This is a genomic window from Steroidobacter cummioxidans (assembly GCF_003104955.1).
In genome coordinates this window covers 1-57,671 of the sequence record NZ_LSRW01000044.1, presented here as the reverse complement: position 1 = coordinate 57,671, position 57,671 = coordinate 1, and the positions used below count along the sequence as shown (strand labels likewise).

Annotated in this window: 51 protein-coding genes (1 of these 51 running past the window's edge); 33 read left to right on the top strand and 18 right to left on the bottom strand. The window is 62.1% G+C overall.

The annotated features are described in order from the left end of the window. Positions 1 to 1,310, bottom strand: the 5' portion of a protein-coding gene (locus D0550_RS20605; RefSeq protein ID WP_161965950.1) for an AMP-binding protein. Its footprint begins 31 nt before the window's first position; only the first 1,310 of its 1,341 coding nucleotides appear in the window; its start codon is at positions 1,308 to 1,310; its stop codon lies off the left edge, out of view. A gap of 117 nt (positions 1,311 to 1,427) precedes the next feature. Next, entirely contained in the window at positions 1,428 to 2,735 is a 1,308-nt protein-coding gene (locus D0550_RS20600; RefSeq protein WP_116811071.1) for an MFS transporter, read from the bottom strand. Positions 2,736 to 2,922: 187 nt separating this feature from the next. Between D0550_RS20600 and D0550_RS20595 the strand changes: the two genes are divergently transcribed. Together D0550_RS20595 and D0550_RS20590 are read left to right on the top strand one after the other, a co-directional pair. Then, a complete protein-coding gene (locus D0550_RS20595) occupies positions 2,923 to 3,102 on the top strand; it encodes a RidA family protein (RefSeq protein ID WP_116811070.1) in 180 nt (59 codons plus the stop codon). 48 nt (positions 3,103 to 3,150) lie between these two features. Then, a complete protein-coding gene (locus D0550_RS20590; RefSeq protein WP_116811126.1) occupies positions 3,151 to 4,296 on the top strand; it encodes a glutathione-independent formaldehyde dehydrogenase in 1,146 nt (381 codons plus the stop codon). 36 nt (positions 4,297 to 4,332) lie between these two features. Here the strand turns inward: D0550_RS20590 and D0550_RS20585 are convergent, their stop codons facing one another. Continuing rightward, positions 4,333 to 4,698, bottom strand: coding sequence for a BON domain-containing protein (locus tag D0550_RS20585; protein ID WP_116811069.1), 366 nt, complete (start codon positions 4,696 to 4,698; stop codon positions 4,333 to 4,335). A gap of 131 nt (positions 4,699 to 4,829) precedes the next feature. Here D0550_RS20585 and D0550_RS20580 point away from each other — a divergent pair, with 131 nt between their 5' ends. Beyond that, a complete protein-coding gene (locus tag D0550_RS20580; protein ID WP_116811068.1) occupies positions 4,830 to 5,861 on the top strand; it encodes an SDR family oxidoreductase in 1,032 nt (343 codons plus the stop codon). Between the two features lie 8 nt (positions 5,862 to 5,869). On the opposite strand, the gene D0550_RS20575 is transcribed toward D0550_RS20580, so the two are convergent. The 4 genes from D0550_RS20575 to D0550_RS20560 all read right to left on the bottom strand — a co-directional run bounded on the left by D0550_RS20575 (position 5,870) and on the right by D0550_RS20560 (position 9,778). Then, complete coding sequence (locus D0550_RS20575; RefSeq protein WP_116811067.1) at positions 5,870 to 6,493, bottom strand: exopolysaccharide biosynthesis protein; 624 nt, start codon at positions 6,491 to 6,493, stop codon at positions 5,870 to 5,872. A 72-nt stretch (positions 6,494 to 6,565) separates the two neighbouring features. Further along, on the bottom strand, positions 6,566 to 7,909 hold the full coding sequence (gene gdhA / locus D0550_RS20570) for an NADP-specific glutamate dehydrogenase (protein WP_116811066.1): 1,344 nt from the start codon (positions 7,907 to 7,909) through the stop codon (positions 6,566 to 6,568). Positions 7,910 to 8,096: 187 nt separating this feature from the next. Continuing rightward, the gene (locus D0550_RS20565; protein ID WP_153067249.1) at positions 8,097 to 8,861 is read right to left on the bottom strand and encodes a universal stress protein; all 765 of its coding nucleotides are present in this window, start codon (positions 8,859 to 8,861) and stop codon (positions 8,097 to 8,099) included. Then, on the bottom strand, positions 8,858 to 9,778 hold the full coding sequence (locus D0550_RS20560; RefSeq protein WP_161965949.1) for a universal stress protein: 921 nt from the start codon (positions 9,776 to 9,778) through the stop codon (positions 8,858 to 8,860). Before D0550_RS20560 ends, D0550_RS20565 begins: the two co-directional genes overlap by 4 nt. Before the next feature lie 315 nt (positions 9,779 to 10,093). Here D0550_RS20560 and D0550_RS20555 point away from each other — a divergent pair, with 315 nt between their 5' ends. The 5 genes from D0550_RS20555 to speE all read left to right on the top strand — a co-directional run bounded on the left by D0550_RS20555 (position 10,094) and on the right by speE (position 14,280). Then, entirely contained in the window at positions 10,094 to 11,452 is a 1,359-nt protein-coding gene (locus D0550_RS20555; protein ID WP_206606434.1) for a Glu/Leu/Phe/Val family dehydrogenase, read from the top strand. Between the two features lie 86 nt (positions 11,453 to 11,538). Beyond that, positions 11,539 to 11,982: a hypothetical protein gene (locus D0550_RS20550; RefSeq protein ID WP_116811062.1), complete on the top strand. Its 444-nt coding sequence runs from the start codon at positions 11,539 to 11,541 to the stop codon at positions 11,980 to 11,982. 19 nt (positions 11,983 to 12,001) lie between these two features. Continuing rightward, positions 12,002 to 12,898 carry a universal stress protein gene (locus D0550_RS20545; RefSeq protein WP_153067248.1) on the top strand — a complete coding sequence of 299 codons (897 nt, stop codon included), beginning with the start codon at positions 12,002 to 12,004 and terminating at the stop codon, positions 12,896 to 12,898. 40 nt (positions 12,899 to 12,938) lie between these two features. Further along, entirely contained in the window at positions 12,939 to 13,406 is a 468-nt protein-coding gene (gene speD / locus D0550_RS20540; protein WP_116811060.1) for an adenosylmethionine decarboxylase, read from the top strand. Further along, complete coding sequence (gene speE / locus D0550_RS20535; RefSeq protein WP_116811059.1) at positions 13,399 to 14,280, top strand: polyamine aminopropyltransferase; 882 nt, start codon at positions 13,399 to 13,401, stop codon at positions 14,278 to 14,280. Before speD ends, speE begins: the two co-directional genes overlap by 8 nt. 21 nt (positions 14,281 to 14,301) lie before the next feature. Here the strand turns inward: speE and D0550_RS20530 are convergent, their stop codons facing one another. Genes D0550_RS20530 through rnk form a run of 3 tightly spaced genes read right to left on the bottom strand, consistent with a single transcriptional unit; the run spans position 14,302 to position 17,106 of the window. After that, positions 14,302 to 15,543 (bottom strand): saccharopine dehydrogenase family protein, encoded by a 1,242-nt coding sequence (locus tag D0550_RS20530; protein WP_116811058.1) that lies wholly within the window; start codon positions 15,541 to 15,543, stop codon positions 14,302 to 14,304. Between the two features lie 32 nt (positions 15,544 to 15,575). Then, on the bottom strand, positions 15,576 to 16,673 hold the full coding sequence (locus tag D0550_RS20525; RefSeq protein WP_116811057.1) for a carboxynorspermidine decarboxylase: 1,098 nt from the start codon (positions 16,671 to 16,673) through the stop codon (positions 15,576 to 15,578). Between the two features lie 19 nt (positions 16,674 to 16,692). Further along, positions 16,693 to 17,106 (bottom strand): nucleoside diphosphate kinase regulator, encoded by a 414-nt coding sequence (gene rnk / locus D0550_RS20520; protein WP_206606432.1) that lies wholly within the window; start codon positions 17,104 to 17,106, stop codon positions 16,693 to 16,695. A gap of 417 nt (positions 17,107 to 17,523) precedes the next feature. Here rnk and D0550_RS20515 point away from each other — a divergent pair, with 417 nt between their 5' ends. From D0550_RS20515 to D0550_RS20480, 8 genes are all read left to right on the top strand, one after another. Next, positions 17,524 to 17,892, top strand: coding sequence for a COG4315 family predicted lipoprotein (locus D0550_RS20515; RefSeq protein ID WP_116811124.1), 369 nt, complete (start codon positions 17,524 to 17,526; stop codon positions 17,890 to 17,892). A gap of 68 nt (positions 17,893 to 17,960) precedes the next feature. Beyond that, positions 17,961 to 18,626: a response regulator transcription factor gene (locus D0550_RS20510; protein ID WP_116811056.1), complete on the top strand. Its 666-nt coding sequence runs from the start codon at positions 17,961 to 17,963 to the stop codon at positions 18,624 to 18,626. Beyond that, the gene (locus tag D0550_RS20505) at positions 18,613 to 20,001 is read left to right on the top strand and encodes a sensor histidine kinase (RefSeq protein ID WP_116811055.1); all 1,389 of its coding nucleotides are present in this window, start codon (positions 18,613 to 18,615) and stop codon (positions 19,999 to 20,001) included. Before D0550_RS20510 ends, D0550_RS20505 begins: the two co-directional genes overlap by 14 nt. A gap of 89 nt (positions 20,002 to 20,090) precedes the next feature. Beyond that, positions 20,091 to 21,212 (top strand): efflux RND transporter periplasmic adaptor subunit, encoded by a 1,122-nt coding sequence (locus D0550_RS20500; protein WP_116811123.1) that lies wholly within the window; start codon positions 20,091 to 20,093, stop codon positions 21,210 to 21,212. Between the two features lie 7 nt (positions 21,213 to 21,219). Next, positions 21,220 to 24,306: an efflux RND transporter permease subunit gene (locus D0550_RS20495; RefSeq protein WP_116811054.1), complete on the top strand. Its 3,087-nt coding sequence runs from the start codon at positions 21,220 to 21,222 to the stop codon at positions 24,304 to 24,306. After that, positions 24,303 to 24,608, top strand: coding sequence for a DUF3240 family protein (locus D0550_RS20490; protein ID WP_116811053.1), 306 nt, complete (start codon positions 24,303 to 24,305; stop codon positions 24,606 to 24,608). The genes D0550_RS20495 and D0550_RS20490 overlap by 4 nt, the downstream gene beginning before the upstream one ends. Next, complete coding sequence (locus D0550_RS20485) at positions 24,605 to 25,858, top strand: TolC family protein (RefSeq protein WP_153067247.1); 1,254 nt, start codon at positions 24,605 to 24,607, stop codon at positions 25,856 to 25,858. The genes D0550_RS20490 and D0550_RS20485 overlap by 4 nt, the downstream gene beginning before the upstream one ends. Beyond that, a complete protein-coding gene (locus D0550_RS20480) occupies positions 25,833 to 26,135 on the top strand; it encodes a hypothetical protein (protein ID WP_116811051.1) in 303 nt (100 codons plus the stop codon). Before D0550_RS20485 ends, D0550_RS20480 begins: the two co-directional genes overlap by 26 nt. A 4-nt stretch (positions 26,136 to 26,139) precedes the next feature. On the opposite strand, the gene D0550_RS20475 is transcribed toward D0550_RS20480, so the two are convergent. Then, positions 26,140 to 26,838, bottom strand: a complete 699-nt coding sequence (locus D0550_RS20475) for an HAD hydrolase-like protein (protein ID WP_206606431.1) — start codon at positions 26,836 to 26,838, stop codon at positions 26,140 to 26,142. 390 nt (positions 26,839 to 27,228) lie between these two features. On the opposite strand from D0550_RS20475, the gene D0550_RS20470 reads away from it, so the two are divergent. Together D0550_RS20470 and D0550_RS20465 are read left to right on the top strand one after the other, a co-directional pair. Beyond that, positions 27,229 to 28,230, top strand: a complete 1,002-nt coding sequence (locus D0550_RS20470; protein ID WP_206606430.1) for a metal-dependent hydrolase family protein — start codon at positions 27,229 to 27,231, stop codon at positions 28,228 to 28,230. 10 nt (positions 28,231 to 28,240) lie between these two features. After that, positions 28,241 to 28,942 carry a GntR family transcriptional regulator gene (locus D0550_RS20465; protein ID WP_116811049.1) on the top strand — a complete coding sequence of 234 codons (702 nt, stop codon included), beginning with the start codon at positions 28,241 to 28,243 and terminating at the stop codon, positions 28,940 to 28,942. On the opposite strand, the gene D0550_RS20460 is transcribed toward D0550_RS20465, so the two are convergent. The 3 genes from D0550_RS20460 to D0550_RS20450 are packed head-to-tail and all read right to left on the bottom strand — an operon-like array spanning position 28,939 to position 33,890. After that, positions 28,939 to 30,150, bottom strand: a complete 1,212-nt coding sequence (locus D0550_RS20460) for an MFS transporter (protein ID WP_116811048.1) — start codon at positions 30,148 to 30,150, stop codon at positions 28,939 to 28,941. The two genes, D0550_RS20465 and D0550_RS20460, sit on opposite strands and share 4 nt — an antisense overlap. Positions 30,151 to 30,156: 6 nt before the next feature. Next, positions 30,157 to 31,827 carry a hydantoinase B/oxoprolinase family protein gene (locus D0550_RS20455; protein WP_116811047.1) on the bottom strand — a complete coding sequence of 557 codons (1,671 nt, stop codon included), beginning with the start codon at positions 31,825 to 31,827 and terminating at the stop codon, positions 30,157 to 30,159. Next, on the bottom strand, positions 31,827 to 33,890 hold the full coding sequence (locus tag D0550_RS20450; RefSeq protein WP_116811046.1) for a hydantoinase/oxoprolinase family protein: 2,064 nt from the start codon (positions 33,888 to 33,890) through the stop codon (positions 31,827 to 31,829). Before D0550_RS20450 ends, D0550_RS20455 begins: the two co-directional genes overlap by 1 nt. Positions 33,891 to 34,100: 210 nt before the next feature. Here D0550_RS20450 and D0550_RS20445 point away from each other — a divergent pair, with 210 nt between their 5' ends. The 5 genes from D0550_RS20445 (at position 34,101) to D0550_RS20425 (ending at position 39,847) form a co-directional block, all read left to right on the top strand. Next, positions 34,101 to 36,344, top strand: coding sequence for a TonB-dependent receptor (locus tag D0550_RS20445; protein WP_116811045.1), 2,244 nt, complete (start codon positions 34,101 to 34,103; stop codon positions 36,342 to 36,344). A 76-nt stretch (positions 36,345 to 36,420) separates the two neighbouring features. Then, complete coding sequence (locus D0550_RS20440) at positions 36,421 to 37,701, top strand: NAD(P)/FAD-dependent oxidoreductase (RefSeq protein WP_153067246.1); 1,281 nt, start codon at positions 36,421 to 36,423, stop codon at positions 37,699 to 37,701. A 21-nt stretch (positions 37,702 to 37,722) separates the two neighbouring features. Further along, entirely contained in the window at positions 37,723 to 38,220 is a 498-nt protein-coding gene (locus D0550_RS20435; protein ID WP_161965948.1) for a DUF3830 family protein, read from the top strand. Further along, on the top strand, positions 38,217 to 39,401 hold the full coding sequence (locus D0550_RS20430; RefSeq protein ID WP_116811042.1) for a pyridoxal phosphate-dependent aminotransferase: 1,185 nt from the start codon (positions 38,217 to 38,219) through the stop codon (positions 39,399 to 39,401). Before D0550_RS20435 ends, D0550_RS20430 begins: the two co-directional genes overlap by 4 nt. Continuing rightward, positions 39,401 to 39,847 (top strand): nuclear transport factor 2 family protein, encoded by a 447-nt coding sequence (locus D0550_RS20425; RefSeq protein WP_116811041.1) that lies wholly within the window; start codon positions 39,401 to 39,403, stop codon positions 39,845 to 39,847. Before D0550_RS20430 ends, D0550_RS20425 begins: the two co-directional genes overlap by 1 nt. 10 nt (positions 39,848 to 39,857) lie before the next feature. On the opposite strand, the gene D0550_RS20420 is transcribed toward D0550_RS20425, so the two are convergent. Beyond that, positions 39,858 to 40,325: a MarR family winged helix-turn-helix transcriptional regulator gene (locus D0550_RS20420; RefSeq protein ID WP_116811040.1), complete on the bottom strand. Its 468-nt coding sequence runs from the start codon at positions 40,323 to 40,325 to the stop codon at positions 39,858 to 39,860. Between the two features lie 109 nt (positions 40,326 to 40,434). Here D0550_RS20420 and D0550_RS20415 point away from each other — a divergent pair, with 109 nt between their 5' ends. The 5 genes from D0550_RS20415 to D0550_RS20395 all read left to right on the top strand — a co-directional run bounded on the left by D0550_RS20415 (position 40,435) and on the right by D0550_RS20395 (position 48,493). Further along, the gene (locus tag D0550_RS20415; RefSeq protein ID WP_206606429.1) at positions 40,435 to 41,199 is read left to right on the top strand and encodes a cyclase family protein; all 765 of its coding nucleotides are present in this window, start codon (positions 40,435 to 40,437) and stop codon (positions 41,197 to 41,199) included. 1 nt (position 41,200) lies between these two features. Continuing rightward, complete coding sequence (locus D0550_RS20410; protein WP_116811038.1) at positions 41,201 to 43,327, top strand: indolepyruvate ferredoxin oxidoreductase subunit alpha; 2,127 nt, start codon at positions 41,201 to 41,203, stop codon at positions 43,325 to 43,327. Further along, complete coding sequence (locus tag D0550_RS20405) at positions 43,327 to 44,814, top strand: indolepyruvate oxidoreductase subunit beta family protein (RefSeq protein WP_116811037.1); 1,488 nt, start codon at positions 43,327 to 43,329, stop codon at positions 44,812 to 44,814. Before D0550_RS20410 ends, D0550_RS20405 begins: the two co-directional genes overlap by 1 nt. A gap of 139 nt (positions 44,815 to 44,953) precedes the next feature. Continuing rightward, the gene (locus D0550_RS20400) at positions 44,954 to 47,284 is read left to right on the top strand and encodes a bifunctional salicylyl-CoA 5-hydroxylase/oxidoreductase (protein WP_116811036.1); all 2,331 of its coding nucleotides are present in this window, start codon (positions 44,954 to 44,956) and stop codon (positions 47,282 to 47,284) included. A gap of 21 nt (positions 47,285 to 47,305) precedes the next feature. After that, entirely contained in the window at positions 47,306 to 48,493 is a 1,188-nt protein-coding gene (locus D0550_RS20395) for an acyl-CoA dehydrogenase (protein WP_116811035.1), read from the top strand. A gap of 15 nt (positions 48,494 to 48,508) precedes the next feature. On the opposite strand, the gene D0550_RS20390 is transcribed toward D0550_RS20395, so the two are convergent. After that, complete coding sequence (locus tag D0550_RS20390) at positions 48,509 to 49,006, bottom strand: MarR family winged helix-turn-helix transcriptional regulator (protein ID WP_116811034.1); 498 nt, start codon at positions 49,004 to 49,006, stop codon at positions 48,509 to 48,511. Positions 49,007 to 49,185: 179 nt separating this feature from the next. Between D0550_RS20390 and D0550_RS20385 the strand changes: the two genes are divergently transcribed. From D0550_RS20385 to D0550_RS20365, 5 genes are read left to right on the top strand one after another with little or no spacing between them, the layout of a single operon-like run. Further along, positions 49,186 to 49,968: an SDR family NAD(P)-dependent oxidoreductase gene (locus D0550_RS20385; RefSeq protein ID WP_116811033.1), complete on the top strand. Its 783-nt coding sequence runs from the start codon at positions 49,186 to 49,188 to the stop codon at positions 49,966 to 49,968. Positions 49,969 to 50,009: 41 nt separating this feature from the next. Then, positions 50,010 to 50,834, top strand: a complete 825-nt coding sequence (locus D0550_RS20380; RefSeq protein ID WP_116811032.1) for an enoyl-CoA hydratase family protein — start codon at positions 50,010 to 50,012, stop codon at positions 50,832 to 50,834. Beyond that, complete coding sequence (locus tag D0550_RS20375; RefSeq protein WP_116811031.1) at positions 50,831 to 52,024, top strand: acyl-CoA dehydrogenase family protein; 1,194 nt, start codon at positions 50,831 to 50,833, stop codon at positions 52,022 to 52,024. Before D0550_RS20380 ends, D0550_RS20375 begins: the two co-directional genes overlap by 4 nt. Next, complete coding sequence (locus D0550_RS20370) at positions 52,021 to 52,422, top strand: RidA family protein (RefSeq protein WP_116811030.1); 402 nt, start codon at positions 52,021 to 52,023, stop codon at positions 52,420 to 52,422. Before D0550_RS20375 ends, D0550_RS20370 begins: the two co-directional genes overlap by 4 nt. Before the next feature lie 15 nt (positions 52,423 to 52,437). Next, entirely contained in the window at positions 52,438 to 53,892 is a 1,455-nt protein-coding gene (locus D0550_RS20365) for an oxidoreductase (RefSeq protein WP_206606428.1), read from the top strand. A 21-nt stretch (positions 53,893 to 53,913) separates the two neighbouring features. Here the strand turns inward: D0550_RS20365 and D0550_RS20360 are convergent, their stop codons facing one another. Beyond that, positions 53,914 to 55,998, bottom strand: coding sequence for an ATP-binding protein (locus D0550_RS20360; RefSeq protein WP_116811029.1), 2,085 nt, complete (start codon positions 55,996 to 55,998; stop codon positions 53,914 to 53,916). Positions 55,999 to 56,034: 36 nt separating this feature from the next. Then, positions 56,035 to 57,671: catalase (locus D0550_RS20355; protein WP_116811028.1), on the bottom strand; the 1,637-nt coding region annotated here is incomplete at its 5' end.

Here is a 57,671-nt window from a genome sequence, read left to right as displayed (position 1 = left end):
CGATGGATCACGAACGGCGTCTTACCCAGCGCCGTCCGCTCGAGCGATTCGGTGATCTCGATGCTCACATCCATGCTCTGTGGCAGCTTGAGTCGAATATTCCCGAGGAGTTGCTCTTCGTCGCGAGCACTGTAGCCCTTGGCTGGGATAACCAGAATTCGGACGTGCTGTAAGCTTTCCTGAATCACTTGAATACGCGTCACGTGCGATACGTCGCGTGGGAACTGATTGATGGCGGGCGCAATCACACCCTCTGGGGTCAACAGGACGTCGCCGCTTCGGCCGAGCACACCTGCAAAGGTGCGCAGGCCGAGTGACAGTTCTTCCAGCTCGGCAGCTCGCCATGCCGATGGAATGCTGATCAGATCGCCGCTTCGATAGCGCACCAACGCCATCGCCTGATTCCACAGCGACGTGCCGACGATCTCATAGATGCTCTGATCCCGGTCCTCGCCAACGTGCACCAGCTCGATGTGTGCATAGCCGGGGAGGAATCGATACTCGCCTGGCGTGGTCGCATAAGCGAACGCAGTTCGCTCGGCCAGACCGTAGTAGTCCAGCAATGAGCATCCGAGCAGTCGCTGAGCCTCATGCCACACGTGTGGATTGAGCATCTCGGACGAGCACACCACGGTCGGCACGCGCAGCTTCATTCCTGTGCGGTCGAGCAGGATGCAGAGCGCTTCGAGCGATGTCGGATATGCAAAGAGCACGTCCGGGGCGAACGACCTCAATGCACGCTCGTATTCGTTAATGGTTGCGACACGCAGATGACTCGACGAGAGCAACATCCGCTGGCCGCCATTGGCATAGGTCCAGTACGGCGGTCGGAAATCACTGGGATCTTTGATGGCATCGCCGCGCAGAACCGCATAGCGAGCGGAGCGTGCGTTCGTTCCCAACTTCTGCATTACGTTATCGATGCACGCTTGCTCGGATGCGATGGAGCGGAGCGAGCGGAATACGCGCAGCGGCACGCCGGAGGTGCCGCCAGTGCTGGCGGTGAGAGTGAGAAATCGGGTATGAGTGCGAAAGGCGCTCGGATCGGCGTGGACCGCGCTCTTTTCCAGGAGTGGCCACGTGCTCAGGTCCTTACTCCCGCGAATAATCCGTCCATAAGGTGAGCGCCTCGCGGACCACAGCGCCTTCTCGAGGCGATTGCCCGTCCACTCGCGTCGAGCGTGCAGATCGGCACTCTCCAATTGCGCCAACGCGTGCTGCGTATCCGCGTAGAACCAGGGATTGCGACGCACGGCCGCATCGCCAAACTTCAGTCGCTTCAGCGCGTTGACCAGGCGATGCGCCGACACCAGAAGGCTCCACGGTTGCGGTGGCTCGTCCTGCTAGCACCATGTGGCTGATGAGAATGCTCGATCAGCTGCTTTGCTGCTTCCGTAGAGGGTGCAGGCGAGAGATCACTGGCCGCATCAGTGCCTGTGTTCGTCGCTAGTGCGTCCCAGCACCAAGCCGACCAGGGTGATGGCGCACGCGCTGCACAGATAGACGACGATCAATTCGGTTCCATTGCGTCGACTCAGTAGCCACGTGAACGCGAGCGGCGCGATTGCTCCGCCAACCACGCCGGCGAGCGTGTAGCCAAGCGAGCTTCCTGTCGATCGCAGCCGAGCGGGGAACTGCTCGGCGATGAAGGCTGCCTGCGGGCCATACATCAGCGAATGAAACACCAAGCCTCCAGTCACGCCGATCAGCAGCGATTGAAAGTCATGCGCGAGCGCGAAGAAGCCCAGGGTCCACAGCGCTGCGCCGACAGCGCCGATCGCGTAGACGCGTTTGCGTCCGAACCGGTCCGACCACCATCCGGATAACGGGATCAGAAGAACCTGCAGGCTCGATCCACACAGCACTGCCGCGACTGCTTGTGCGCGGCTCAAGCCTAAGCGGTGCGTGGCGTACGTGAGCACGAACACTGCAAATAGAGAATAAAGAACGTCCGGGCCGATACGCGCCAGAATTGCGGCGGCAAGTGCACGGCGATGATCGCGGAGGACTTCGGTCACTGGCGCCTTCGGTCTCACGCCGCGAGCTTCGAGCTCACGAAACACCGGGCTTTCTTCCAGATGCGAACGTATCCACAAGCCGAAGCACACCAGCACTGCGGAAAACAAGAATGCCAGGCGCCAGCCCCAGCTCAACAGCGCGTCTTCCGACAACGTCGCTGAGAGCAGGCCCAGGATGCCGCTGGCGAGCAGCGTGCCGATGGGCGGCCCGATCTGCGCCGCCGAAGCCCAGAACCCTCGCTGATTCGGCTGACTCAACTCGCTCGTGATCAAGACCGCGCTGCCCCATTCGCCGCCGACGCCAACGCCTTGTGCGAAACGAAGCAATACCAGCAGAGTGGGGGCGAGCACTCCGGCTTGCGCGTACGTCGGCAGCAACCCGATGAGAAACGTAGCGATGCCCACCACCAGCAACGTGATGACAAGGACCCTCTTGCGCCCGATGACATCTCCCAAGCGGCCAAACACAATGCCACCCAGCGGCCGCGCCAGATAGCCGACTGCATAGGTCGCAAAGGCCTGCAGAACGCCTGTCAGCGGATCGTTCTGCGCGAAGAAAAGTTGACCGAAGAGCAGCGCCGCCGCTGCGCTGTAAACAGCGAAGTCGTAGTACTCGAGCGAGGTGCCCGAGAGGCTCGCCGCGAATGCGCGATATAAAGCGCGACGGTCGTCGACAGGTTGAATCGTGGCGCTTGAATCCAAACTGCGAGCGTTCATCTGATGGCGGTCCCGCGTCGTCAAAGCGTCGCGGCCGTGCGGGCCGCTTGGTTGTAATTGTGAGTGTACATGAGCCCCGCAGTCGGGGGCGGCGAAAGATTATCGAGCGGATGAAGACTATGTCGGGCTCGTTCAAGCGCTCGGTGTCGATGGCGAGCAGGGGCCCTTTCTGGCGGGCAAGCCGACCGTGACGGGCAAGGTAGGTGCCGAGCTCACCGAAGAGCCGGGATACAAGGCAGCGCGCGAAACAATGCTCGTTTTGCTCGCGGCCTTACGTGCAGAGATCGGCTCGCTCGCTGCCAATGAGCTGCCATTGCATATTCCAGTGGAGATCGAGTTCGTGGTGGAAGTCGACTCGGAACCATGACGGTCGCGGCACGTTGGCTTTCATCGGATGGAGCTTGCGGAGATCGACATGAGAGCACTCGTCTACAACGGCCCGCGCGATGTCAGTATTAAGCAGATGCCGGACCCCAAGATCGAAGCACCCACCGACGTGCTCGTGAAAATCACCACGACCAATATCTGCGGCTCGGATTTACATATGTACGAGGGCCGGACCGATCTGGAGTCCGGCCGGATCATAGGACATGAAAATCTTGGCGAGGTCGTAGAGTGCGGGGCTGCGGTGACGCGAATCAAAAAGGGCGATCGCGTCTGCGTGCCGTTCAATGTGGCTTGCGGTTACTGTAAGAACTGCGAGCGCGGCTATACAGGCGCTTGCCTGACGATGAATCCGGGTTCCGCGGGCGCCGGTTACGGTTATGCCGATATGGGTCCATACGAGGGCGGGCAGGCCGAGTATCTGCGCGTTCCCTACGGCGACTTCAATTGTTTGCAGCTGCCCGAAGATGCCGAGGAAAAGGAATCGGACTACGTAATGCTCGCGGACATCTTTCCCACCGGCTATCACGCCACCGAGCTCGCGCGGTTGCAGCCTGGCGAATCTGTCGTGATCTATGGCGGTGGCCCGGTGGGACTGATGGCGGCTTACTCGGCAGTGCTCAAGGGCGCGAGCCGCATCATGGTGGTCGATCGTCATCCGGACCGGCTGCGGCTCGCGGAACAGATGGGAGCCATTGCCATCGATGATTCCAAAGCCTCGCCGGTCGATCAGGTGCTGGAGCTGACTGATGGTGAGGGCGCAGACAAAGGTTGCGAGTGTGTCGGCTATCAAGCGCACGACGTGCAGGGTCACGAGCATCCGAACATGACCATGAACAATCTGGTGCGCTCGGTGCGGGCGACCGGAATGCTCGGCGTCGTCGGCGTATTCGTACCGGAAGATCCGAAGGGGCCCGACAAGCTCAGCAAACAAGGACAGATCGCGTTCGATTTCGGAGAGTTCTGGACGCGCGGACAAAGCATCGGAACCGGTCAAGCGCCGGTGAAGGCCTACAATCGCTACTTATGCCAGCTGATCCATGAGGGCCGGGCAAAACCCTCGTTCATCGTCTCCCACGAGCTGGGTCTGGAGCAGGGCCCGGACGCTTACAAACATTTCGATGCGCGGGAAGAGGGCTGGACCAAGGTGCTGCTCAAGCCCGGGAAGAGTCACTAGCGCGCGTTCGATCTCCTGGGAACACGCGCGTATGCCTCACCACTGGGGCGGTGGCGCGATCCGCAAGCCATTGTTCACCTGTCTGACGCCCGGGATCATTTCGATGAGGTCTTCGACGCGATGCTTTTGCTGACGCGAATTCACAGCGCCCGACAATGTGACTTCGCAGTCCTCGACGGCTACATCGATATTGGAAGCATCGATCTGGCCGTCCGTGGTCAGGGATTCGCAAACATCTTCACGAATGCGCTCGTCGGAGCGACGGTAGCCCTTCGGTCCCCGGCCGCGCTGATTGCCCAAGCCAACGCCATAGGCTGCAGGATTGTTGCCGTAATAGTCGCTGCCAGGGCGCCAGCCGCGACGCTCGAAGCCTTCACCCAATTCATCTGGATCCCAGGCCATTTCACGAATCCTCAACACCCAGTGGTTCTCGGCTAACGAATCGGGCTCGAATCGGTTCCGGCGCCGCGCGCGAGCCGTCGTTCGATCCCTGACGTTGAGGAACAAACTGTGGTCGATGACGTTCGGCCTACATGACGTTGCGAAATTCTGGAACCAGTCGCAAGAGGACGGAACCAAGAGCACAAGATGGCGAAGTCATCGTTGTGACTGGCGCTTCGGGTGGCATTGGTCGTGCCACGGCTCGTGCGTTCGCACGGCCCGGTGCTCGGATCGCGTTGCTGGCGCGCGGTGAGCGCGGCTTGGAGGGCGCGCGTGAGGAAATAGAAAGTGCTGGCGCGACTGCTCTGGTCATTCCGACTGACGTGGCCGATGAGAATCAGGTGGAGGCTGCCGCCGCGCGCGTGGAACAAGAGTGGGGTCGAATCGACGTTTGGGTGAACAACGCGATGGCGACGATCTTCGGCCCGATCAGCGCTTTGAATGGCGGCCAGGTCAAGCGAGCGACGGAAGTCACCTATCTCGGTGCCGTCTACGGCACATTGAGCGCGCTGAAGCGTATGCGTGCTCGCAATCGCGGCGTGATCGTGCAAGTGGGCTCGGCTTTGGCATACCGCGCCATTCCCCTGCAGGCGCCGTACTGTGGGGCCAAGCACGCCTTGCGTGGCTTCACCGACTCACTGCGCTCCGAGCTGTTGCACGACCGGAGCAACATTCACGTAACAATGGTGATTCTGTCGGCATTCAACACGCCGCAGTTCGACTGGGCGTTGGATCTGGTGGGCAAGCGCCCGATGCCGGTCCCGCCGATTTTCCAGCCGGAGATTGCGGCCGACGCGATCGTCTGGGCGGCACGGCATCGGCGCCGAGAAGTGTTCGTCGGCTGGCCGGCAGTCAAGGCGGTGACCGCCAATAAAATGTTTCCGGGCTGGCTCGATCATGTGCTGGCGAAAGAGGGCTACAGCGGGCAGATCACTGCCGAGCCGTCGCCGCCGGATGCGTGTGCCAATCTGTACGAGCCGTGCGATGTGAATCCCGGAGCGCATGGTCGCTTCGACCGCGAGGCTCGCCGCTCCAGCATTCAGTGGTCGCTGACCAGGCATCGGTCGCTGATTGCTGGCGGCTGCATAGCCGTCCTGGCGGCGCTCGTTGCGTTGAGGAGATGACGCTCCGCTCAGACGCCTGCGAAGTGTTCGACTGCCAACAGGATCGCCTTCAGTACGGCGATCATTGCGCCCCAGATGACCAACATCGAGATGGCGCTGATCACGACACCCAGCAGTGCAGCCAGGCCATCGTGCTCGATCAAGGCCAGCGAAATGACGCACATGGCCGCTGCCGGCAGCATGTTGCCGAGGGGAATGGGCAAGAAGAGGATCACAGCAAGAGTCAGCAACAGCAGGGCAAGCAGACGCTCTGCAACTGAGGTGACCAGCCAGCCCAAGCGCGGCTTCAATACCCGCTCGAATCGCTTCAGCACTGGCACGGCGCGTCGTACCACCGCAGCGAGATCCTCACGAGCGATCGACCGGAGGGCAATCGCCTTCGGCAGCCAGGGCGTCGGACGGCCATAGAGCAGCTGAAAGGACAGGATAATCAGCGGCAATCCCAGGATTGCCGACGTGCCCGGCGGCGTCGGAAAGACGTTGGGCAGCGCGAATACGAAGATCAGTGCGCCAAATGCGCGATCGCCCGCCATCGCGAGCAGGTCTCCGATGGAGACCCGCTCCCGACTTTCATCTTCTGCGATTTGGGATAGCAGTTCGGATAGTGCGGAGTGGCGATTTGCGGACAGCACTGGACGGCGACAACGAGAGGCGGGAGTACCGCAGTATAGCTGTCGCCGGGATCGGGCTGCCGCAGACGGCCGTCAGATCACGCCGAACGCCAGCATCGCTTCGGCCACGCGCCGGAAGCCGACGATGTTCGCGCCGATCATGTAGTTGCCCGGGCTGCCGAACTCCTTGGCCGTCTCGAAGCAGTCGTGATGGATGTTCTTCATGATCTCGTGCAGCCGGCGCTCGGTGTGCTCGAAGCTCCAGGCGTCGCGGCTCGCGTTCTGCTGCATTTCGAGCGCCGAGGTTGCCACGCCACCGGCGTTGGCCGCTTTGCCCGGGCCGTACGCGGTGCCGGCACCGATGAAGGTTCGCACGCCGCCCGGAGTGGTCGGCATGTTGGCGCCTTCGCCGACAGCGATGCAACCGTTGCGGACCAGCGTTTTCGCTGCAGTTTCATCGAGCTCGTTCTGAGTCGCACAAGGCAGCGCCACCTCGCACGGAATGTCCCAGATGAAGCCGTTCGGGATGTACTTGGCTTCGCGGTGCTTGGCGTAGTCGCTGATGCGCCGTCGTTCGACCTCTTTCAATTGCTTGAGCAGTTTGAGGTCGATGCCGCGCGGATCGTGAATGACGCCATTGGAATCCGAGCAGGCAATGACCTTGGCGCCCAGTTCCTGCAGTTTCTCGATCGCATAGATTGCGACGTTGCCCGAACCGGACACGGTGCACAGCTTGCCTTCGATGCCGTCGCCGCGCGACTTCAGCATCTCTTCGACGAAGTAGACCGTACCGTAGCCGGTCGCTTCACGTCGCACCAACGCACCGCCCCAGTGCGGGCTCTTGCCGGTCAGCACGCCGGACTCGTAGCGATTGGTGATGCGCTTGTACTGGCCGAACAGGTACCCGATCTCGCGCGAGCCGACGCCAATGTCGCCGGCGGGCACGTCGGTGTACTCGCCCAGGTGAGGGTACAGCGCGGTCATGAAGCTCTGGCAGAAGCGCATGATCTCGTTGTCACTGCGCCCCTTCGGATCGAAATCCGAGCCGCCCTTGGCGCCGCCGATCGGCAGGCCGGTGAGCGCGTTCTTGAAGATCTGCTCGAAGCCCAGGAACTTGATGATTCCCAGGTATACCGACGGATGAAAGCGCAGGCCGCCCTTGTAGGGGCCGAGCGCGCTGTTGAAGCCGACGCGGAAGCCACGGGCGATCTGCACGACACCGCGGTCGTCCTGCCAGGGCACGCGGAAAATCAGCTGGCGCTCCGGCTCGCAGATCCGCTCGATGATCTTCTGATCGGCGTATTCCGGGTGTTTGGCCAGGACCGGCCCCAGGCAATCCAGCACTTCGCGAACGGCCTGGTGGAATTCGGCTTCACCGGGGTTGCGCTGTATGACTTGCTGATAGATGTGCTCGATCTGCTCGCTCGGGGTCACCATTAACTCCCAGGGGGCTCGCGACGTTGCGAGCTCGGTATACCAAAAAGGGGGGCGACCATATCAAGCTGCGCAGGGCTTAGAAAGGGGCGAGCAGCAATCAGCCTCGGCGCAGCGGCCGATGAGCAATCTTCGGGTTACAGGCTCCGATGACCTACCAAATCTGGTTTGTCAATAAAAGCGCTCTCGATCAAGCCACGGCAACGTTCCGGTGCGGCACGATCAAAAGATCCATGGCCTTGGACTGCGCCAGCAGGCTGGCGCGGCTGCGCCGGAACAGGCCGGAAAGTGCCGGCCACCGGTCCGCTGTCACGATGACGCAATCAGGCTGGCGAAGCAGCGATACGGTCCGCCCGCCGATGCGTACATCCATACGACGCGAGGCGTGCAAGACCTCGAGCTTGGACATAACTTGCTCCAGAGCGGCCGCCTGACCGCGCGATGGTGCAACGATCGTCACATGGCGGTACGCCTGCGGTTTGCCGTCGTTGACGACCAGGACCGCGCATCGTGCTTCGGCGGCGGCGCGTTCGGCCGTCGTCGCAAGAAACCTGTCCATGAGGCGTGGCCTGGAGGAGCCCAGGACGATCAGGTCCGCGCGCCACTCCTGTGCCACGCGGCTGATCGTACGGTGAGGGTTGCCGATGCGAACGGAGATGGCCGGGCGAGGCTTGAAGTCTGGCCACCGCCGCACGTGCCATTCGAGAGCCCCGTGGGCGTGCTCGGCCCGTCTGCCGCTGATACGCAGTGGCGTCTCGCCATCCACTACGTGCAGCAACAACAGCTCGGCATCCATTTCTTCGGCGAGCCACATCGCCTTGCGTAAAGCGTGGTCCGATTCTCCCCAAAGATCGGTCGCGCACATGACTTTGAAGCCGGTGCTCCCCAGCGCGCTGCTCACGTGAGCTTTGATGGCGAGCGGTTGCTGTTTGGAAATCAGGCTCAGTTTCGTCATGCCGCTTGCAGCCACTTCCTTTCCGCCGGTGGGGGAGCAATGGCGAGAACGTCACAGCTCACGCTGCGTAATACTTGATGCGCGACGCTGCCGATCAGAATCCGCTTGAGGGCGAGCCACCGACCCACGCCGATGATGAGCAGCTCGGGCTGTCCTGTGTCGAGCGCGTGTCGAATTGCAGTCAGCGGCCGTGCGAGCTCGGTCGAGACGTGTACGCGAGTGAGGTCGACACCCGCGTCTTCCAGGCTCCGCAGCACGTCCTGGCGAGCGGTGGAATGCCAGTTTATTTGTCGCGCCAGGCCTTCGATGTAATCGAGGTTATCGGCCGCCGCGATATCGTGATAGGGCAGCCCGAACGCATGCACGACCCAAGTGTGAGCGTTCTTCAGCATGCCCATGTTCACGACGGTACGCGTGACGTGCGCCGACGTTGAGGAAAGATCCGTGGCGAGGACCACGCGCTCGTACGTTTGCTCGGCAGAGTTGGCTACCAGGAGCACGGAACAATCTGCGCCGCGAATGATCCGTTCTGCAGTCGTGCCGATTATCGCATCCAGGCGCCGACGTTTTGGCTGCGCCAGCACGATGAGATCAGGCTTGAATTCTCGGGCCGCGGCGATCAGGACGTCCACGGGCTTGCCCAGTTGCACCGCTGCCATGGCGTTCTCGGGAGCGTGCTTCATGAAATGCTCACTCTGGAAGGTGAGTCTTGCATAGGCGCGATTCACCTTCGATCGCAGCACTCGCCCTGCCAGGCTGTCGTTCACGGCGTGCACGAAGAGCACCTCTGCATTCATCTGCTGAGCCAGCAGCGCGGCGCGTTGCATGGCGCGCTCGGAGCGCACGCCCAGATCAGTTGCACACAGTATCCGCGGTTTCGGAATGCCAGCCGCAACCGCGGTTTTCTGCCAGAGCATCGCTCTTCCGCAACTGGATATGCCTTCCATCGTTCACCTCCTGAGATTGCCGTGATGGTGTGCGCCTTGGTCCCGTGATCGTGATCGTCCTAGTTGTACCGACGTCGGGCGCTTAGATCCATTAGAAATAGGTGTCCGCACAGTTAGAAAACATCGAAGCGGCGAGATGGGGGTGCGAGGTTTCCGAGTGACTCGCAACGCCGCTCGCGCCGATTAGAGAAACTCGAAGTGATGGCGAGAATATTTCCAATTGTTAACAAGGCGGCCGAAGCGGTACAACACGGCGCAGCAACTCTTGCCAGGAAGGAGTGTTCAGTGCATTCGCCGCAGACCGTCCGACACGCAATCGATTCGCCATCGGCCGTGGTGGCTCTCGAGCCCCGCTCGATAGCGCCGTCGTCGGAGGGTCGGACCGAAGTCGAGGTGACTGCGGATCACAATTTCACGCTCGCCGCTCAACATCTAGGGCTGTCTGCCGATCAGCAGCTGTTGTTGCGCACGCCGTTTCGCGAAGTGAAGGTCGCCGTGCCGGTACAGATGGACGACGGGTCGCTGCGCGTGTTTGCTGGATATCGCGTCCAGCACAGCGGTGCGCGCGGGCCGGCGAAGGGCGGCATTCGATTTCATCCCGATGTAAACATTGGTGAGATGCACGCGCTCGCAGAGATCATGACGTGGAAAACGGCGCTCGTGGATGTGCCGTTTGGCGGTGCCAAGGGCGGCATCGCGTGCGATCCGTCGAAGCTGTCGCTCGCCGAACAGGAGCGTTTGACGCGCCGCTACGTGTCGCGCATCCACCGATTCATCGGTCCGTTCCGAGACATCCCTGCGCCGGACGTGAATACGAACGAGCAAGTCATGGCGTGGATCCTGGACGAATTCAGCTCCCGGCACGGATACAGTCCGGCCTGCGTCACGTCGAAGCCGGTCGAACTCGGTGGAATTCGCGGCCGGGCGGCTGCGACTGGCACAGGCATCGGTATCGTGCTCGCTGAGCATCTGAAGGCAAGCGGACGTTCGTTGCGAGGGATGCGTGTAGCGATTCAAGGGTTCGGCAACGTCGGCTCGAATGCGGCTGCGTTCATCGAGCACCATGGCGGCGAGATCATCGCAGTCGCGGACGTAAACGGTGGCATTCGCAGCAGCGGGTCGAGCCCGTTGCACGTGCACGATTTGATCGAGCATGTGCGACTGACCGGATCCGTCGTGGGCTGTCCGGGCACAGTGCCGATCGAGAACGAGGAGCTGATCGCTGTGCCGTGCGATGTGCTCATTCCGGCGGCCCTGGAAAATGCCTTGACCGAAAACAATGCGGGCAAAGTGCGCGCCTCTGTCATCGTCGAAGGAGCGAATCTGCCGACGACTGCCGGCGCGGACCGGATCCTGCGCAGTCGAGGCATCGATGTCATTCCCGATCTGCTGGCCAACGCCGGTGGCGTCGTGGCGAGTTATTTCGAATGGACGCAGAACCTGCAACAGGCCCAGTGGCCACGCCAGAAGGTGAATCGGCAGCTGCGTTCCTATCTGGTCCGCGCCTATCGCGCCGTACGCAAGATCGCCGAAGCGCGAGATATGTCTTTTCGAGAAGCCGCGTGGCTCATCGCAATCGAGCGGGTCGCGCGCGCCGAATCGCTGCGGGGCGCGATGCTGACGCGCAGGGACCGCAAGCAGTAGGGCAGGCTGTGCTAGCAGATTTTCCGATTGAACAAAGCTGCTCGCATCGAAGCGAGCGGTTCCAACTCGACTTTGCTCAGAAAGCGATGCTGCTGCTGCCCAAGGATTCGAGCGCTTCATACAGCGCCAACGGACGCGGCTTGGTGATCGCTGCCGAGACCGAGATGGCATTGGAGCGGCCCGTGCGCCGGCTCACCGATGTGTATGGCGACATGCTGCGCATCGGCCCACCCACGATCCGTTATCGACAGGGAGAACGGCTCGAGCAGCCGATCATGGGCCTGCGCGTGCTGTGTTCTCCTGGGTGCTATGAGGAGATCAGGGAGGATCTGAGGCTGCGTCGTGCGGCGATCATGGATGCCGAAGTGAATCGCAGGTTCGGCATCGTGCGCGCCAGCGCGCCGCTGGCAGTTCTGCTCGGCTATCCGGATCGGTTTGCAAGCATGACCGGAGGACATGGCCAGCTGGTGATGTGGCTGAGTCACTACGAACAACTTGACGATCCGCCGCCTGCGGGCGTTGCTGCATGAACTGACGCGGAGTGCCGATGTGACGAGATTGTTATGTGCGACTGATCTGCTACCGAAGAGTGAGATGGCCGTCGATCGCGCCGGCATTCTCGCAGCAGAGCTCGGCGCAGACCTGTCGCTGCTGCACGTCGTCTCTCCAACCGCGTCGGAGCGAGTTCTGGAGCAGGAGTTGCAGATCGCCATCGCTCGCATGCGCTCCCGTGTTCGCCCGCCGCTGTGGCGGCACGGAGCGGGACCCGAGGTGGTCGTTCGCCCGGGCAATCCAGTACGGCTGATCTGCGACACGATCGAGCGGGAGCAGTCCGACCTGTTGATCATCGGACCTCACGAACGACGCAACGTGGTCGATGGAGTGTCCGGAACGATCGCTGAAAAAGTGTTGAGCGCCCGCAAGTGTCCGCTGCTGCTCGTGCAACAGGAGGCGGATGTGAGCTATCGGAACGTGTTGTTCGCACTCGATGACTCGCCTGAATCGGGCTTGGCGGTTCGCGCCGCAGAGTCGCTGGTGCTCAGGCCGCAATCGCAAGCGACCGTGCTGCACGTGTATGAGCCGCCGTTGAAAGGGATGGTGCCATCCGCGAGACAGGCGACGACCGCGTACGAAGCCCGCGATCGAGCTGCAACTGGCATCCAGCAACTGCTGAGCCGGGAGAGCGCGGACGACAGTCGTTATGAGGTCCTGCTCGAAGAGGGACATCCGATACCGGCGATCCTGCGTGCGGTCGAGAGGCATCAGCCGCAGTTGTTGGTCATGGGAACCCGGGCTGTGAGTCGAATGCGGCGAGCGCTGCTTGGCAGCGTCGCCAATCAGCTCTTGAAGGTGCTGGGCGGCTGCGATGTGTTGATCGTGCCTCGTGATTCGATCAGGTCGGCGACGAGCGCGGGCGAGTTGCGGCCTACTGTGTCGGGAGCGTGAGTGAGTGATCGCGGCGTTATTCAGGAGGGCAAAACTGGAAATGACATCGCTGTGCGCTGAGCGTTTCAAGCTGCTTAGTCAGGAAACGGCTGTGAGGGAGCTGCAGAAAACCCCTCAGGCTGACGCCGACTCGAGCGCTTGGATCACGGAACGCGGCGGAGTGCGCTGTGCTGGCGTTCACCTGATCATCGATCTGCACGGCGCCAACCGTCTCGATGACCAGCCCCTGATGGAGCGTACCTTGCGCCGGTGTGTGGAGAGTGCTGGCGCAACGCTGCTGCACATCCATTTGCATCGCTTCGAGCCCAACGGCGGCATCAGCGGCGTCGCGGTGCTCGCCGAAAGTCACATTTCCATTCACTCATGGCCGGAGCGCAGCTATGCGGCCTTGGATATCTTCATGTGTGGTCAGGCACGTCCCGAGCGTTGTATCGAGGTGTTGCTGGAGGCATTCAGCCCGAGGCGAGCGGAGATCCAGGAATTGTTGCGAGGTCGGATGAATGACTGATTGGACCGAAGAGCTGCTGGCGCCCGGCCTGCGCCTGTCCTACGGAGTGAATCGCGTGCTGGCGCAGACCCACACGCCGCATCAGCAGCTGACGTTGATCGAGAACGATCAGTTCGGGCGCGTGATGCTGCTCGACGGCGTCACGCAAGTGACCACTGCGGATGAATTCATCTATCACGAGATGCTTGCTCACGTGCCGCTGTTCGCGCACGGCGATGTCCGCGATGTGTTGATCATCGGCGGCGGCGATTGCGGTCTGGCGGAGGAGGTGCTGAAGCACGAGAGCGTGCGCAGAGTGTTCCAAGTAGAGATCGACGTCGCTGTCGTGAGCTCGGCTCGCCGCCACCTGGGCGCGATCAACGCTGCAGTGTTCGAGGACGAGCGCTTCCATTTGAGGATCGAGGACGGCGTCAGATTCGTCGATGGCCTGACCGAGAGCTTCGATGCGGTCCTGGTGGATTCGACCGATCCCATCGGCCCGGCAGCCAAGCTGTTCAGCGCGGAGTTCTACCGGAATATCCGGCGCTGCCTGCGAGTGCGCGGTGTCCTGGCGGTGCAGGCGGGCGTGCCTTTCCTGCAGCGCGAGGCGTTTGCATCGACGGTGTCGAATCTGGCGTCGGTGTTCAAGTTTGCCGGCTGCTATCTGCTCGCTTCGCCGAGCTACATTGGCGGGCACCTGGCCATCGGCTGGGCCAGCGACTGTCTGCGACTGGACCGGCCGTCGGTCGACCGGCTCGAGCAGCGAGTTGCGAAGAGCGGCTTGGGCTTGCGGTACTACAGCTCGGCGATGCATCGAGCGGCTTTTGTACTGCCGCCGTACATCGCCGAGCCGGTGAAGGGCTGCATTGCGCGACCCGAGGGCGCAGGCCCCTAACTCGTTAGGGGCCTCACTGACTCACTCGCCTGGCACGGGCGAGTCGACGCCTTGGTGAACGACGCGGGTGGGCAGGCCCAGCCGATCGAGCAGCGTGAGGAACGGCAGCGGAGCGAGTTCCTCGACGTTGACCATCTTGCGAACGTCCCATTCGCCCGAGGCGATCAGCATGGCGGCGGCGACAGCTGGGACACCTGCGGTATAGGAAATACCTTGGCTGCCAACTTCGTCGAACGCTTGCTTGTGATCTGCGACGTTGTAGATGAACACTTCCTGCGCTCGCCCGTCCTTCTCTCCCTGCGCCAGCACACCGATACAAGTCTTGCCTGCGTAACCGGGAGCCAGCGATGCAGGATCGGGCAGGACCGCCTTGACGACCTTGAGCGGCACCACTTCCTGCCCCTCGGCCGTGCGCAGCGGCTGCTCGGAGAGCAGTCCGAGATTCTTCAGCACCGTGAACACATTGATGTAGTGATCGCTGAAGCCCATCCAGAAGCGCACGTTGGGAACGCCCAGGAGTTGCGAGAGCGAATGCACCTCGTCATGGCCCGTCAAATACGCCCGCTGTGTGCCCACCACGGGTAGCTGCCAGTCGCGGCTGACTTCAAACATCTTGTTCGAGGTCCAGCGATTGTTCTGCCACGACCACACCTGTCCGGTGAACTCGCGGAAGTTGATCTCGGGATCGAAATTCGTGGCAAAGAAACGACCGTGACTGCCGGCGTTGATGTCGACGATGTCGATGGAGTCGACCCGCTCGAAATATCGATCCAAGGCGAGCTTCGCATAGGCATTGACGACCCCAGGATCGAAGCCGGCACCCAGGATGGCTGTTACACCGGCGCGTTCGCACTCGGCGCGGCGTTTCCACTCGTAGTTCGCATACCAGGGCGGAGTCTCACAGATCTTTCTCGGGTCCTCGTGGATGGCGGTATCGATGTAGGCGGCACCCGTCTCAATGCAGGCCGACAGCACCGACATGTTGAGAAAGGAGGAGCCGACATTGATGACGATCTGAGCGCCAGTCTGCCGGATGAGGTTCGCCGTCGCCGTTATGTCCATGGCGTCGAGCGCATGCGCTGTCAGCGTACCGTTGGTCGCTAGCGCTTGTTTCTCATGCACCGACTCAATGATGCGATGGCATTTGTCGATGGTGCGTGATGCTAGGTGAATGTCGCCGAGAATCTTATTGTTCTGTGCGCATTTATGAACGACCACCTGACCGACGCCGCCGGCGCCGATGACGAGCACGTTCTTTCTCATTCCGGGAAGATCTCCTCCAATTGCACGAGCGTTTAGGACAGGCTCGATTCGTAATCTGCAAAGGTAAATTCGCGAACCGGTCGCAGCGACCCGTCGAGCTCGCGAATGACGATGGCGGGCATCTGCACGCCGTTGAACCAGTTCTTCTTGACCATGGTGTAGCCGCCGGCGTCCTGGATGGAGACGCGGTCGCCCACTTCAAGTCGTTTGGCAAACCCGAAGGTGCCGAAGACGTCGCCGGCCAGACAGGACTTGCCGCACAGCATGTACTCGTGCGGCCCCCGGTCAGGGCTGATTCTGGCGCTCTGCCGATAGATTAGCAGGTCGAGCATGTGGGCCTCGGTGGAGGCGTCCACGATCGCCAGATTCTTGCCGTTGAACAGCGTATCGAGCACGGAGACTTCCAGCGTCGTGCTGCGCGTAATTGCGGCTTCGCCGGGCTCCAGGTACACCTGCACGTCGAAGCGCTCCGCAAAGCGCTTGAGGCGCTCGCAGAACTTTTCGATGGGATAACCCTCGGCCGTAAAGTGGATGCCGCCGCCCAGACTGATCCAGCGAACCTGCTCGAACAGCGCGCCAAAGCGTTCCTCGACCATGCCGAGCAGCCGGTCGAAGCGCTCGAAATCGGCGTTTTCGCAATTGTTGTGAATCATGAAGCCGTCGATGCGGTCGAGCACGGCCGCGACCGCTTCCGGATCATGCTCGCCGAGCCTGCTGTAGGGACGGGCCGGATCGGCGAGGTCGAAGCCGGACGAGCTGACTTTCGGATTGAGGCGCAGCCCGCGCGCAATGCTGGAGGTCTTATCGGCAAAGCGCTCGAGCTGTCCGATGCTGTTGAAGATGATCTTGTTGGCGTGCGACACCACTCGATCGATCTCGGCATCGGCCCAGGCGACGCTGTACGCCTGCGTTTCGCCGCCGAAGTGCTTGTGACCGAGTTGCACTTCGAACAGCGACGAGGAGGTCGTGCCGTCCATGTACTCGCGCATCAGGTCGAACACGGACCAGGTCGCAAAGCACTTCAGTGCGAGCAGCACCTTCGCACCGGACAGCGCACGCACTTGTGCAATCTTTTCCAGGTTACGCAGCAGTGCGGCCTTGTCGATCAGGTAGTACGGTGTCTGGATCATTACTGGCAATGGGTCGAAGTCAGGCTGCGGGATCGGGCATGTCGCTGCCGTACACGGTGAGCACCGTCAACATTCGGGGCTCGCCCACCGGGCGCGGCCACTCGATGGACTGCCCCGGGCTCAGGCCCAGCAGTGCTGCACCGACCGGCGAAAGTACGGAGATGCGATCGCGAGCTACGTCTGCCTCGAGCGGCCAGACCAGTCGCACTGTTCGATAACGTCCGTTGACGCCATCGCGATAAGAAACGAGCGAGCCGATGCGCACCACGTGGGGCGAGCATGCTTCATCGGCCACAACTTCGGCGCGACTCAGCTCCTGAGAGAGATAATCGAGCACCGGCGTGGGAGTGCGCTCAGCGGCATCGACCAGCGCGGTCAAGCGTTGGTAGTCGCCGGCGGGGATCGAAATAGGTGGCAAGTCGCACGTATTCATCTGGTCACCGTAATGAGTGGGTCCGCTCAGGAATTTCGCTGCTGGACTCCCGTCAGGCGCGAGGGCGAACGGGAAGCCGGCGATGAAGAAACGACGTGAAGGGGACTACCTGGTTGGAGACCGGCCAGTGTAGCTGTGCCCCGGACGGACGCCCCGGGCACAGCGCGCGAGAGAAAGCGCTACACCCGGGGCGATGAGCCCTGGATCAGATGCTCGCCACCATGTCTGTGGCCGAGGGAATGCGTAAATATAACCATGGGGGGAGGATAGGTTTTTATCGCCAGGAGTCAAGGGCCGGGGGCGCCGCCGGCGGCCGTGGGTGACGCCATGCACATTCACGGGTACGCTAACCCACGGCATCGCAGGGTTTTGCCTGCGAAAGCGCTGGTTCCGTAAAGTCGATAGTTGGAGAACATAATGAGTGATCGTGGGGCTGGCTCGCAGGGTAAAGCACCTTCATTACCACCGGTCACGCCTGGAGATATCAGCGTCTTCGAGGATCGCGGCAGCTATGTGTTGCGAGATCAAAATGGCATGGCGCTGTATCAATATGACTTGGATGTCGATGGCCGGCCGCATTGCTCAGGCACCTGCGCCGTCATCTGGCCGCCAGTGCTCGCATCGATCGGAGCATCTGCAGTGGTTGGCGACTGGAAAACGATCCCGCGCGGCACTGCCCGGCAGTGGACCTATCGCGGCAAACCCGTGTACACGTACTCGAAGGACGCGCCGGGTGAAACCAAAGGCGACGGCGTCGAGGGTAAGTGGCGCTTGATATCGCTGTGATTGCGCGCCGAGCAGGCGTGCCGACGTAGAATTCATTCCGTTCGTCGATTGAAGCTCTGTGCCCGGTCATGCGCCTGCTCGTTGTCGAAGATTCCGCTCCGCTTAGCGCCGCATTGCTGAAAAGCCTGACGCGCGAAGGTTATATCTGCGATCACGCCGGCGACGGCGAGGCGGCGCTGCGGTTCATCGAGGTCTACGAATACGACCTGGTGGTGCTGGACCTGATGCTGCCGCAACTGGACGGATTCGCAGTGCTGCGGGCGATCCGGCAACGCAGCTTTCCGACCTGGGTGCTGGTGTTGTCGGCTCGGGATCAGGTCGCGGACCGGGTCGCGGCGCTGGATGCGGGGGCCAACGATTACCTGGTCAAACCCTTCGCGCTGGATGAGTTGCTGGCCCGACTGCGCGCCTTGAGTCGTCGCCCGACCGATGATCCCCGACCCGTGCTGACGCACGGCGAGCTGCACCTGGAAATTCTTTCGCGGGTGGCGCGCTGGCAGGGCGAGGATTTGCAACTTACTCCCAAGGAATTTGCCTTATTGGAATTATTATTGCGCTCACGCGGGCGAGTGATGTCGCGGACGCAGATTTTCGAGAAGCTGTATGCGAGCGCGACCAATTCCTCCGACAAGGCCGTGGAAGTCATCATGAGCACTCTGCGCGCCAAGCTCACCAAGGCCGGTGCGGGCGATCCCGTGCAGACGCGCCGCGGATTCGGGTATGTCATCGCCTGAATCGAATCTCTGGTCGATCCGCCGCCGTCTCACCGTCCGACTGACGGTTGCGCTGGGGGCGGTGCTGGCGCTGCTGTTCGTATCGATGGATTACCTGGTCGACGCCGGAGCGCACGATCATCTGGACACGGTGCTGGCGAATGAGGCGCGCAGCGTGGCTTACGCGCTGAGCCACAGCGATCCCGAAACGCTCCGCCGCCTCTTGCCTCATTACGATTTCCCCGGACACACCGAGTTTTTCACTGTTTACGACGCCGATGCTCGCATGGTGATCGCGTCGACCAACAGTCGCGGGGTGGCCGTCGCCGCGCCAGGGCGCAATCCCGTACACCCCATCTACTACAACGTGCTCACGCCGGACGGTCATAAGGGCCGCGCGCTGGCCGTGGCATTGGAAGACAACGATATCGGCCGCCTGTTGGTCGTGGCCACGGAACGCGAAGCATGGAAGAACGCAGAAGGCGGCATTCATTCCGTGCTGCTCGTAGGCATCGCGGTCACGATCATCGTGGTCTTGCTGCTCGTGCAGTGGGTCGTGCGGAACGCATTTGCGCCGCTCCTGGAGCAAGGCGCCCGGATCGCGACCATGGACACCGAAAAGCCGCCGGAGCGCGTTGGCGAGCATTTGCCCGCTGAGCTCGCGCCGTTCGCGGCTGCATTCAATGTCGGTATCGCGAAGCTCTACGGTGCGATTCAGCGCGAGCGCCGCTTTTCGCGCGATATTGCTCATGAGCTACGCACGCCATTGGCCGAGACGCGCCTGACCGCAGAGGTAGCGTTAAATGATGGCGACAGTGCGGCCCTGCGCAGCGGTCTGATCACCGCGATTGCGGCGACGGAACGCATGCAGCGAAGCGTGGACACGCTGCTGGCGCTCGCGAGATTCGAGTCGGGTCAGGAGTCACCGGCGTTGGATCCCTTGGATCTGACCGGGCTCGCTGCGATTCAAATCGAAACCATGCGTCGTTCGGCCGAGGCCAACCGGATCGGGCTGACTATGCACGCGCCGGCGGAAGTCTGGATTAAAAGCGATGTCGGCATCCTTGAGCGCATTCTCACCAATCTGCTGCAGAATGCGGTCGACTATGCGCCGGCCGGCGGTTCGGTGAACTGTTCGATCACCCAAACCGAGCACGCCGAACACCGCGCGTATGTCGTTTGCATCGACAACGAGGCGCCACAACTGACTCGAGAGGACCTGGTGCATCTCGGCACGCGCTTCTGGCGCAAACCGCACGAGGGCGGCACGGCACAGCATGCTGGCCTGGGGCTCGCGCTGGCGTTGGCATTGGCGCGGTCGCTCGAGTTGCAACTGGCATTCGAGCTGCGCGACGCGCGTCTGTTTGTGACGCTCGGTCCGTTTCCCGCGTTATGACTCCTTCCAGGGGCAAAGCGTCCAAAGCTTGAGCAAAGCTTCATCGGGCATGCTGCCATGCTTCGCCACGATGGATGGATTGTTCGCCGATGCTTCGTCTACCGTCTCGGCCCGCGGGGCCGATCATTGTCATTGCGATCGTGGCTCTGGGCGGCTGGTTTGCGTTCGCTCGCGAGCATGCACCACAGACTACCGCGGCTTCTGAAGCTGTCGTCGCTGCCAATGGCGGTGTGACGCTGGATTCGGCGCAGACCGGCGCGCTCGGTTTGCAAACCGAAGCGGCGGTGGCGGTGACCTCCATGCCTATCAGCGGCTTGCCGGCCGAAGTCGCGCCCCCATTGCATTCGAGCGCACGGATAGCGGCGCCCTACGCCGGAGTCGTGACGCGCATTCTGCGTGATGAAGGCGATGTGGTCGCGAAGGGCGATGCACTGGTACGCATTCAAAGCCGTGAGTTGCTGAGTGCGCAGGCCGATTTGGTTCGGGCGCGCAGCGAGGCGATCGCAGCGTTACAGCAGGCCGAACGTAACGAACTGCTGCTGAAAGAAGGAATCATTGCCGCCTCGCGTAATGAAGAGAGTCGCGCTCGCGCGGCCGCCGCGCAAGCAGCTCGCGAGCAAGCAGAAGGGGCGGTGTCCGGCTTACGCATCGTGTCCGGTGGGGTGCCGGGTGAATATGAGTTGCTGGCGCCGATTGCGGGTCAAGTGCTGCGTCGGATGGTGGTCCCCGGTCAGGCGATCGTCGCGCTCGAAGAAACCTATGCAGTAGCGGCGCCGGGCAGTCTCGATCTCATCTTCAGCGTGTCGGTCAGCTCGCGATCGCGGGTCGCACCCGGTATGCAAGTGCGCTTACCGGACGGCAGCTCTGGCAGTGTGGTCGCTGTCGGTGCCGATACAGATCGCGCCAGTCAACGATTGCGCGTGCGGGCGCGTGCCGATGACGATCGCGGCCTGATTGCCGGCCAACATCTGGAACTGACATTGCTGGCGCCGGCCCCGCCGGATTCGATCGGCGTGCCGACCACGTCGCTGATCACCGAGGGCAACGGACACGTGCTCTACGTGCTGACTGGAGAAACATACCGGGCGGTGCGCGTCGAGCGATTGGGCGGCGACCACGAACAAGCCATCGTGCGTGGTGACGTTCGCGCCGGGGACCAGGTCGTGGTCCGAGGTGCGAGCGCGCTGAAGTCACTGCTCGCGGCGGAGTGAGCGCATCATGCTCGCACGATTGATTGAATTCTCGCTGCGTCAGCGCATGCTGGTGCTGCTGGCGGCAGTGGGCATCGCCGCGGCCGGCATCATGGCCTTCCTGCGTCTGCCCATCGATGCGTATCCGGATATTTCGCCGACGCAGGTCAAATTGATTCTGAAGGCGCCGGGCATGACGCCGGAGGAGATCGAGACTCGCGTCGTGGCGCCATTGGAGATGGAGCTGCTCGGCGTGCCGCGCGGCGTGATGCTGCGCTCGATGGCCAAATACGCCATCGCCGACCTGACGCTCGATTTCGAAGAAGGCACCGATATCTATTGGGCGCGTCAGCAGGTGGCCGAGCGCTTCGCCAACGCCGCCGACAGCTTGCCCGACGATGTGAGCGGCGGTCTGGCACCGATTTCCACGCCGCTCTCCGATGTCTTCATGTTCACTGTCGAAGGCGAGGGCTTGTCGCTGACCGAGCGACGCACCTTGCTCGATTGGACCTTGCGGCCCGCGCTGCGCACGATCCCCGGCGTGGCCGATGTGAACGTGCTCGGCGGCCACGTGGGCAGTTTCGTCGTCGTGCCCGATCGCGCACGCCTGAATGCCAACAATGTGCTGTTCAGCGACGTGGTCGAAGCGGTAACGCGTAACAACCGCAATGACGGCGCGGGCCGTATCGGCGCAGGCGAAGAAACATTGATCGTGCGCGCCGAAGGGGCGATCCGTTCCCTGGAGGATCTCAAGGCAATCGTCATTCGCTCCGGCGTCGCGCCGGTACGAATCGGTGACGTTGCCGAAGTCCGCGTCGACTCACTCACGCGCTATGGCGCAGTCACTCAAGATGGCAAAGGGGAGGCGGTGCAGGGCATCGTCGTTGCCTTGCGTGGCGCCGATGCTTCGCAGCTCGTGAACGGCATTCGCGCCAAGCTCGATGAGCTCCAGCCTACGTTGCCGCCCGGCGTGACGATATCGACGTTCTACGATCGCAGCTCATTGATTCAGCGCGCGGTGGGAACGGTGCAAAGCGCGTTGCTCGAAGCAACGGTGCTGGTCGTGGTGTTGCTGCTGTTGTTCCTGGGCGAGATGCGCGCCGCACTGGTGGTTGCATTGATGCTGCCTTTCGCGGCGTTGAGCACCTTCCTGTTGATGCACATCACCGGGCAAAGCGCCAATCTGATGAGTCTCGGCGGTCTCGCCATCGCGGTCGGCATGCTGGTCGATGCCGCGGTGGTCGTCGTCGAGAACACCGTGAGCCGGCTCGATCCCAATGCTCAGGGCTCTCATTTGCCGAGATTGCATCGAGTGTTCGCTGCCGCTCGTGAGGTCGCAACGCCCGTGGCATCCGGCATTCTGATCATCTGTCTCACCTTCCTGCCGCTGCTGACGCTGGAGGGCCTGGAAGGCAAGTTGTTCGCGCCGGTCGCGCTCACGATCGTGTTCGCGCTGGGAGCGTCGTTGCTGTTGTCGCTGACGCTGGTGCCCGTGTTGTCATCGATGTTGCTCAAAGAGCACGCGCATCACGAGCCGTTCCTCATGCGCCATCTGTCGCGGCTGTATGCGCCGTTGCTGGATAAGGCACTCAACAATCCCTCGCGCGTGTTCGTGGGCGCGGGTATCACGTTGGTGCTCGGAGTCATCGCGTACCTGGCGACCGGCAAGACCTTCATGCCCACGATGGACGAGGGCGATCTGCTGATTCAGACGCAGAAAGCGCCCACCATCAACTTGCAGCGCTCGCTGGATATGGACGTGAGCATGGAGCGCGCCATTCTGCAGCAGGTGCCGGAAGTTCGACGGCTCGTGGCACGCACCGGCTCGGATGAGCTGGGCCTGGATCCCATGGGCCTCAACGAAACGGACGTGTTCATGGTGCTCGCGCCGAAGAACGAATGGCGCGTGCCGGACAAGGAGTGGTTGGCCGAGCAGCTGCGGGCGGTGATGTCGCAGTTTCCTGGCGTCGACTTCGGTTTCACTCAGCCCATCGAAATGCGTATCTCCGAGATGCTCACCGGCAGTCGCGGCGATCTGGCGATCAAGATCTTCGGTCCGGATCTGGAGCAGTTGGGTCAACTGGCGCAACAGATCTCCGACGCCCTCGCCAAGGTGCAGGGAGCGCAAGACATTCTCACGCAGACGACCGATGGTGTCGCTTATCTGCGCGTCGTCATCAATCCACAAGCTGCAGGTCGCGCTGGCCTGGCTGTCGCAGACGTCCAGGATGAGTTGCGTGCGCAGATCGAAGGCGTCCCGGCGGGCACGGTAATCCAGCCCGATCGACGCATTCCGATTCTGGTGCGCGGTGGCGATGGCGTGCGCGATTCAGTGCAGCGCTTCAACGATCTGAGATTGGCTCGCGGCGATGAAGGCGAGGTGCCGCTGGCGTCGATTGCAAACATCGAAGCCGCATCCGGCCCAGTGAGAGTGAATCGTGAGAACGGCTCTCGCTTCGCCGTCGTGCAGGCAAACGTCGGCGGGCGCGATCTGGTCGGCTTTGTCGAAGAAGCGCGTGCCGCGATTGCTCGCGATGTGCCCATGCCTGCGTCGTATCGACTGGAGTGGGGCGGTCAATTCGAGAATCAGCAGCGCGCCGCTGCGAGGCTCGGGCTGGTCGTTCCAGTGGCCATCGGTCTGATCTTCGTCGTGCTGTTCACGACGTTCGGCTCGGCACGCCAGGCGTTGCTGATTCTGGGCAACGTTCCGTTCGCGCTGGTCGGCGGCATCGTCGCGTTGTGGTTGTCCGGCGAATATGTGTCGGTGCCGGCCTCGGTGGGCTTCATCGCCTTGCTTGGCATCGCGGTGCTCAACGGTCTGGTGCTGGTGTCGCATTTCAATCACCTGCATGGCGTCGGGGCGAATATCGAAACCGTCGTGCGTGAAGGTGCGCAGCGCCGCTTACGCCCCGTGCTCATGACCGCGACCATCGCGGCACTCGGCCTGGTGCCGCTGCTGCTTGCCACCGGCCCGGGTTCGGAAATTCAACGTCCGTTGGCCATCGTCGTCATCGGCGGTCTGGTGAGCTCCACCGCGCTTACGTTGTTGCTGTTGCCCGTGCTGTATCGACGCTTCGGCCTGGCACGCCCCTCTGCTTTGGAATCGGCAGCATGACCGCGTTCGTTCGACTGACTCTGGTGTTTCCGCCGTCCATCGAGGAGGCGCTGCTCGAAACATTGATTACGGCGCCCCAAGCGCCGGGGTTTACTCTCATGCACGCGCAAGGACACGGCAGCGACTTTCCGCATGCATCGACGGCCGAGCAGGTGCGCGGCAGCATCGATCGTCGCATCGTTTGGATCGTGCTGGAATCCGCGGCCTTGCAGCCGCTGATCGAGACGATTCGCGGGCGGGTCCGTTCGCAAGATGTGGTGTGGTGGACCGAGGCGGTGCTGGAACGCGGGAGACTCGCGTGATGTTGCGGGCGACGATTTCGATGATTTGTTTGCTGGGCGTGTCGCAAACGATATCGGCGCAGAGTTACCTGCCGCCTTTGGACGTTGTGATGGAGGCGATAACACAGCAGGCCGAAGTGCTCGCGGCGGACGAGCGGGCTACTGCAGTCGATGCTCAAGCTCGCGCGCTTGCGCTCGGCAGTTATGAGTTGGAAGCCACGCTCATACCGCAGCGTCGACGTACCAACGCAGGGCAGTCGATGGATGAGCTCGAGGCGCAGGTGGGGCGGAATTTCCGCTTGCCAGGCAAGGCGCCGCTCGATCGGGAGATCGGCGCTCGCTCGCGCGCAATAGCTACGCTCGAACGCAACGACACCGCGCATGAAGCGGCGGTTCGTCTGCTCGAGCTGTGGATGCAATGGCTGCGTGCCACATCAACCGATGAAGAGGCGCGGGCGCAGCTGCAATCATTGCAGACGGAGCACGCTTCGTTGGTGCGCCGGGTGGAGATCGGTGATGCCGCGCAGTTGGATCTGGACTTAATCACCGCCGAGCTTGCTCATGCTCGGGCCACGGCAGTCAGCACGGCAACTCTCCTGTCTGCGGCAAGGCATGCATTGAACACTGACTTTCCTCAGATCGCATTGCCGGCTCGCGCGCCGTCCTTACCTGATCCGCAGGCGTTGCCGGGGACCGAGGCGGAGTGGGAGGCGCGCATCATCAACGATAACTACGAGGTCAAGGTCGCTGAGAATGAAGCGGCCCGTCAGGATGCTACGGCCAAGCGTGCCTGGGCAGATCGCATCCCGGATCCATCGCTCGGGGTTCGTTTCTTCAACGAGCGCGATGGCGAGGAGCGCGCCGTCGGTCTCGTCTTCAGCATGCCTCTGCCGGGACGTTACCGGCGCGAGCTGGCCAGTGCGGAGCGCGCACAAGCGCGTGCTCGTCTGCGCGATGTCGAAGTCACCCGGCGCGTGCTGGCGAAGGATGCGCACCTGAAAGTTGTGCTCGCCACCGACGCTTTGAACCAGTGGCGAGCTCAGCACGAGGCGCACGAAGCCATGCGAGCGGCGGCGAATAGGACTCATCGCGCCTGGGAGTTGGGTGAGACCGGACTGGCGGAGCGTCTGCTGGCGGCGCGGCGTGCTCGCGAGATGGCCTATCAGGAGCTGGGTGCCCGGGCCTCGGCGCATGAAGCGCAACTGCGCGTGCGCATCGATAGCCATGATCTGTGGCATCCAGCGCATGGCCACGGCGAAGAGACTGAATAACTCGCCCATGCGGGTGCTGCGTGCTTGCACGTTGGCGGCAGTCCTTGCGGTGAGCGGATGTGCGTCCAGTCAGGCCGCGGTGTCAGATCAACCGGAGGTGGAGGCCGAGCAGAGTTTCGAAGCCAGCCTCCGCAAATGCAGAAGGCTGCAGCCGGGGCGGCTCAATCAGCGAATGAATCTGCCGCCGACCAGCCTGCGTGTGTCGCAGTGTCTGAGCAAGCTGGGCTGGCAACCGGATGGCACCCGCTATGCGCCGGCTGCATCGGAGACGACCTGACGCGTTAGTGAGCGCCGCGTCCCTTCGCGATGAGTTGCAGGTCGGACACGCAGCCGAACGTCATCGCCGGTGAGCGTTGATCGAGCACTGCCGCCGTGGCGTAGCCCCAGCGCACGGCACCGAATGCGATCCCAGCGGCCTGCGCTGCTTGCGCGTCCGTCGCTTGGTCGCCGACGTAGATGGCATGCTGTCGGGAGACGTTGGACGTCTTCAGCACACGTTCCAGCCGCCGGCGTTTGCCGAAGATCGAAGCGCCCGATTCGATGTGGCGAATCCGTTGAATCACCTCTTTGCCGATGACGCGCCTGACGTTCTCGAGCGAATTCGAGGTGACGATGGCGAGATCGACGCCGCTCAGGGACAAGCATTGCAGCGCTTCGGCGATCCCGTCGAACAAGCGAATACCTTCGCCGTTGCGCGCCATCATGCTCATGAAGTCTCGGGCGATGAAGGGCAGCTTCCACATCGGGATGCCATGCTGACGCATCAGCTCACGCGGCTCCCGGCCGCGATACTCGTCGATGCGTGCAGGGTCGAGCTCGGCAAATCCATGACGCCGGGCCAGGGTGTTGTGAGAGGCGACGAAGAAGTCGAACGAGTCGGCCAGCGTCCCGTCGAAGTCGAAAATAGCAAGCTTGTAAGTCATGTTGTTGTTACCGAATGGCGCGGCCACCACCAGTGCAGTTAGCGGCGCAGTCGGCACAGTTGCAATGGGTTTCGGGGGAGGTGTACCTGCCCTGTCCGCAATGTGTGGATATTGTATCCAATCTACGTTGATGCCACACTGTGGGTCCCAGAGCGGGTGGCCTGACAGGCTGCACGCGCTTGTGCCCATAGATATGTGTCGAGTGGTGGCATGCTGATTTTTGAAAACTGCACTTTGATCGATGGCATTGCGGATGAGCCGAAAGAGAAGGTCAACGTCCTGGTCGAGGGCAACCTGATTCGCGAGGTGACGACGGAGCCGATCCGCATGGCGGACGCCAAGCGGTTCGACTTGCGCGGCAAAAGTGCTTCATGCCCGGCCTCATCGACAAAATCAATTGCGCAATGTGTACGCGATTCACCTGAATCAGGAGANAAGACGCGGGGCATGCCGCACACTTTAATGATGGCGCATGCGATTCCTCGCGTGCTCGGCATGCTGCGTCGTGGGTTCACGACAGTGCGCGACGTTGCCGGCGGCGATTACGGTATCAAACGGGCGATCGAAACCGGTTTGGTCGACGGGCCGCGCCTGTTCGTGTCGGGTCGAGCGTTGAGCCAGACCGGCGGACATGGCGATCATCGTCACATCACCAATGATCAGCTGCCGTGCGCCTGCACGAGCGCGCTCGACATCATGGGCAGGATCGCCGACGGTGTCGAAGGTGTGCGCTATGCGGTCCGTGAAGAGCTGCGCAAAGGTGCGGATCACATCAAATTGCTGGTCTCCGGCGGCGTAGGCTCGCCGCACGACAAGCTCGAGCACACCCAATACTCGCTCGAGGAAATCCGGATCGCGGTCGAAGAGGCCGCCGCGCGAGGCACGTACGTCGCCGCGCACTCCTATACCGCGAACAGCACGATTCGTGCCGTTCAGAGCGGCGTCCGGACCATCGAGCACGGCAACTTCGTCAATGAAGAGGCTGCAAAGCTGATGGCGGAGAAGGGCGCTTTCATGGTGCCGACGCTGATCTGCTACTGGGAGTCGTTCGAGAACTCCGACACTTATGGCTTGCCCTCGCACATCAAGGCCAAGCTGCGTGAGGTCACCCTGGCCGGCACGCGCATGCTGGAGATCTGTCGCGACGCCGGCGTGAAGATGGGCTTCGGCACCGATCTGATGGGCGAGATGATCGTGGCGCAGTCGAAGGAGTTCAGGCTGCGCGCGCAGGTGCTGCCGCCGATGGACATCTTGAAATCTGCCACTGCCGTCAATGCTGCTATCCTTGGCCAGTCCGGCAAGCTCGGTTGTATCGCGCCTGGCGCGTACGCGGATCTGCTGGTGGTGAACGGCAATCCGCTCGACAACCTGCAGCTGTTGGAAGACGAAGGCAAAGAGCTGCTGGCGATCATGAAGGACGGCCGTTTCTTCAAGAACCAGCTCCACTAAAAGATGCACCATGGAAAGAGAAGGCTCTCCAGACCTGAAGGGCGCCCCGCGGCTGGCACGCAGCACGACTGCTGCGGAGGTCGCTCGCATCGTTCGCCAGAGAATCCTGAGCGGCCAATACAAGGCGGGTGATTTCCTGCGGCAGGAGGCCCTGGCGCAGGAGCTGGGCGTCAGCCGCATTCCCATCCGCGAAGCACTGGCGCTGCTGGAAGCGGAGGGCTTCGTCGTTCGCGAGCAGTATCGTGGCGCGTTGATTCCTCACTTGTCGCTGCGTGAAGTGGAGGAGATCTACAAGCTGCGCAGCATGCTCGAGCCGTTTCTGCTCGAGCAGGCCATCCCGAAACTCACACCGGCAGTGATTGCGAAGGCTCGCGAGCTCGTGGTCGCGTCACGTACGTGCTCGGACCTCAATGAGTGGGGTCGGCTGAATTTTCAGTTTCACAAGACGCTCTACGCCGTGGCGGATCTGCCGCTCACCATGCAAGTGCTCGATCAACTGCTGATGCGGGCGGATCGATACCTCAGGATGCAGCGCTACCTGTCCGCCGAGATTCAGCAAGAGAGCGATCAGGAGCACCTGAACCTGCTCGATCTGCTCGAGGCAGGGCGCAACGAGGAGGCCATCGCCGCGCTTCGCAGCCACATCAGCTGGAACGAGACCGACGTGCGCTCGACCTATGAGGCGGCGCTGTCTGGAGCTGCGCGAAGCTAGCCAGCTTCGCGCTGCGTCTCAAGAACGGGAGCTGTCTGCGTCGACGGGCTCCCAAGTCGTCTCGTGATCATCGCCACCATCACGATCACGATTGCGAAGCTCGTCGCCGCCACCCATCCCAAGCCTTCGTAGTCGAACGTATCGGCCGTCCAGCCGCCGAGCAGCGAGCCGAGCGAGCTACCCATCGTCATGGCGGCGGATGCCGCCGCGGCAAGCCGGCCCGCTGGATCTGCCAGCGACAGAATCCCTTGGAAGTACGGCAACATGAACAACGCCAGCAGCATGAAGGCGGGCACGAGCGCGGCGTACATCCATTGCGAGGTCGTGTAGACCAGCAGCAACGTAATCACGACCTTCAAGCTGATCGCGGCGAGCACCGGCTGCGTATGACCGAAGCGCGTGTCGATCACTCGCGCCAGCGACGGTCCGCAAATGGTGATGAAAGCGGCGACGGACAGCACCTGTCCGATCTGAGCGGCCGTGAAGTCCAGGCCCAAGCCGATGCGCTCGACGAATGTCCAGATGGCGTTGTGGCCGATCCACAGCACGATCAACGCGACAAACGCGATCAGCCCGTAGCCTTGAATGTTCCGAAAGCTCATGCGGTGCATGTCTGTGCCCTGCATGCGGCGCTCCGGATAGCGAGTCATCGCCAGCAGGCTGACGACCGACACTGCCGAGAGAACAGCGAAGCAGCCCGAGGCGCCGCCGGCCGCGATGACCGCAGGCATCACTAGGAAGAACACTGTCGAGAACAACGCGTATGAAGCATTGAGGACCGCGAAGGCTCGAATCGGATGGGACGTGCCCGCTGCCAGGCTGAATGAAATCGTGACGACGATACCTTTGCCGCAGCCTACCAGCACGCGCGCGGCCGTCAGTGCGACGGGATCTTTCATGAAGGCTGCGAGCAGGTTGCCGCATATCAAACAGACAAGGCCCACCAGAACGGTGGACCTTGCCTTGAAGCGATGGACGCGGATCGCCAGCGCAAACGACACGATGGCGACGACCGCCATCTCCGCCGCGCCGATCGAGCCAGCGACGCTGCGGGACATGCCGTAGTCGTCGATGATCGCGCCGATCCACAACGGCATGACCATCTGCGAGGAGAAGCCAGTGCACACGACGAACACGAGCGCCGCCATCTGCAACAGTGAGAAATCCTGTCGCTCGACAGGGCTGTTCGGGGTGACGTGTGCTGGCATGAGACGCTACGCCTGTTTGTGGTAGACAGACTTGGCTGCTTGCTCGCTGACGCTGCCGTTGAGCATGTCTTCCTGCAGCAACTTCGGCGAGCGCTTGCGCGGATCGCCGAAGCCGCCGCCACCGCCCGTCTCGGCGATGAAGCGATCGCCGGCTTTCATCGGCAACTGCTCGACCTTGCGAATCACTTCGCCTTCGGTCTCATTGGCGCGGACCACCGTCACCTTGGGCTTGGCGCCGTGCTGTCCGCCAAACAGACCCCACTGCGGCGTCTTGGCGCGATCGAAGTGCAGCGTGATGCCCGCATCGGTGAGCAGCTCATATTCCTTGACCAGATTCTGGCCGCCTCGGAATTCGCCGGCACCGCCGCTGTCGACGCCGAACTGCATGCGGTTGATTCGCACCGGCACGCGGTTTTCGAGCGTCTCCACCGGAATGTTTCGGAAGTCGCCGGCGGCGGAATGAATCACACAGCTCACACCGTCGCCGCGACTCGACGCGCCCCAGCCGCCATCGAGCGATTCGCCGCTCATGAAGGTGCGGCCGGTCTGCGGGTGCTGACCGATGATGAAGACGTTCCAGGAATCGCCCGGCAGTCCCGCGGCCACGTGCTCAGGCAGCACAGGCGCGAGCGCCTTGATGATCAGATCGAGCAGCAGCATGACCGGATGCGGTCGCATGCACGGCGCCGGATCCTGCGCATGGAAGATCGAGCCCGGCTCGGAGATCACATCGATGGCGCGGAAGCTGCCATCGTTGATGTCCGGCTCCGCCTCGGGATAGAGCAGGGCGAGCGCCAGGCGCACGGCGGATACCGTGTTGGGAAAGCCCGTGTTCAAATTTCCCGGACGCTGCTTGCTCGAACCGGTGGTGTCGACCTGCATGCGGTCGCCCTTGATCGTGACGGTGACTTTCACCTGCACGGGATCGTCGGTGACACCGTCATTGTCGGAGCAGCCCTCGGCGACATAGACGCCATCGGGAATCGACGAGATGAATGCGCGGAACTTGCTGTCGGTGGCCTCGAAGATTGCGTTGGTCGCTTCGTCAAGCGTGTCGCGACCGAAGCGCTGGCTCAGCCACTTCAGCCGATCGCCGCCGAGTCGCAGCGACGCGATCATCGCATTCAGATCGCCCATCAGCGTCTTCGGCACGCGGCTGTTGATGCAGAGCAGATCGATTACGTCCTGCACCCACTTGCCTTCGCTCATGATCTTGGTGGGGCCCCAGCGCATGCCTTCCTGGAAGATATTGCGGCTGTTGACTGGGAAGCCGGGCTCGGCCGTGCCGATGTCGGCCCAGTGTGCGCGCAGACACAGGAAGCCGTCGATGACGCCGTCGGTAGCAACCACGCCGATCACATCGACGTCGTTGAGGTGTCCGCCCGTCATGTAGGTGTCGTTGATGGTGAAGACGTCGCCGTCTTTGAGGTTCTCGAAGCCATACTTCTTGATCGTTTCTTTCAAACCAGCATCGAGTCCGCCGGTGAACAGCGGCAGGCCGGCGTACTGCCCGAGGATGCGTGCTTTGGCGTCGAAGATGGCGATGCCGTAGTCGTGCGCTTCGTAAATGATCGGAGAGTAGGCGCTGCGCGAAATGACGGCGCTCATGTCATCTGCAATCGCGTTGTAGGCGTTGCGAATGACTTCGGTGGTGATTGGATCGTTGCGGCGGCTCATTACGCATTCTCCCGCAGGGCCAGGACCAGATTGTCTTGATCGTCGATGGTCGCAGTGAAGTCGGGCGGCACGATGGTCGTGCAGGTCGCTTCCTCGACGACCAGCGGACCGGCGACGATTTCTCCCTTCTTCAAGTCACGGCGCGCGATGAACTGCGTTTCGCGCGGCGTTCCGTCGAATAGAACGGTGCGAGTGCGCGTGGCGAAGCCGAGATCCTCTTCGATGCGAGTCGCCGAGGCGAACGCGGTCGCATTGAGGCTGGTCTTGCCGATCGCGCGCAGGCGCAGCGTCGCGACTTCGGCGAGCTCCTGCGGATTGCTGTGACCATAGGTGGCTTCGTAAAGCGCATCGAATTTCGCGCGTACGGTCGAGTAGTTCCGCGCCGGATCCGCCTTCGGATCGAGAATGGAACCGTCGAGCGGCACCGAGATCGCATATTCCTGACCGCTGTAGCGAATATCGAGCGCATGCTCGAAGGCGATTGCCTTGGCGGCGGCGCCTTCGCCGAGCAGGCGAGCCTTCAATTCAGCTTCCATCGGAGCGAACTGTTCGCGCACGCGCTGCCAATCGAGGGTGTTGAGCTGCGTGGCCGAGGTTTCTGCCAGGTCGTGAATCAGATCCGACTGCAGCATGCCCCACGCCGAGAAGGCACCAGCGGATTGCGGCACGATCACTTTGCGAATACCGAGCAGTCGCGCGATTTCCGCCGCATGCATCGGGCCGGCACCACCATAAGCCACGAGCGAGAAAGTGCGCGGGTCGATGCCACGACGCACGGTGATCGTGCGAATGGCGTTCGCCATCTGCTCGTTGATGACATCGAGGATGCCTTGCGCCGTGGAGTCACATTCGAGCGAGAGCGTCGAGCCGAAGCGGGCGGCCGCAGCGCGTGCCAGATCGCGATGTAACTTCAGACCCGAGCCAAGCGTGGCATCGTCGCGAATGCGACCGAGTGCGAGGTTGGCATCGGTCACCGTGGGTTCGGTGCCGCCGTTGCCGTAAGCCGCAGGGCCGGGGCGGGCGCCTGCACTCTGCGGGCCGACGCGCAGCAAGCCGCCATCGCTCCAGGCGAGCGAGCCGCCGCCTGCGCCAATCGTATGAATGTCGACGAGGGGCGCGAGAATGGGGAAGCCGCCGACTTCGCGCTCGGTACGAATGGCCGAGGCGCCTTCGACCACGAGACTTGCTTCGAAGCTCGTGCCGCCCATGTCGATACAAATCAAATTGCGATCGCCGGTCGCGGCCAGCATGCGGCCCGCGACGTTGCCGCCCACCGGGCCGGACAGCAATGTGAGGATGCCTTTGTCCTTCGCTTCACGCGCGCTGATGAGGCCGCCGTTCGATTGCAGCAGGAATAAACGGTTGTCCGGCCACTGCTCGAGCGCGTTCTCCAGGCGAGTGAGATATTGCTTGAGAATCGGCGAGACGTACGCGTTGATGATCGCGGTGCTGGTGCGCTCGTACTCGCGCCATTCGCGACAGATCTGAAAAGACGCGCACACGAACACATCGGGCAGCAATTGTTTGAGTGCTTCCTCGACGATGCGCTCGTTCTCGGGATTGCGATAGCTGTGCAGGAAACAAATGGCGACGCTCTGAATGCCGGCGGCGCGAATCTGCTCGGCGATCTTGCTCAGCTCGGCGATATTCGGCGCCTTGATGACGGTGCCGTCGGCGGCGGTGCGCTCTTCGATCTCGAAGATATGTTTGCGCGGCACCAGCGGCGTCGGGTACTTGAAATGGATGTCGTAGGGGCGGGGTCGATTGCCCCGGCGCATCTCATAAATATCGCGAAAGCCCGCGGTCGTAATCAGCGCCGTCTTCACGCCCTTGCGCTCGAGGAACGCGTTCAGATGCACGGTCGTGCCGTGCAGGATGGTCACCGGCTGCTTCTTCTCGATGCCCGCTGCTTCGAGCGCGGCGACCACGGAAGGCCAGAACTCCGGCGGCGTGGAAGGCACCTTGACCGTCTTCAAGGCGTGGGATGTCGGATCGAACATAACGAGGTCGGTAAAGGTGCCGCCTACGTCGATTCCGACGAAAACTCGATTCTCATCAGCCATCAGTCACTCCTACCCCAAGCGTCGGCATGGTCCGGCGTGAAATTGCGACGGGTTGACCCCGTCGTCTTTGCACGCTTGGGCGGAGCTTACGGGATCCAGGATATTGTATCCAAGTTTTTTTGTTGCTAAGGTCCCGGCCCACGCGTCGCCCAACCGGCTGTGAGTCGGCCCGACGCGGACGAACCCGATCGCCTGCTTGGGAGGTTCCGCATGCATTCGTATAAAAGGCCGCCATCCGCGCGCGGTCGTCTGACTGGTCTGTGCGTTCTGTCGTTCTGCGCCGCCGCTCCCGCGATGGCCCAGGACAGCGCTGCAGTCAGCGTCGAAGAAGTGGTCGTCACAGCCCAACGTCGGGCCGAGACGCTGCAGAAGGTGCCGATTTCGATCACAGCCCTCTCGGGAGAGCAGGCTCAACAACTCAACCTCACCAAAGCCAGCGATTTGTCGGGGATTTCCCCTGGCGTGTTTGCCGTGGGCTCGCGCGGTGATGCGAACCCGGTATTTGCCATCCGCGGCATCGGCCTGAACGACACGTTCGCCAACAACAATCCGACGGTCGGCGTGTATCTGGATGACATCGTGCAGCCGTTCACCCCGCTGCTCGGTTTCCCGGTGTTCGACCTCGAGCGCATCGAAGTGCTCAAAGGTCCGCAGGGCACGCTGTACGGCCGTAATACCACGGGCGGTGCGATCAACTTCATCAGCAAAGCCCCGAGTCAGCAGTTCGACGCTTACGCAACTGCCTCCTACGGGCGCTTCGGGCGTACTGATATCGAAGGTGCGATCGGTGGTGGTATTACCGACACCCTGGCTCTGCGCTTTGCAGGCAAGGTCACCGATCAGTCCGGCGGCTGGCAAACGAATGCGCTGACGGGCGAGAAGATCGGCGACAAAGATGTGAAAGCCGCGCGTCTGATGGCGCTGTGGACGCCGACTGACGATCTCGAAGTGTTGTTGAAGGCTTCGATCCTCGAGGATCGCTCCGATACACAGCTACGCGAGCACGTTGGTTACTACGCGCCGGGCGGTGGTCCTTGCTCGGGTTTCCTGCAGGGCATTCGCGACGAAGGCAACTGCGTCAACTCTCTGGGTTACTTCGATCCGACGCCGGATCGCCGCACGGTCGAAGCGAGCGAGGTGTACGGACACGTCGCCGACACGAGCTCGCGCGATGTGATGCTCAACGTCAAATACGACATGGGCATGGCGACGTTGACCTCGGTCACCGGCTACATCGATTTCAAGCGTTCCTCGGGAGATGATTCCGACGGCTCGGCCCTGGTGCTGCTCGATTCATTGTTCAACGACGACATCGAGGCGTTCAGTCAGGAGCTGCGTCTGGCCTCCAACGGCGACGGGCCGTTCTCGTGGATGGTCGGCGCCTATTATTCCTGGGACCAGCTCGGCTCGGACATCCATCAGGCGCTGGACGATCATTTCTTCCGGACGCGCGTCAGCATCGACGCCCTGCAGAAGACCACGTCGTATGCGTTGTTCAGTCAGGTGCAGTATCGCTTGACCGACCGTTTGCGTCTGACCGGTGGCGCTCGCTATACCGAAGAAAAGAAAACCTTCAAGTACGACGCGCTGGATACGAATCCGTTCGGCACCTCGGCGGGATTGCCCACGCCCGTGGCGGGCATCGACGATACGCTGCGTGAAGACGTGGTCACCGGCAAGATCGGTCTGGATTTCGATCTGACCGACGACGTGATGCTCTACACCAGCGTCAGCAAGGGCTTCAAGAGCGGCGGTTACAAGAGCGCGATCGCGTTCAACCCGGCCGAGCTCGACCCGTTCGTCGGCGAGAATCTGTACGCCTACGAGCTGGGCGCGAAGAGCAGCTGGCTCGGCGGCAAGCTGCAGCTCAACTCGGCGCTGTACTACTACGATTACCAGGACTTCCAGGCATTCGTGACCGAGATCCGCAGCGGCATCAACGTCATCGTGCTGAACAACGCCGGCGACGCTGAAGTCTACGGCTTGGAAGCGGATCTCACCGCGCGGCCCACCGACCGGCTGCTGGTGCGTCTGTCGGCGAACGCCATGAAGACGGAGATCACCAAGATCAATCCGCAGGTGCAGGCCGACTATCAAGGCAATCGTCTCGCCAACGCGCCGGAAATAACCGGCAGCGCGATCGTGCGTTACGACCTGCCGACGGAGAACATGGGATTCGGCAGCTATGTGATGGTCGACGGTTCGTTCCGGGGCAAGACGTATTACTCCGTGAACAATCGTGGCCAGAGCTCGCAGGATTCGTATGCCTTGCTCAACGCGCGTGTTGGCTTCACGAGCCCGGACGAGCGCTGGGAGTTCGCGTTGTGGGGACGCAATCTCACGGATAAGTTGTATGTGTCGACCTCATACGACAACTACGGCGGTATCTTCCCGTCGCAGAACTTCCTGGGTGATCCGCGCACCTACGGCGTCAGCGCCACGTTCAGATATTAATTAATAAAGACACGCATCGAGGCACAGAAAGAGCAGCTTGCGCTGGAACAGGCGCGAGCTGCTCGATCGAGGACGAATGTCACTCAAGAGGAATATTCTCTGGCGCGAGACGGCCGAGATCGCGCCCACCTTTCCCATCCTCAGCGGAGATGTGAAAGCGGATGTCGCGGTCATCGGCTGCGGCATCATGGGGGCGGTCACTGCCCTGACACTAGCGTCGCGCGGCGTATCGGTCATCGTCATCGAAGGTCAACGGGTCGCTGAGGGCGCTTCATCGCGCCCCGGCGGATTCGTGGTGCCGACGTTTACGTTTGGCGGCCCGAGTGACGTGATCAAAGCGCTTGGCGATACCGGCGCGCGGCTGGTCCAGATGACCGGCTCGGCGGCGAATCGCGTTTTCGATTTGATCCGAGAGCAGGACATCTCATGCGATGCCAAGCAATCGGGTTGGTATCAGCCGGCGCACGGTCCCGATTCGTGGCGTCGTGTGCAGCAGGTGGCGCGCGACTGGGAACGAGCGGGATTTCCAGTGGAAGTGCTCGACGGCGAACAAACATACCGCCGCAGCGGCGTTCCTGGTTATGTGGGCAGTTGGATGGTCCGCCAGGGCGGCACGCTGCAGCCGGTGGACTACACGGTGGGCCTGGCCCGGTCGGCCGAGCGCCTGGGCGCGCAGATTTTTGAAGGCTCTGCGGTGCGCTCGATCGAGCGACACAACGGCAAGCTCGTGGTCGCCTCGAAGCAGGGGCGAGCGCTGGTGAATCAAGCCATCCTTTGCACAAACGGACGGTCCAGCGGCCCGTATGCCGATCTGGAACGATCTATCATTCCGATGAAGATCTGGCAGTGTGCGACCGCGCCCATTCCAGAGGCGCAGCGTGCTCATCTGTTCAAGCATGGCGAATGTCTGTCGGATACGCGTTCGAATCTGTTCACGTATCGATTCGATCGCGACTGGCGATTGATCACCGGTACCGTCGATGCCTGGGGCATGACGGCGGAAATCGCGGCAGGATTGATGGCGCGACGACTGCGCAAGCATTTGTCTCTGCCCCAGGTGCCGGCGATCGAGTTTGTCTGGTCCGGTGTCGCCTCGGTGACTCGCTCGCGCTTACCGCAGCTTTCGGTATTCGACGATGGTGTCATCGCGCCGGTGGCTTGCAACGGGCGAGGAATCGCGATGTCGACGGCGCTGGGCGAGGCGATCGCGCAATACGTGACTAGCGAGCGCACGAGCGATCTGCCGCTGCCTATCACCCGCCCTGAAGGCGCGAGTTCGGCGCTGGTACAGAAACTGTTTGCGCCGCTGTATCCGTATTATGGAGTAATCAGGGATTGGGCCGCTGGCCGCCCCTGACCCGAGAAGAAGGTGACCGAAGTGGCAAGATACATTCGCATTCGTGAGGAACGCAGCGGGCTCGACGTTCGTGCGGAGTTGCTCGACGACAAGGCGCCGCGCGCCGCCGCGGCGCTGTGGGCGCTCGCAGGCGCCAGCGGTCGGCACTTTGCGCAGCATGCCATGTGGACCGGCCCCGAGATCTCGTGTCCTGTGCCGGGCGCAAAATTCCCCGATCCTCGCGTGCTCGAAGGCATGCCCTTGGAAAACGGCACGAGCTTTCCCGCCGCAGGAGAGATCGCGACCGTGCTCGCCGCGCGTGGGCAGTGGAAGGGCATGCCCGACACTGACGTGTTCGATGTGGGTTTGTTCTATGGCGATGGCGCGCGCCTGTTGATGCCCATGGGCTGGATCATGGGATCGGTTGCGGCACGCATCGTGCCCGAGGATTTCGCCAGGTATCAGGCGGGTTGCCAGGCCATTCGGCGCAACGGTGTGTGCGAGTTGGAATTCGTCCGTGAAGCGGAGGTGACGTCATGAGCTTTCTGGCGAAACGTATCACCCAGTCGCCGCCGAAGAGTTATGGCATGGCGGGTCGCGCTGCGGAGCTCGCGAGCGACGAGTACATTCATCTGGAACTCGGCCGTCCCTGTCACGATACGCCTGCGCTCATCAAGGACGCTACGATCAAGGCGTTGCTCTCAGGCAAAGTGCACTACAGCGATTTTCGCGGACAACCGGAGCTGCGCAACGCGCTCGCGAAAAAGCTGCAGACGTTCAACGGCATTCAGAGCAGCGCCGAGCAGGTCCTCGTCACCAACGGACTGACGCAGGCGTCGTACGCCGCGTTCATGGCGACCATCGATCCGGGCGATGAAGTCATTCTGCTCGAGCCGTTCTATCCGCAGCATGTGGGTAAGGTCGCGCTCGCAGGTGGCACGCCCGTGGTCGCGCCGCTGGATGCGAAGAACAATTTTTCCATCAATGCAGCGCTGATCGAGCCGCACATCACCGATCGCACCAAGGCGATCGTGCTGGTCAATCCCTGCAATCCGACCGGACGCGTCTATACCCGCGCCGAGCTCGAAAGTCTGGCGCAGCTGTGTGTGCGTCACGATCTGCTGGTCATCTCGGACGAGGTGTATGAGCAAATCACATTCGATCAGCACCAGCACGTGAGCATTGCGTCGTTGCCCGGCATGACCGAGCGCACCATCTCGATGTTTGCGTTCACCAAGGCTTATGCGATGGATGGCTGGCGGCTCGGCTATGTCACGGCTTCACAGGAGCTGATCAATGCCATGCTGAAGATCACGACCAGCGAAGTGACGCACGTCAACAGCTTCATTCAGTACGGCGCGTTGGCGGGCATCGTGGACGGCGCCGCCGCGGTGAAAAACATGGTCGATGACGATCGCTACAAGCGCGATTTCGTCGTGAGCGCGCTCAAGCGCATGCGCGGAGTTCGCTGTGAGCTGTCCGAAGGCAGCATCTACGCGTTCCCAGACATATCGGCCACCGGTTGGTCTTCGCAGCAGCTCGCGGACGCGCTGCTCGATCAGTGCAAGGTGATCGTCGAGGCTGGCAGCTTTTATGGTCCGGCGGGCGAGGGGCATTTGCGAGTCTGCTTCGGGTCGCAGTCGCTGACGCGGCTGGAGACGGCGATGCAGCGCATGCATGCATTCTTCGAACGCCTCGAGTTTCGTGACAAGGCAGCGTGATGACCCACAATCTCTCTTCGACCGCGGCAGCCGAAATCGAGCGCGAATGCTCTCGTCTGGTGCTGCTCTTTACCGAGCTGGTGGACTCCGGACGCTATGAGCAGCTGAAAGACGTGTTCGCGCCCGATGGTTTGTTCTATCGCCCCGCGGAGCCAGAGCGCGCGATGACGGTGGATGACGTTATCGCCTCGTATCGCATGCGACTGAGCCCACACGTGGCCATGCACATGGTCACGAACGTGTTCATCACGCCGCAGAGCGATTCGGAAGCGTCCGGTTCCGCCCGGATTCTGTTCTTCGCGGCGCCGACCGATGCAGAGAATGAATTGGGTCGCGGGCGCAAGGCCACGATGCATCTCGTCGGCCGCTTCTCCGACCGCTTCGTCCGCACGCCGCAAGGCTGGCGCTTTGCGGAGCGACGCGGGGAGATGCTGTTCAACGTTTGACGCGCGGCACTCAGCCCTCGAGGTTCTTGTGCAGCCGATTCAACAAATCCAACAGATGTGAGAAATCGTCCGCCGAGAAGCCGCCAATGAGGCGTTGATAGATCGGCGCGGTGATCTTGCGGGCTGCAGCCAGCTTGGCTCGGCCCGCGGCGGTCAGCGTCAGCTCGGTGATGCGGCCGTCGGATTCGCTCGGGGCCGTCTTGATCAGATTGGCCTTCTCCATCCGCTCCACGATGCGCATCATCGTAGAGATATTGATGACCGCGAGTTTGGCCACCTGGCCGATCGGCTGCGGGCACTGCTCACCCAGAATCATCAGCACGCGCCAGGTCGGAATGTCGATCTTTATGCGACGCAGCTCCGTCTCGATGACCACGTTGTAGCGGCTGACCAGGCGGTTCAGCTGGTAAAACGGGTACCGATCGACGTGGAACGACTCCGAGCCGGGGTCGCCCTGGGGACGAAGGTCTTTTGCCATGGCCTGTTCTCGAAAGGATCCCAGTTACTTGCATTTGCAAGTTTCCCGGCGCATATTGCCACAAGCCCAATGATAGAGGGGGATGGCTATGTCGAGCACGCAGCGATTGATGAATTTCGCAGCAGATGTCGCCAGTGGCGCCATCAAGGTCGTCGACCTGACGCAAACATTGTCCGAGGACACGCCGGTCCTGGTCCTGCCGCCCCAGTTCGGGCAGTGTGCAGCGTTCTCTCGCGAGGTGATCTCGCGTTATGACGAGCGGGGCGTCGCCTGGTACTGGAGCAACTTCACCGTCAGTGAGCACACGGGCACCCATTTCGATGCGCCGGTGCACTGGGTGAGCGGCGCCAACCTGGCCGACAACTCCGTCGACAAAGTCCCGGTGCGGGACTTCGTGGCACCTGCCGTGGTCCTGGACTTCTCCAAGGAAGCTGCGGCCAATCCCGACTTCCTGCTCGAGGTAGAGCACATTCAGGCGTGGGAAGCCAAGCACGGCAAGATTCCGCCACGTCATTGGGTTCTGTTCCGTACCGACTGGTCGAAGCGAAGCACGGAGGAATATACGAATCGTCGCGAAGACGGCGCGCATACGCCGGGTCCGTCCGGCGACGCAGTTCGTTATCTCATCGAGCAGCGCGATGCGCTCGGCTTTGGTGTCGAGACCATCGGTACCGATGCCGGGCAGGCGCATCTGCTCAATCCTCCTTATCCTGCACACACACTGTTTCATGGCGCAGGACGCTATGGCCTGCAGTGTCTGGAGAATCTCGACCAGCTGCCGCCGGTCGGTGCACTGATCGTGGCTGCGCCTCTGAAGATTCGCGACGGTTCGGGCAGCCCGCTGCGCGTGCTGGCGCTGGTGGCCGGAAGCTAAGATGGCGGAGCGCTCCTTCAAGGCAGAGGTGAAGAAGCTCGAGGCCGGCTCGGGCGAAACATTCACCGGCGAAGGCATCCTTGCAGTGACCAAAGCGTTGCTGCAATCGGGTGTCGCGTACGTGGGCGGATATCAAGGTTCGCCCATCAGCCATCTCATGGACGTCTTCGCGGACGCCAATGAGTTGCTGACCAGTCTTGGCGTGCATTTCGAAGCGAGCGCGAATGAGGCAACCGCCGCCGCGATGATGGCGGCGTCGGTGAACTATCCGTTGCGAGGTGCCGTTGCTTGGAAGTCGGTGGTCGGCACCAACGTCGCCAGCGATGCGCTCTCCAATCTTGCGTCTGGCGGAGTCACCGGCGGTGCATTGATCATCGTCGGTGAAGACTACGGCGAAGGCTCCTCGATCATGCAGGAGCGCACGCACGCCTTCGCGATGAAATCGCAGATGTGGTTGCTCGATCCGCGTCCGAATCTGACGAGCATCGTCGGTGCCGTCGAGAAGGGATTTCAGCTGTCGGAGGCGTCCAACACGCCGGTGATGCTGGAGCTGCGCGTCCGCTCCTGCCACATGACGGGCAGCTTCGTAGCAAAGGACAACGTACGTCCGCCGATGACCGTCGGCGACGCCGCTGCGTCCGCAGTGCGTGATACCAGCCGCATCGTGTTGCCGCCGGCAAACTTTCTGCACGAAGTGGAGAAGGTCGAGAAGCGCTGGCCGGCCGGTGTCGCCTTCGTTCGCGACCAGAAGCTCAACGAGTGGTTCGGTCCGAGCGACAACGAGATCGGCATCATCGTGCAGGGTGGCCTGTACAACAATCTGAATCGCGCGATGGAATTGCTGGGACTGTCCGACGCGTTCGGCGACGCGCAGCTGCCCATCTACTGTTTGAACGTTACTTATCCGCTGATTCCGGAAGAGGTCAGTGAGTTCTGCCAGGGTAAGCGTGCGGTGCTCATCATCGAGGAAGGTCAGCCGGAGTTCATCGAGCACGAACTGAATACGTTGGTGCGCCGGGCCGATCTGCAGACGCGCATCGTCGGCAAGGAAATGTTGCCGCGAAGCGGTGAATACACGGCACAGGTAATTATCGACGGGCTCAGGAAGTTTCTGGGCCAGTGGGCTGCGAACATCGAGTTGCCGCAGGCAGTGACTTCTCAGCTGCCGGCTGCTGTTGCCAGTCAGATTCCTGGCCGGCCCGCGGGCTTCTGCACCGGGTGTCCCGAGCGCCCGATCTTTACTTCGATGAAACTGTTGGAGCGCGAGATCGGCGCGACGCACGTGTCCGCAGATATCGGTTGCCATCTCTTTTCCATCCTGCCGCCCTTCAACATCGGCAACACGACCATGGGCTATGGCCTGGGAACGGCGGGCGCGTCGGCCTTCAAGCCGAAAGATAAACGTGCCATCGCGGTCATGGGCGATGGTGGGTTCTGGCACAACGGTCTCACCTCGGGCATCGGCAACGCCGTCTTCAACAAGGACGATACTGTCACCGTCATCATCGACAACGGTTACTCGGCGGCGACTGGCGGACAGGACATTCTTTCCTCGCGCGCCGACAACAAAGTGCGTACGACGCGTCATCCCATCGAAAATGCGGTGCGCGGCATCGGCGCGAAGTGGGTGAAGACGATCAATCGCACCTACGATCTGAAGCAGATGACATCGGCATTGCGTGAAGCAATGACGTCACCAGAGAAAGGGCCCAAAATCATCGTGGCCCAGTCGGAGTGCATGCTCAACCGGCAGCGCCGCGAAAAGCCGCTGGTGAAAAAGGCGATCGCAGATGGCAAGCGCGTCGTGCGCGAGCGCTTCGGTGTCGATAGCGACACATGCACGGGCGATCACAGTTGCATCCGGCTGTCGGGCTGTCCCTCGTTGTCCATCAAACCCAATCCTGATCCGTTGCGGCAGGATCCGGTCGCTCATGTGGAGAACAGCTGTGTCGGTTGCGGACTGTGCGGCGAAGTCGCGCATGCCGCCGTGCTGTGTCCGAGCTTCTATCGAGCCCAAGTCGTTTCGAATCCGACCCGCTGGGAGCGTATTCGCAAGCGCATCGCGCTGGCGATGATTGGCTTCCTGCAGCGTCGTGATGAGCGGTCGCGCGCTGCGCAGGCGTTCTGATGAATACCCACGATCCCAAGCGCAATCGCATCTGTATCGCCATTCTTGCCATGGGCGGGCAGGGTGGCGGCGTGCTCGCCGACTGGATTCAAGAGGTCGCGCTTCACAATGGCTGGCTGGCGCAGGGCACGTCCGTTCCTGGCGTCGCTCAGCGCACCGGCTCGACTGTTTATTACATCGAGCTGGCGCGCTCGGTGGATGGACGTCAACCGATCATGGCGCAGATGCCCGTGCCCGGTGACGTGGACGTGGTCATCGCGTCCGAGCTGATGGAAGCAGGCCGCGCGCTGCTGCGGAATTTTGTGAGCGCGGATCGCACGACGTTGATTACCTCGACGCATCGTGTTTACGCCATTGCTGAGAAGGCCGCGATGGGTGATGGTCGCGGCAGCAGCGAGCGGATCATCGAGGCGGCGGGCCAGCGCTCGAAACGATTCATCGGATTCGATATGGACGCGGCGACTGAACGTTCCGCCAGCGTCATCAGTGCCGTCATGTTCGGTGCGCTGGCTGGCAGCGAGGTGTTGCCTTTCACGCGCGAGGCATTCGAGCAGGCCATCAAAGACAGTGGCATTGCGGTGAAGAGCAATCTCGCCGGGTTCGATCAGGGCTTTCGCGCGGCCAGCGGCGCCATCGCGTTGCCTGCCGAGCCAGGTCACGCGTTGCCGCAGCCAACGACGCCGATGGGGCAGCAGTTGCACGCGCGTCTGATCAGTCGATTGCCGCCGCCGGCGCATGCGAATGCTCTGCATGGCGTGCAGCGATTGATGGATTATCAGGATGGCGCCTACGCCGAGCTCTATCTCGATCGCTTGGAGAAGATTGCCGCTCTGGATCGCGCGCCGTTCGAGGTGTCCGCTGAGGCGGCTCGTCATCTCGCGCTGTGGATGAGCTACGAAGACACGATCCGTGTCGCCGATCTCAAGACGCGCGCCAGTCGCATGCAGCGTGTTCGCACCGAAGTACGAGCGGGCGACGAGCAGCACTTGAGCGTCACGGAGTTCATGCATCCGCGCCTGCAGGAAATATGCGAAACGTTGCCGGCGGGCTTGGGTCACGCCGTGCTGAGTTCGAAGCGCCTGTCGTCCACTCTCGATCGATTCTTTCAGAAAGGCCGCCATGTCGAGACCACCAGTCTTCGGTGGTTCCTGGTCCTGCGAGCTCTGGCGAAGTACCGTCGCTTTCGGCGCAGCTCGCTGCGCTATCGTGAAGAGCAGGCACGCATCGAGCGTTGGCTCGCCGACGTGCAAGGCGCGGCCGGCAGCGATCTCGGCCTGGCGTTGGAGTGGGTGCGTTGCCAGCGACTCATCAAGGGTTACGGTGACACGTTCGAGCGCGGTCTGCGCAACTTCGAGGCCATCCGTGCCGCCTTTTTCGCGCTGCCGCCGGAGCAGCGCACTGCCCAATGGTTGGCGCAGGCTCGCGCCAAAGCGCTGGCGGACGAGAAGGGTGAGGGCCTGAAGTCCCACCTTTCGCTCGCCTCTTAATCAGCAACGCGCGCCTCGCGACGTTCGTTCGCTGAAACATTTTAGGCTTGAAGTTTATGGGTCGAGGTCGCATGCTAGTTACGATCGTGAGGATCGCGCCGTGACTCGAGCGATCTCGCTGCAGAGGTAGAACAAGTCCATGCGAATCGTATGCATCGGTGGTGGCCCGGCGGGGCTGTACTTCGCGCTCCTGATGAAGCGCAAGCACCCTGCCCACCAGGTTACGGTGGTCGAGCGTAACCGCCCCTTCGACACGTTCGGCTGGGGCGTGGTGTTCTCGGACGCCACGATGCAAGCGATGCGCAAGTGGGATCCGCCGACCGCGGCTGCCATCGAGGATGCTTTCAATCACTGGGACGACATCGAGCTCGTCTTCAAGGGTCAGAAGCTGCGCACCAGCGGTCACGGCTTCGTCGGCATCGGGCGCAGGAAGATGCTCAACATCCTGCAGGAGCGCTGCGTGGAAGTGGGCGTCGAGCTGGTGTTCGAGCGCGATGTCCAGGGCGACGAAGAGTTCCCCGACGCCGATCTCATCATCGCCGCCGACGGGGTGAACTCGCGGATCAGGAACAAGTACGCGGCCACCTTCCAGCCCGATCTGCAGGTTCGGCCGAATCGCTATGTCTGGCTCGGCACCGATAAAACATTCGACGCCTTCACGTTCGATTTCCAGCGCACCGAGCATGGCTGGTTCCAGGCGCACATCTACCGCTTCGACGATAAGACCTCGACCTTCATTGTCGAAACCACCGAGGAAACGTTCAAGGCGCACGGGCTGGACGAAGCGGATCAGGATCAGTCGATCGCCTTCTGCGAGAAGATCTTCGCGGAGACGCTCGGCGGTCATCGGCTGATGACCAACGCGCGGCACCTGCGCGGTTCGTCGTGGTTGAACTTCAACCGGCTGGTGTGCGAGCGCTGGAGTCATTACAACGGCAAGAGTCATGTCGTGCTCATGGGCGACAGTGCGCATACCGCGCATTTCGCAATCGGCTCGGGCACCAAGCTCGCCATCGACGATGCGATCGAGCTGACCAATCAGTTCGACATTGCCGGTCACGATGCGGACAAGATCCCGGCTGTGCTCGAAGCCTACGAGCAGATTCGCCGAGTCGACGTGGCGCGCATCCAGAACGCCGCGCGCAACGCGATGGAGTGGTTCGAGGTGGTCGGCCATCGCTATGCCGATCAGCTGGAGCCCGAGCAGTTCATGTACTCCATGCTGACTCGGTCGCAACGAATCAGCCACGAGAATCTGCGACTGCGAGATAAGGTGTGGCTGGGGAACTTTGAGCGCTGGTTTGCTGCGCGCGCCGGCGTCGAGGTCGAGGCGGGCGGCGTCGTTCCGCCGCCGATGTTTACTCCGTACAAGGTGCGCGGGATGACGCTGCACAATCGCATCGTCGTGTCACCGATGGCGATGTATTCGGCCGAAGATGGCATGCCCAATGACTTCCATCTGGTTCATTTGGGCTCGCGTGCGATGGGCGGTGCGGCGCTGGTGTTCCCGGAGATGACCTGTACGTCGCCCGATGCTCGCATCACTCCGGGCTGTCTCGGCTTGTGGAATGACGAGCAAGCGGCGGCGTTTCGACGCATCGTCGACTACGTGCATGGGGAAACGCCCGCCAAGATCGGCGTGCAGCTCGGTCACGCGGGCCGCAAAGGCGCTACGAAGCTGGCTTGGGAAGGTATCGATCAGCCGGTAGAGAAGGGCGGATGGCCGCTGCTCTCCGCTTCGGCTCTGCCGTATTTGAGTCACTCGGTCGTGCCGCGTGCCATGACGCGCGAGGACATGGACCAGGTGGTCGCTGATTTCGTCGCGGCCACTCGGCGCGCCGCCGACGCAGGCTTCGATATCCTGGAGCTGCATGCGGCCCACGGTTATCTCCTGTCCAGCTTCCTGTCGCCGTTGACGAACCAGCGAGACGACGAATACGGCGGCAGTCATGAGAATCGCGCCCGCTTTCCGCTCGAGGTTTTCCAGGCGGTGCGGGCAGCATGGCCCGAGGATCGGCCGATTTCCGTGCGCCTTTCGACTCACGATTGGTTCGATGGCGGCAATACGCCCGAAGACGCAGCGATCTTCGCGCGCATGTTCAAAGAGGCAGGCGCGGATCTGATCGATTGCTCCTCTGGACAAGTGGTCAAGGAAGAGAAGCCGGTCTATGGACGGCTGTTCCAGACTCCGTTCTCCGACAAGATTCGTAACGAGATCGGCGTGCCGACTATCGCCGTCGGGGCGATTTCGGAAGCGGATCATGCAAATTCCATCATCGCAGCCGGGCGTGCCGATCTGTGCGCGGTGGCCAGACCGCACCTGGCCGATCCGTTCTTCGTGATGCACGAGGCTGCTAAGATCGGCTACAACGCTCAGGCCTGGCCGAAGCAGTATCGTTCGGCCCGCGCGCAGTATGAAAACAATCTGGCGCGCGCTGCGGCCGATCTGGCAAACAACGTTCGACGCTGAAGAGTAAGAGGCACCAAATCTATGCGCGGCTCGAAGGCGCAATTCAATTGGCAAGATCCGTTCGACTTGAATGCACAGTTGAGCGAAGAGGAACGCATGGCGACAACGACTGCGCGCGAGTACGCGCAGGACAAGCTGTTGCCGCGAGTTCAGCAGGCGTTTCGGCATGAGCAGACGGATCCGAGCATCTTCCGCGAGATGGGCGAGCTCGGGCTGCTCGGTCCGACCATCCCCGAGGAATACGGCGGCGCCGGGCTCAACTATGTTTCCTATGGCCTGATCGCTCGCGAGATCGAGCGAATCGACTCGGGCTATCGCTCCATGATGAGCGTGCAGTCCTCGCTGGTCATCGTGCCGATCTACGAGTTCGGCAGCGAAGCGAACAAGCGCAAGTATCTGCCCGATCTGATTGCCGGCAAGACGATCGGCTGCTTCGGGCTGACCGAGCCCGACCATGGCTCGGATCCCGGCTCGATGATTACGCGCGCGCGCAAGGTCGATGGCGGTTATCGGCTCACCGGCTCCAAGACCTGGATCACCAACTCGCCGATCGCCGACGTGTTCGTGGTCTGGGCGAAGACCGAAGACGGCCTGATTCGCGGCTTCATTCTGGAGAAGGGCTGGAAGGGGCTGTCTGCTCCGGCCATTCACGGCAAAGTCGGTTTGCGTGCGTCGATCACTGGACAGATTGTGATGGACGACGTGCTGGTGCCCGAGGAGAACATGTTCACCACGGTCACGGGATTGAAAGGTCCGTTCACGTGCCTGAATTCGGCGCGTTACGGCATTGCGTGGGGCGCGCTGGGCGCGGCTGAGTCTTGCTACGAGACGGCGCGGCAGTATGTGCTGGATCGAAAACAGTTCGCCCGGCCGCTTGCGGCCAACCAGCTCATCCAGAAAAAGCTCGCGGACATGGCAGTCGAAATCAGCCTGGGTCTGCAGGGCTGCCTGCGGCTGGGACGGCTGAAAGACGAGGGCAATCCTCCGGTGGAGCTCACGTCATTCCTCAAGCGCAATTCCTGTGGCAAGGCGCTGGAGATTGCGCGCACCGCTCGCGACATGCTGGGTGGCAACGGAATCTCGGATGAGTTTCCGATCGCGCGACATCTGGTGAACCTGGAAGTCGTGAACACCTACGAAGGCACTCACGACGTGCACGCGCTGATCATCGGACGCGCCATCACTGGGATCGCAGCGTTCTCGAATTGATGTTTTAGAGCCGGGTCAGACCGGGTTCTCGTCGACCGAATGGCGCACAGTGGCGAGCAGCTTCATCAGCTGCTCCATCTGTGCGTCGGTGACGCCGGCGAACATTCGATCGACCCACTCTTCGTGCTTACGGGCCATGCGCTGGAACGCTTCGCGGCCTTTGCGGGTGAGCCGCACCGTGGCAATGCGCCGATCTTCGGATTCAGCGGTGCGGACCACCAGCAGCTCCTCAATCAGGCGGTTGACGATACCGGTGACATTGCCGTTCGACACCAGCAGGGCCGTGGACAGCTGGCTCATGGTGAGGCCGTCGGGCTCGCGCTCGAGCGCAGCGAGTACATCGAAGCGCGGCAGCGTGGTCTCGAATTCCTCTTCGAGCCGTGTCCGGACGCGCCGTTCGATGATCATCGAGCAGCTCAGTAAGCGTAACCACAGCCGCAGTGAGACCTTGCTGTGAGGAGCACCGCCGAGTTTCTCGGCGAAGGCGCGGGGCGCTGCAGTGGAAGTCGTCATGGATGCGTGCGGCCGCTTGGGCAGCTCTCCGGAAGGGGGCTTGAAGGGACCTGTTCGCACTCTAAAAGAGTTGTGCCGTAGCGGCAACGGCCGCGTGTCCAGGCAGGGATGGGCAGACGGTTGACACTTAAAATATATCACTCGTACTATGGCTGCGTCGGGACGCGGATAGGTGCCGTTTGAGCGCAAACGAACAATTGTTATCGGGTAGGCACGCGCTCGTCACAGGCGCGAGTCGGGGTATCGGTATTGCCATCGCACAGCGACTGCTGGCTGAAGGCGCACGCGTTACGCTGCTCGGGCGCCAGCTTGGCAGCCTTACCGCAACTGCCGCCAAATTGAGCCAGGACGCCTGTTACGCAGTGGCTGCCGATGTCGGCAACGCCGATCAGATGCGCGCCGCCATCCAGGATGCGGTCAACCATTTTGGAGCCGTCGATATCTTGGTAAACAACGCCGGGCAGGCCACCAGTGCCCCGTTGCACAAGATGGACGATGCACTGTGGAACACCATGCTGGCGGTGAATCTCACCGGCACGTACAACGGCATGCGCCTGGTGTTGCCCTCGATGCTGGACCGAAACTTCGGCCGCATCGTGAACGTAGCGAGCACCGCGGGATTGAAAGGTTATCCCTATGTCTCCGCATATAGCGCCGCCAAGCACGGCGTGATTGGTCTCACTCGTTCGGTGGCGCTCGAAGTCGCCAGCCGCAACATTACCGTCAATGCTGTCTGTCCCGGATACACCGATACAGACATCGTGCGCGAGACCATCAGTAACATTCAGGCCAAGACCGGCCGCTCGGAAGGCGAGGCGCTGGCGGTGCTGGTGGCCAACAATCCGCAGCGTCGCTTGATCCGGTGCGAGGAAGTGGCGAACGCGGTCGCGTGGCTTTGCCTGCCCGGCAGCGAAAGCGTCACCGGCCAGAGCATTGCGGTCGCCGGCGGCGAAGTCATGTAACAGTTCCGCGCCGGCATGGGTCGGCGCGATGGCGAGGGCGTATGTCGTTCACTCAACTCGATCTGTCCGGTTATCAGGCCAAGCATTTTCTGTGGCGGGTGGAGCAAGGCGTCGGTTATGTGACGCTGAACATTCCCGATCGCAAGAATCCGCTGACTTTCGATTCCTACGCCGAGCTGCGCGATCTGTTTCGCAATCTGGTCTATGACCGGAACATTCGCGTCGTCGTCATCGACGGTGCGGGCGACAATTTCTGTTCTGGCGGCGACGTGCACGACATCATCGGGCCGTTGACCCGCATGACCATGCCCGAGCTGCTGACGTTTACGCGCATGACGGGCGACCTGGTCAAGGCCATTCGCAGCTGTCCGCAAGTCGTGATTTCAGCGGTGGACGGCATCTGCGCGGGCGCCGGTGCCATCATCGCGATGGTGTCGGACATGCGCCTCGGCACACCTCGCGCGAAGACCGCATTTCTGTTCACACGCGTCGGCCTCGCCGGTTGTGACATGGGCGCGTGCGCCATCCTGCCGCGATTGATCGGGCAGGGTCGTGCGGCGGAGCTGATGTTCACCGGGCGCGCGATGACGGCGGAAGAGGGCGAGCGCTGGGGATTCTTCAATCAGCTCGTGGCCGCCGAGCAGTTGCTCCCGGAAGCGACGCGCCTCGCGCGCAGTCTCGCAACCGGCCCGATGTTCGCGCACAGCATGACCAAGAACATGCTCAACCAGGAATGGAATATGAGCATCGAGCAGGCGTTGGAGGCTGAAGCGCAGGCCCAGGCCATCTGCATGCAGACCGAAGATTTCCGCCGCGCATTCGAGGCCTTTGCGGCCAAGCGCAAACCGGAGTTCATCGGCAAATGAGCACCCGATTCGATCTGAGCGAGCGGCTCAGCTGGCCGTTCTTCGGCCCCGAGCACCAGACGCTGGCCGATCTGGTGGCCCCGTGGAGCGCCGAGCATCTAGCCGATGCGCATGGTGAATCGCGCGCGGAAGTCGATGCGCAGGCTCGCAAGCTCGTCAGCGGGCTCGGTAAAGCCGGTATCACGCGATACTGTGTTCGTGCCGATCAGGGCGGCGCACTGCAGGAATTCGATTCCCGTGCGATTTGTTTGATCCGGGAAACGCTGGCTTATCACGACGGCCTGGCCGACTTTGCGTTCGCCATGCAAGGACTGGGCAGCGGCTCATTGTCCATCGCGGGCGATGCGAGCCTGCAGCGGCAGTATCTGCCGAAAGTCGCCGCCGGCGAGGCCATCTCGGCGTTCGCGCTGTCCGAGCCCGACGCAGGTTCGGACGTTGCAGCCATGCAGACGTCGGCACGCCTCGATGGCGACCACTATGTGCTGAACGGCACCAAGACGTGGATCTCCAATGGCGGCATCGCGGATATCTATTGTGTATTCGCTCGGACCACGCCGGGCCAGAAGCGCGCCGATGGCACCGTAGGCTCACAAGGCATCAGTGCTTTTCTCGTCGAGCCCAACGATCCGGGTTTCAGTGTCGAGCAGCGCATCGATGTGATCGCACCACACCCGCTCGGCACGTTGCGATTCAACGAGTGCCGAATCCCGGCGGCGCGGCGCATTGGCGCCGAGGGCGAGGGATTCAAGATCGCCATGCGTACGCTGGATATCTTCCGCGCGTCCGTCGCAGCTGCTGCGTTGGGTTTCGCTCGACGCGCGCTGGATGAAGCAATTGCCTATTCGCGGCAGCGTCAGATGTTTGGCAAGACGCTGGCTGATTTTCAACTGACGCAAGCGGCAATTGCCGAAATGGCCACTGCGATCGATGCCGCTGCGTTGCTCACGTATCGCGCCGCCTGGCAACGAGACACAGGCCAGCCTGTAACCAAGAGTGCCGCGATGGCGAAGATGACCGCCACCGAAAGTGCCCAGACAGTAATCGATCGCGCCGTGCAGATGTTTGGCGGCCGAGGTGTCGTCCATGGCGCGGTCGTCGAGCGTTTGTACCGTGACATTCGTGCCTTGCGCATCTACGAAGGCGCGACCGAGGTACAGAAGCTGATCATTGCCCGAGAGGTTTTGAAATGACCATTCAAGTGCTGCAACCCGCCGGCTGGCCGCGTCCGAAGGGATATGCCAACGGTATCGCCGCGGAGGGCCGCCAGATCTTCGTGGCGGGCCAGATCGGCTGGGATGAGCAGCAGAAGTTTGCAGTCGGACTGGCCGCGCAAGTCCGTCAAACGTTGCAGAACATCGTCGCTGTGCTGGCCGAAGCCGGTGCCGGGCCCGAGCACATTGTGCGTCTCACCTGGTATGTGACCAGCCGCGACGAGTACTACGCCGAGCTGGCACAGATCGGCCAGGCTTATCGCGAAGTGCTGGGTCGCAACTTCCCCGTGATGGCCGTCGTGCAGGTCGTCGCGTTGATGGAAGCGCAGGCCAAAGTAGAAATCGAAGCGACCGCGGTCATTCCCAGCGCTCGCTGAGCCAGCGGAGCAGCAATGTCGATGTGGAGGCCGGCGGAGCGAATTCGCTACCAGCCCATCTCGGGTCCGTGGCCCACGGCTGAGCGGGCGGCGAGCTCGCGATTGTTTAGTCCCGCGCAGCTCGGGCCGCTCGCTTTGGAACAACGCACGTGGGTGCCTGCGATGGTGCCCTGGCGCGCAAGCGACGATGGCTTCGTCACTCCGAATGTGCTCGCGTGGTACGAACGGTTCGCTCGTGGGTGTCCTGGCGCCATCGTCATCGAGGCCACTGGCATTCGCGATGTGCCGAGCGGGCCGCTGCTGCGCATCGGCGACGATCGGTTCATTCCTGGGATTCGCGAGCTTGCCGAGGTCGTCAAGCGCGCCAGCGGCGGCCGCACACGGCTGCTGATTCAGCTGATCGATTTTCTCGCCATGCGTCGTCGTCCAGAGCGCGCCAAATATTTGGAGCGGCTGCTGCGCATCACCGACGAGCATCGCGAAAGGCTGGGCATGCCGGGGGCATCCGAAGCGGCAGCGCGAGAACGATTGGCCCAGCTGGATGACGAATCGTTGCGCAATGTGCTCACGCCTCGCGAGCTCGAATCGCTCGAGCGAGGCTATCGAGAGCGCGTGACCGACGTTGAGCTGGAGCACATCGCGAAGCTGCCGCAAACGTTGCCCAAGCTGTTCGCTGACGCGGCGGTTCGCGCCGAAGCGGCAGGGCTGGATGGCGTCGAGCTTCACTATGCTCACGCCTATACGATGGCATCGTTTCTCTCGGCGACGAACACTCGAACCGATGGATATGGCGGCTCGCGCGAGGCGCGGGTGCGTTTGCCTCTGGAAGTCTTCTCCACCGTGCGTGCGGCTGTCGGCAAGAACTTCGCCGTCGGCTGTCGATTTCTCGCCGAAGAATGCATCGAGGGCGGCAGCAGCGTCGAGGACGCAATGTGGTATGCGGCGCAGTTTGCGGGCGCGGGGATGGATTTCGTCTCTGTATCTCGCGGCGGAAAATTCGACGACGCGAAGCAGCCCAAGGTCGGCCAGGCTGCATATCCGTATACGGGCAAGAGCGGCTACGAGTGCATGCCGTCGTACTACTCCGACGCGACTGGGCCGTTCGGACGCAATCTGCCGCCGTCAAAGCTCATTCGCGGCGCGTTGCGAGCGGCCGGACATTCGACGCCGCTGGTCACCGCCGGTGGCATTCACAATTTCGATCAGGCCGAAGCCGTGCTCGCCACGGATCAAGCCGATGTCGTCGGCTTTGCGCGCCAGGCCTTGGCCGATCCCGATTGGTTCATCAAGGTACTGAGCGGGCGGGGCGCCGAGGTGCGCCTGTGCATGTACACCAACTACTGCGAAGCGCTGGACCAGCGACATCGCGAAGTGACCTGCGAGTTGTGGGATCGCGAGGATCTCGATCGACCCGGCGTCGTTCGTTCGGTGGACGGCAAGCGTCGGCTGCTCGCCCCGGATTGGTCGTAGTCCAGCCAGCACAGCGCGGACTCATGCATTCATGAGTTCGCGCACGCGTGCGGCCAGAGTACCGACTGCGAACGGCTTGGTCAGCATGTGCATGCCGGGTTCGAGATGGCCGTTGCCGATGACGGAGTTCTCGGCATAACCGGTGATGAAGATCACTTTCAATCCCGGGCGCTGCTGTCGTGCTGCCTCGGCCATCTGGCGACCGTTCATCCCACCCGGCAGCCCCACATCGCTGACGAGCAGATCGATGCGCACGTCCGACTGCAACACTCTGAGGCCGGCGCCGCTGTCGGCGGCTTCGATGACGGTATAGCCAAGCTCCTCCAGCACATCTGTGATCAGCATGCGCACCGTCGGCTCATCGTCGACGACGAGCACTGTCTCACCAACCTCGGCTTGCGGCGTTGGCAGTTTGATGCGTTCGACAGCGTCGTCGGTCGCGTCGCCGTAATGGCGCGGTAGGTAGATGCAAACGGTCGTGCCGCGCTCCAGCTCCGAATAGATCCGCACCTGACCGCCGGACTGCTGGGCGAAGCCGTAAATCATCGACAGGCCGAGCCCGGTGCCTTGGCCCAACGGCTTGGTGGTGAAGAACGGGTCGAAGGCTCTGGCCATGACCTCCGGCGCCATGCCGACGCCGGTGTCGGTGACGCATAAAGAAAGGTATTGCCCCTCGGGCACCTGATGCGTTCGAGCAGCGTCGTGATCGAACCAGCGGTTCGCAGTTTCGATAGTGATGCGGCCGCCGTTGGGCATCGCGTCGCGCGCGTTGAGACACAGATTCAAGAGTGCGTTTTCGAGCTGACTGACATCGACCAGGGCCGGCCACAAACCCGCCACACCGACCGTCTCGACGTGAATGCCGGGTCCCACCGTGCGCTGGATCAGCTCGGTCATCCCGTTCACCAGCGCGTTGACGTTGGTGGGGCGCGGGTCGAGTGTCTGGCGGCGAGAGAAGGCGAGTAGTCGATGCGTCAGAGCGGCGGCGCGCTTGGTCGCTCCCTGCGCAGCCACGATGTATCTTTCGGCATCGACGATGCGTCCCTGGCTCAAGCGAGTGGCGACCAGCTCCAGCGCACCCGCGATGCCTGCCAGCAGATTGTTGAAGTCATGCGCCAGGCCGCCGGTGAGCTGGCCAACCGCCTCCATCTTTTGTGACTGTCGAAGCTGCTCCTCCGCACGTAACAATTCCGCGGATCGCTCGGCGACGCGTTGTTCCAATGTCTCAGTGAGTGCACGCAGCTCGGCGGCGGCGCGATTGCGTTCTTCCTCCACAGCTCGCCGCTCTTCGACGTCGAGCACCACCCCTGGAAAGCTCAGCGGCGTGCCGTCGGTAGCGAGATGGACTCGTCCGTTCGCTTCGATCCAGTAGTACTGGCCGTTCGCCCGACGCACTCGATATTGATGAGCGTAGGGGCCGCCGCGTTTGATGGCCTCGTTGATGGCATTCGACAGTGCTTCGCGGTCATCGGGGTGAACAGTCGCGACGACCTGCTCCAGGCTCAGCCCGACGCGTCCGAGTGCGGGATCGAGACCGAAAGCGCGTGCGAATCCCTCATCGACCGAGAACCGGTCCTGCTGCAGGTCCCACAGCCAGGTGCCGATGATTGCACCTGCGGCCAGTGCCAGCTGCACGCGTTCGATATTTTCCCTGGCGATCGCTTCGCTTTCGCGCAAGGCGGCCTCGGCCTGCTTGCGCTGAGTGATGTCCCTGAAGAGCACCGAAACCTGGCGCGGACTGACGCCTTCGAAGCGGGCGGCGGAGACCTCGATATAACGGCCGGCAGCATCGAAATACCGTTCGAAACGCAGCGGACGTCCAGTGCGCAGCACCTCACCATACAGTGCAACCCATCCGTCCGCTTCATCGGGCGCAAACTCGCGGATCCGCTTGCCTACGACGTGGCGGATGCCCGTGTGCCTCTCGTATCCGCTGTTCGCTTCTACGTGCACATAGTCGCTCAACGGCCCCTGCGGTCCATCGATGAACTCGATGATGCAGAAGCCATCGTCGATGGCCTCGAAGAGGCCTCGATAGCGCTGCTCGCAGTCGGCGAGCGCGTAACGGGCCGAGCGCAGTTGTTCGTTTTCACCAGATGACGTCATGCGTCCTACGAAACGTGCTGCTGGCTTGCGATGTTGTCAGATGAGCGGCGGATCGGTCTGGCGTTCGAAGTGACGATGCTTACCGATGGCCGTGGCGAATGCCGAGATGGCCGCGTCGATCTGTTCGGCTTCGAAGCGCAGCAAGCCAGGGTCGGCGGCTCCGGACGGCAATGCTTCGGGGATCTGCGCTCGCTCGAGCAGCTCGCTGCCGTTGCCCAGGACCAGCATCGGTTTGCAATGACGATACTGATCTTTGATGAACTCCAGCGCGAGGCCGATTTGACCGAGCGTCTCGATAGCGGCGCTGCCGTCGGGAATGACGACGGCGTCGAACAGAACGGCAGGCGCTGCTTCCAGCGACACCTCGACCTCGATGGCCTCGTCCTCGGCGCCGGTTATAGTCCCCAGGCGGGGCCCGACGAATCGAGGTACGGCGCCGGCATCGCCCAGCTTCGTGTGCAAGGCGGTGAGCGAGGGCGCATCGACGCCATCGGCGACCAGAATGGCAATACGGCGGGTTTGCACGCTGCCGTCACCGGGCCGAGCAAACAACGACAGCGGCTTGGACATCTTTACTTCGGGCCGGGCGATCTTCGGCACGACCGTCGGCATCGCTTCAGGCACTTCGATGCCCAGGCCGGTAGCCACACCTTGCGCCAGCTCGGGCGCGACGTTGGCCAACATCGACACCACGCGTTCGCGAATCGATGGCGTTTGCACGCGAGTCAGCTCGAAGCGGAACGCGCGAATGATGTGTGATTTCTCGACCGGCGTCTGACTGTTCCAGAACAGGGTCGCCTGGGTGTAGTGCTCGGCAAACTTTTCCGGCTTGCCGCGAACCTTGTCGTCCTGCACCGGTTGAGGAAATGAGACGAAGCCACGGGCGCCCGCCTGGAAAGGGCAGCCGCCGGCGAGTGAGTTCGGCTCATAGGCCACTCGTCCGCGATGAATCGCCTGCCGATGCATGCCATCGCGCTGATTGTTGTGCAGCGGCGCAACGGGCGCATTGATCGGGATCTCGTGAAAATTCGGTCCGCCGAGACGTGTGATCTGCGTGTCCACATACGAGTGAATGCGTCCTGCCAGCAACGGGTCGTTGGAGAAATCGATGCCCGGCACCACGTGCGCGGTACAGAAGGCAACCTGCTCGGTCTCCGCGAAGAAGTTGTCGGGGTTGCGGTTCAGTACCAGCCGCCCGACCGGCATCACCGGCACCAGCTCTTCGGGGATGAGCTTGGTGGCGTCGAGCACGTCGAAACTGAACTTCTCGGCTTGTTTTTCCGTGAACAGCTGCACGCCCAGCTCATATTCGGGATAGGCGCCGGCTTCGATCGCTTCCCACAGATCGCGGCGATGAAAATCCGAATCGGCGCCGCTGATCTTGACGGCTTCGTCCCAATCGAGCGAATGCGTGCCGGCGAGCGGGTTCCAATGAAACTTGACGAAGGTCGACTGGCCGGCGGCGTTGACCAGGCGAAAGGTGTGTACGCCGAAGCCCTGCATCATCCGATAGCTGCGGGGGATCGCCCGATCGGACATGATCCACATTTGCATGTGCATCGACTCGGGCATGAGCGACACGAAGTCCCAGAACGTATCGTGCGCGCTGGCCGCCTGCGGCATGGCGTTGTGAGGCTCGGGCTTCACCNGTCTCTTATACACATCTCCGAGCC

Bases quoted from the DNA above. Each gene is read 5' to 3' on its own strand.
- D0550_RS20550 (WP_116811062.1), top strand. From the start codon at position 11,539: ATGCTGCTGCTGCCCAAGGATTCGAGCGCTTCATACAGCGCCAACGGA.
- D0550_RS20510 (WP_116811056.1), top strand. From the start codon at position 17,961: ATGCGCCTGCTCGTTGTCGAAGATTCCGCTCCGCTTAGCGCCGCATTG.
- D0550_RS20425 (WP_116811041.1), top strand. From the start codon at position 39,401: ATGACCCACAATCTCTCTTCGACCGCGGCAGCCGAAATCGAGCGCGAA.
- D0550_RS20460 (WP_116811048.1), bottom strand. From the start codon at position 30,150: ATGCCAGCACACGTCACCCCGAACAGCCCTGTCGAGCGACAGGATTTC.
- D0550_RS20440 (WP_153067246.1), top strand. From the start codon at position 36,421: ATGTCACTCAAGAGGAATATTCTCTGGCGCGAGACGGCCGAGATCGCG.
- D0550_RS20590 (WP_116811126.1), top strand. From the start codon at position 3,151: ATGAGAGCACTCGTCTACAACGGCCCGCGCGATGTCAGTATTAAGCAG.
- D0550_RS20515 (WP_116811124.1), top strand. From the start codon at position 17,524: ATGAGTGATCGTGGGGCTGGCTCGCAGGGTAAAGCACCTTCATTACCA.
- D0550_RS20450 (WP_116811046.1), bottom strand. From the start codon at position 33,890: ATGGCTGATGAGAATCGAGTTTTCGTCGGAATCGACGTAGGCGGCACC.
- rnk (WP_206606432.1), bottom strand. From the start codon at position 17,106: ATGAATACGTGCGACTTGCCACCTATTTCGATCCCCGCCGGCGACTAC.
- D0550_RS20530 (WP_116811058.1), bottom strand. From the start codon at position 15,543: ATGAGAAAGAACGTGCTCGTCATCGGCGCCGGCGGCGTCGGTCAGGTG.
- D0550_RS20525 (WP_116811057.1), bottom strand. From the start codon at position 16,673: ATGATCCAGACACCGTACTACCTGATCGACAAGGCCGCACTGCTGCGT.
- D0550_RS20390 (WP_116811034.1), bottom strand. From the start codon at position 49,006: ATGACGACTTCCACTGCAGCGCCCCGCGCCTTCGCCGAGAAACTCGGC.
- D0550_RS20490 (WP_116811053.1), top strand. From the start codon at position 24,303: ATGACCGCGTTCGTTCGACTGACTCTGGTGTTTCCGCCGTCCATCGAG.
- D0550_RS20600 (WP_116811071.1), bottom strand. From the start codon at position 2,735: ATGAACGCTCGCAGTTTGGATTCAAGCGCCACGATTCAACCTGTCGAC.
- D0550_RS20565 (WP_153067249.1), bottom strand. From the start codon at position 8,861: ATGACGAAACTGAGCCTGATTTCCAAACAGCAACCGCTCGCCATCAAA.
- D0550_RS20365 (WP_206606428.1), top strand. From the start codon at position 52,438: ATGTCGATGTGGAGGCCGGCGGAGCGAATTCGCTACCAGCCCATCTCG.
- D0550_RS20480 (WP_116811051.1), top strand. From the start codon at position 25,833: ATGGCCACGGCGAAGAGACTGAATAACTCGCCCATGCGGGTGCTGCGT.
- D0550_RS20395 (WP_116811035.1), top strand. From the start codon at position 47,306: ATGCGCGGCTCGAAGGCGCAATTCAATTGGCAAGATCCGTTCGACTTG.
- D0550_RS20585 (WP_116811069.1), bottom strand. From the start codon at position 4,698: ATGGCCTGGGATCCAGATGAATTGGGTGAAGGCTTCGAGCGTCGCGGC.
- D0550_RS20465 (WP_116811049.1), top strand. From the start codon at position 28,241: ATGGAAAGAGAAGGCTCTCCAGACCTGAAGGGCGCCCCGCGGCTGGCA.
- speE (WP_116811059.1), top strand. From the start codon at position 13,399: ATGACTGATTGGACCGAAGAGCTGCTGGCGCCCGGCCTGCGCCTGTCC.
- D0550_RS20360 (WP_116811029.1), bottom strand. From the start codon at position 55,998: ATGACGTCATCTGGTGAAAACGAACAACTGCGCTCGGCCCGTTACGCG.
- D0550_RS20495 (WP_116811054.1), top strand. From the start codon at position 21,220: ATGCTCGCACGATTGATTGAATTCTCGCTGCGTCAGCGCATGCTGGTG.
- gdhA (WP_116811066.1), bottom strand. From the start codon at position 7,909: ATGGTGACCCCGAGCGAGCAGATCGAGCACATCTATCAGCAAGTCATA.
- D0550_RS20430 (WP_116811042.1), top strand. From the start codon at position 38,217: ATGAGCTTTCTGGCGAAACGTATCACCCAGTCGCCGCCGAAGAGTTAT.
- D0550_RS20370 (WP_116811030.1), top strand. From the start codon at position 52,021: ATGACCATTCAAGTGCTGCAACCCGCCGGCTGGCCGCGTCCGAAGGGA.
- D0550_RS20380 (WP_116811032.1), top strand. From the start codon at position 50,010: ATGTCGTTCACTCAACTCGATCTGTCCGGTTATCAGGCCAAGCATTTT.
- D0550_RS20400 (WP_116811036.1), top strand. From the start codon at position 44,954: ATGCGAATCGTATGCATCGGTGGTGGCCCGGCGGGGCTGTACTTCGCG.
- D0550_RS20445 (WP_116811045.1), top strand. From the start codon at position 34,101: ATGCATTCGTATAAAAGGCCGCCATCCGCGCGCGGTCGTCTGACTGGT.
- D0550_RS20560 (WP_161965949.1), bottom strand. From the start codon at position 9,778: ATGCTCTGGCAGAAAACCGCGGTTGCGGCTGGCATTCCGAAACCGCGG.
- D0550_RS20415 (WP_206606429.1), top strand. From the start codon at position 40,435: ATGAATTTCGCAGCAGATGTCGCCAGTGGCGCCATCAAGGTCGTCGAC.
- D0550_RS20500 (WP_116811123.1), top strand. From the start codon at position 20,091: ATGCTTCGTCTACCGTCTCGGCCCGCGGGGCCGATCATTGTCATTGCG.
- D0550_RS20405 (WP_116811037.1), top strand. From the start codon at position 43,327: ATGAATACCCACGATCCCAAGCGCAATCGCATCTGTATCGCCATTCTT.
- D0550_RS20505 (WP_116811055.1), top strand. From the start codon at position 18,613: ATGTCATCGCCTGAATCGAATCTCTGGTCGATCCGCCGCCGTCTCACC.
- speD (WP_116811060.1), top strand. From the start codon at position 12,939: ATGACATCGCTGTGCGCTGAGCGTTTCAAGCTGCTTAGTCAGGAAACG.
- D0550_RS20470 (WP_206606430.1), top strand. From the start codon at position 27,229: ATGCCGCACACTTTAATGATGGCGCATGCGATTCCTCGCGTGCTCGGC.
- D0550_RS20375 (WP_116811031.1), top strand. From the start codon at position 50,831: ATGAGCACCCGATTCGATCTGAGCGAGCGGCTCAGCTGGCCGTTCTTC.
- D0550_RS20420 (WP_116811040.1), bottom strand. From the start codon at position 40,325: ATGGCAAAAGACCTTCGTCCCCAGGGCGACCCCGGCTCGGAGTCGTTC.
- D0550_RS20410 (WP_116811038.1), top strand. From the start codon at position 41,201: ATGGCGGAGCGCTCCTTCAAGGCAGAGGTGAAGAAGCTCGAGGCCGGC.
- D0550_RS20580 (WP_116811068.1), top strand. From the start codon at position 4,830: ATGACGTTGCGAAATTCTGGAACCAGTCGCAAGAGGACGGAACCAAGA.
- D0550_RS20455 (WP_116811047.1), bottom strand. From the start codon at position 31,827: ATGAGCCGCCGCAACGATCCAATCACCACCGAAGTCATTCGCAACGCC.